Raw genomic sequence first — 57,671 nt, forward strand, 5'->3', positions numbered from 1 at the left:
CTTGCGTGAGGGTACGTCGACCCTGATTGCGCAAGGCATGCAGGCCTGACTCGGTCAGCACCAGCAGCGCACCCAACGAAGCGCGGTTTTCCTGAACCACGCCAAGACGCGCTTCGGCGACCCAATCGTGGGCCATCAGGGCCTGTTCCAGCATCGGTAGCGAAATACGTTTTTCTTCCAGTTTGACGATCCGGTCCAGCCGTCCGAGCAGTTCGAATGGACCATCAGCGGCGATGCGCGCGGCATCGGCGGTGTGTTCGATATGGTCCGGCGGCAAGTACGGTGATGCGATAACCAACGCTCCGTCGCTGTCCAGGCTCAATTCGACATCAGCAAAGGGCTGCCAGAGATCGTGGCCCTGACGCCAGGCGATGCCGCCGGTTTCCGAGCTGCCGAGGATTTCCGTCGGCCATTGCTGCAGGCGTTGCTGAAGACGTTGCGCGGCCTCGGCCGGCAATGCACCGCCGGAGGAAAATACTCGGCGAACCGCGCTTAAAGCGGGCCAGTCGAGGTTGTCGCCCATGCGCTTGAGCAGCGCCGGGCTGGCGACCCAGGCAAACGCCGGGTGTTCGCGGCTGGCGCGCTGCAGGTCTTCAGGGAATGCCAGCTGCTTGCGCACGAACGAGCGCCCGGCGCACAACGGCCACAGCACTCGAAACAACAACCCGTAAATATGCTGAGTGGCGACGCTGCCAATGATGCAAGCCTGGGCCAGATCGGCACCCCAAAGTTGCTCCAGCGCTTCGACCTCATTGGCCAATTGACGCAGGGTTTTGTCGATGCGCTTGGGTTCGCCACTGGAGCCAGACGTGCACAGGCTCAGCGAACAGCGATCCAGATCCAGTGCGGCGGCCATCAACGGCGCATGCCGGTAATCGCTCAGGTGCGCGTCATCGGCCTGATCGGTCAGCCACAGATCGACTTCGGTCGACCAGCGCTGTCGAGTCTGGGCTTGCAGGTCCGCGGGCAGCAGCACGCTGACCCCGGCACGCCAGGCACCCAGCAGGGCAATCGCCAGGTCGGCGGCGTCCTCAAGGTGCACGGCAATGCGCTGCACGCCTTGGGCTTGCAGGCCTGCGGCGAGGCTCAATGCCTGTACGCACAGTTGCGCGTGATTCAGCGTCGGTTCGGCCGTCACGGCACGTTCCGGTTGCGCCTTGAGCAACAGGTGCTCAAGTTTTATCCAATTCATGGGTGGCCTCGTACCCGTTGTCGTATAAGCCATTCAATGGCAAACAGCAGGCCCATCAATCCGTAGGAAATCAGACCGGTGTACAACATCCACCAACTTAGCGGCGCCCAGAGGGTCAGGGCGGCGGCGAGCAAACCGTTACAGAGGAAAAACACACTCCAGACGATCGTCACCTGGCGCGTATAAACAATCGCCTTGGCCGGCAGTTGCGGTTCACGCAGACGCGCCAGACGTTCGATCATCGGTGGGCCGTATTTCAGGCTCAGTCCAAACACCCCGAGCATGAAAGCGCTGATCAGCACCGGGTACCAGCGCAGCAACAGCGGGCTGTCGAACAGCGCCAGCAACAGGCAAAAAGCAATCGCGGTGATCGCCATCCACACGCTGCCAGGACGGCGCGCGCCGAGCAGTGCTCGGGCCAGCCACAGACTGCCCAGCAGCAGACCGAACTGCCATGGGGCGAAATGCTCCATGCCGAAATACACCGCGAAGGGGTACAGCAGACCCGCCAACAGCAGGCCAAGGCCGATCAATCGACTCATGCGGCTGGCTGAACCAGACGGTAGACCGCCTCGACCACGTCGCTGACCGTGCGCACCGTCTTGAATTCTTCGGCGGCGATTTTTTTGCCGGTCTGGCGTTTGATGTGATCGATCAGGTCGACCGCGTCAATGCTGTCAATTTCCAGGTCCTGATACAGGTTGGATTCGAGGCTCACGCGCTCGGGGTCCAGCTCGAAGAGCTCGACCAGAGCATCGCGCAGGGTGTTGAAGATGTCGTCACGAGTTTGCATGGTCCGGTCTCAAGCTGCCTGTTTTGCAGTGACGAACGCCGCAAGGCTCGCCACGTTGCTGAAATGATTGCGAGTGTCTTTGGCGTTGGCGTCGGCGTCGATTTTGATGCCGTACTTTTTCTGGATCGCTAGGCCGAGTTCCAGGGCGTCTACCGAATCCAGGCCCAGGCCTTCGCCGAACAGCGTCTGGTCATCGCCGATGTCGTCGGCGCTGATGTCTTCAAGGCCCAGGGCGTCGATGATCAGCAGTTTTATTTCCTGCGTTAGGCTAACAGTGTGCAGATCGCTCATCTTCGGCGAGCTCCTTAATAAAGTAAGTGTGCAAATAGTCATTGAGCTTGCGCGAGGCCTGTGGAGCAGGGCCCAGCGCGGCGAAGGCTTGTGGGTCTATATCGGCCCCGACACGGAAACTGAAGTGCACGCGACGTTTGGGGATCCGATACCAGGGTTCGGCCTTGGTCAATGTGGTCGGACTGACCTTGATGATCACCGGGGTGAGAATTTTCGCACCGCGCAGCGCGATCGCCGCCGCACCCCGATGGAAGGCCGGCGGCTGACCCGGTTGGGTGCGCGTGCCTTCGGGAAAGATGATCAGGGTCTGGCCGCTTTTAAGCGCATCGGCAGCGGCATCGAGCATGTCCATGCTGCCGTCGTTGCTGATGTATTCGGTGGAGCCTAGCGGGCCGCGGGTAAAAGGGTTCTCCCAGAGGCTCTTCTTGACCACGCAGTTGGCGTGGCGCACCAGGCCGATCAGGAACACCACATCGATCAGCGACGGGTGGTTGGCGATGATCATTTGCCCGGGTCGACCGAGTTTTTCGGCGCCCTGGATGTCGTAAGTCAGCACGCCGGTGCGAGCCATGAATCGCACAAAAAACCAGAACAGGCGAGCGACGGTCTGCCGCGCTCGCCGCCGGTGTGTCGGGGCATCGCCGTGCAGGCAGTTCAGCAGCGGGAAAACCACCAGGCGCAGGCACAGCCCGCCCAACCCGAACAGGGTGAAGCTTGCGGCAGTCGCCAGCAGGCGCCAGTAATAGGCGTCGCGGTTTTTATCGATTACAGGTTGCGTTGCCAGGTCCATACACGATTTTTCCAGGCATGTTGGCAGGTTGTCTGCTGACCGAGCAGGGTACGCAATAGGTTCAGGGCATGGGGCCAGTGGGCTTTGGACAACTCATCCGAGGCGCTGTTCAGGGACAGCTGCCAGTCGTTGCCGGGGGTGATCAGCAGACCGACCGCATAAGGGAACGGCACGTCGTCGATCCAGGTCGAGTAGGCTTCGGGCGGTTGCTCTTCGGTGACGATTAGCAATACCGCAGGTGCGCCTTCGCCAAGCAAAGCCGCGGCCTCTAGCATGCCGTGTTCAAGGCCATCGCCGGCTGCAGCGAGGGCAGTCATTTCGCTGGTTTCACCCCGCATGATCGACCACAGGCCGATGATCGCGTTGTGCACGGACAGGCTGAATTGAGTCGGCGACAGCGGCTGATCTGCAGCCAGATCGCTGAGAATATCGAAGGTGCGCGGGGTTTCGCCGTGGCGAGAAATAAAGACCAACGGTAGGTCCTGGCGACCATCGGCCAAAGGCCAGCCGACACTGAACGCCATCCGCGCCAGACGACTGAGTCGACGGCGCTGCATGGCCGGCAGAAACGAGACGTCGGGGGCGGCATCGCTGCTCGCAAGCACGACCGGTTGTCGGCTCCAGGCCTGCCAATCGTCCACGCTTTCGAGCCCAGGGGCCCACGCGCGCCAATGGGCGATGTTGAAGTTGATCACAGACATACATCCCGCCCCTGCGGGCTTCCTTGACGCGGTGAGTCGCAAAAAACGCGAACTACCATACGTGGCGCTTGGCGCCGAGTGGCGCGCATTATCCCGTTGCGGCGGGCGTGTAGCAAATGATGGTTACATTTTGCTCAATGAAATGTACCGCTTAGTTCGTGCATGGCTGTCGTATGGCCATTATCCACATTGCGCCCGGCCTGTCTGTCGGCTCTGTCAGCATGCGATGCACTTGTTCACGGTTTTTTCCGCGGAAGATCACTCCTGACTGTGTAGTCCCGATGCCGGCGAGGTAGCTAAGCAGCGCCGTGGACTACTACACTCGGTCATTCTTTGATACACGGAGGTTTTGACATGCGGCGCGTGGTGTTCAATCAGAAAGGTGGCGTAGGCAAATCCAGTATTGCCTGCAATCTGGCGGCGGTCAGCGCCAGCGAGGGCTATCGCACCCTATTGGTGGATCTCGATGCTCAGGCCAACTCCACTCAGTACCTGACGGGGCTCACCGGTGATGATATTCCGATGGGCATTGCCGACTTTTTCAAACAAACCCTGTCTTCCGGACCGTTCTCGAAGAAAAACCAGGTTGATATCTACGAAACCCCGTTCGACAACCTCCACGTCATCACCGCGACCGCCGAACTGGCTTGACTTGCAGCCCAAGCTTGAGGCCAAACACAAGATCAACAAGCTGCGCAAATTGCTTGAGGAGCTAGGGGAAGATTACGACCGCATCTACCTGGATACCCCGCCTGCGCTAAATTTCTACGCTGTATCGGCCTTGATTGCCGCTGATCGTGTGCTGATTCCCTTCGATTGCGACAGCTTCTCGCGTCAGGCGCTGTACGGTTTGTTGGCAGAGATCGAAGAATTGAAGGAGGACCACAACGAAGGGCTGGAAGTCGAAGGGATTGTCGTTAACCAGTTCCAGGCTCGCGCCAGCCTGCCCCAGCAAATCCTCGACGAACTGATCGCCGAAGGCCTGCCGGTGTTGCCGGTGTACCTGGGCAGTTCGGTGCGCATGCGTGAATCCCACCAGGCCAACACGCCGCTGATCCACCTCGATCCGCGTCATAAGCTGACGCAGCAATTCGTCGATCTGCATAACCTGCTGGAAAACACCTGACTGCTCGTCAGATCCCTTGGCTACGCAACCAGCTCATCAACTGCGGCAACGGGAAGGCCCCGCTCTGGCGTGCGACTTCCCTGCCGTCCTTGAACAGAATCAGACTCGGGATCGAACGGATCCCTAGCTGCGCCGAGAGTTGCTGGTTCGCCTCGCTGTCCAGCTTGGCCAGTCGACACTTGCCCGCCAATTGCACCGCCGCCTGCTCAAACACTGGCGCAAACGACTTGCACGGCCCACACCAATCCGCCCAAACGTCCACCAGCAACGGCAGATCGCCTTTGATCTGGCTGGCGTAATCGCTTTGCTTTAATTCGAAGGGTCTGTTCAGCAGGACCTCGGCCTTGCAGCGGCCGCATTTTGGGTGGTCGTTGAGGCGCGAGGCGGGGATGCGGTTGAGGCCGTTGCAGTGGGGGCAGGGGATGAGGAGTGGGTCAGTCATGCGGATGGTCCTGTTAAAGAAGCCGATAACTCCTATTTGGAGACGTTTGCTCATATTTTCAATCGTGCAGCGTCTGGCGATAAAACTAGGCTGAGTCGTACTGAGCGAGACCGTTGGTCTGCGCACTGATATCGCAACTTGCGATATTTTTGGTCTGTGATTAACTATCCATAGCAGAATGCGATAAGGATGTTGCATGCATGTCATTTCCGAAAAACGAATACGTGAAGCCAAGACCAAATGGCCAAATACAGCCACCGCATTGGATTATTGGTATCAATTGGCCAAAGGAAGTAAGCCATCGGATTTTGCGGCGATGAGAGCCATCTTTCCTGCTGTCGACAAGGTGGGTGAGCATCACGTTTTCGATATCGGTGGCAATAAATTGCGGCTGATCGCTTTTGTCAGGTATCGATCGCAAAAGCTTTATATCAAGCATGTGCTGGATCACCGCGAATATGATCGCGGAAAATGGAAGGAGGAAAGAGCATGAGTGTTCTGATCAAAAGAGCTGCCGAGCATTGGGAGTTTGTCTCGCCTGTGCTGCGCAAACCAAACAATGAAGACGACTATGACATGTTGGCGCGGGCGTTGGACGAGTTGCTCGAGATGACCGGTGATGACGAGTCCCATCCGCTGATGAGTCTTGTGGATATCATCGGTGACTGGATCGAAGAATGGGATCACAAGCATCACCCAATGCCGAAACCCAGCGGTGTCGACGTCCTCGGCTACTTGATGCGCGAGCACGGTCTGAGCCAAAGCGACTTGCCCGGTGTCGGCGCCCAGTCTGTTGTCTCCGAGATTCTGAGCGGCAAGCGTCAGCTCAACCTGCGGCAGATCCGCTGGTTGGCCGAGCGCTTCGGTGTGTCAGTGGAGACCTTTATCTGACCAGCCTCACGACGAACAACTGATCTCCAGATGCTTGCCCCACTCCGGCGGTCGCTCAGCGTAACTCTCCATCCCCGGCTGCTCCTCGAACGGATTGCTCAGCACTGCGTGCAGCCGACGCACCTCTGAATAGTCGCCACTCTGCGCCGCATCGATGGCTTTCTGCGCCAGGTAGTTACGCAGGATGTACAGCGGATTGACGGCGTGCATCCGTTTGCGGCGTTGTGCCTGATCAACCTCGCCGTCACGAGCAACTCGGGCGATGTACAGCTCACCCCAGGCATCGAAGCCCTTGATGTCGACGAAGTCATCGCGCAAACGGGCGACGGCCAGTTCAGGTGATTCTTCACCCAAGCGGCGGAAGAACAGGCTGTAGTCGACGCCGCTGTTCTGCATCAATTGCAGCAGCTGTTCCAGCAGTGTCTGGTCATCGTTTTCGGCTGTGGTGAAGCCGAGGCGGCGGCGCATCAGGTCCAGGTAATGGGCCTGGTACAGCGGCAAATACAGGCCGAGGGTTTCGCGCAGGGCTTCGACGCTGATGAACGGCGTCAGGGCCTGGGCCAGGGCGCTGAGGTTCCACTGGCCGATCGGCACCTGGTTGCTGTAGGAGTAACGACCCTGGTCATCGGAGTGGTTGCAGATGAAGTTAGCGTCGAAATCATCGAGGAAGGCGAACGGGCCGTAGTCGAAGGTAATGCCCAGGATCGACATGTTGTCGGTGTTCATCACGCCGTGGCAGAACCCATAGGCCTGCCATTTGGCGATCAGCTCAGCGTTGCGCTCAACGATTTCACGGAACATCGCCAGATACGGTTCCGGCTGTTCCAGGCATTCCGGGAAATGCAGGGTCAGCACGTGCTCGCCGAGCTCTTTCTGCTTCTCGGGCCGTTTGGTGTAGTAGAAATATTCGAAATGCCCGAAACGCACATGGCTCGGCGCCATGCGCAGGACCATGGCTGCGCGCTCCTGCTTCTCGCGCCACACCGGCGTGTCGGAGCCGATTACGCACAGCGCGCGGGTGGTCGGTATGTTCAGGGCATTCAGCGCTTCGGAGGCGAGAAACTCGCGGATCGAGGATCGCAGGACCGCTCGCCCATCACCCATGCGCGAAAAAGGCGTCTGGCCGGCACCCTTGAGGTGCAGGTCCCAATGCTCGCCGGCCTCGTTGTAAACCTCGCCCAGCAACAGACCGCGACCATCGCCCAGCTGTGGGTTGTAGGAACCGAACTGATGACCTGAATAGACCATCGCCCTCGGGACCGCGTCGGCCCAGAGCTTATGGCCGCTGAACAGTTCGGCGAACTCCGGGGTTTCGGCCACGGCAGGGTCGAGGTCGAGCAGCGCCATGGCGGCGGGGCTGGCTACCACCAGACGTGGGTTGTCGATGGGTTCGGGCAGCACGTGGGCGGAAAACGTATCGCCCAGGCGGGCGAAACGATTATCGAAGGTCAGTTCGTCGAGGGCTTTCAAGGGCCATCTCCAGCAGAATGTCCGAGCATTCTGCTAGGGATAAGCCACTTAGTCGAGCTTGGCCAGTGGTGGCTCTTGCGGCGATTTGCCATCAACCAGCGGCACGATGGTTTTGACTTCCGGCTCGATGGGCACCATTTTGTATTCCTGGCCGTGAAGGTTCTTGAGGTAAACCTCCATCTGCCGGAACGAGATGTTGATGTGCTGCTTCTTGAACTCGCGGTTGATGAAGCGGTTGACCTCATCGAGCACCGGGTTACGGTCGCCGAGGTCGCGCACATGCATGCGCAGTTCGTGGTCGAGGGTGCTTTCGCCAAAGTTCAGGAAGTAAACGAGCGGCTCGGGTTCCTTGAGCACTCGAGGGTTCTCCCGTGCGGCTTTCAACAGCAGTTCTTTCACCAGGTCCAGGTCCGAGCCGTAATCGACGCCGAGTTTGAGGGTCACTCGGGTGATGGTGTCGGTCAGGGACCAGTTGATCAGTTGCCCGGTGATGAACGTCTTGTTCGGGACAATGATGTCCTTGCGGTCGAAGTCGGTGATGGTCGTGGCGCGGATGCGGATCTTGCTCACCGTGCCCGACAGGTTGCCGATGGTAATAGTGTCGCCGATCCGCACCGGGCGTTCGAACAGGATCATGATCCCGGAGATGAAGTTCGCGAAGATTTCCTGCATCCCGAAACCGAGACCTACTGATAGCGCCGCCACCAGCCATTGCAACTTGTCCCAGCTCACGCCGAGCGTCGACAGGGTCGAGACGAAACCGACACCAGCGATCACGTAAGACAGCAACGTGGTGGTGGCGTACGCACTGCCCTGAGCCAGGTTCAGTTTCGACAACACCAACACCTCCAGCAGCCCCGGCAAGTTGCGCGCGAGGGCGAAGGTGATGCCGATGATGATGACCGCGCCGAGCATGTCGCCAATGCTGATCGGCACCATGCTCATGTTGGCGCCGGTGCCGCTGGTGTATTCGTAGAGGGTGACGTTATCCAGGTACGAAAACACCGAGATCAGATCGGACCAGGCCCAGTACAACGCCGCTATGAAACCGCCAAGTAGTGCCAGACGGATCAGGCGCAGGGACTGCTCGTTGACCTTCTCGATGTCCAGTGTTGGCTCTTCGATCACTGCTTCACCGTCGCCGGCCTCTTTCGCGGCCTGGCGTTTGGCCAGGGCGCGCTGGTAGGCCAGACGGCGGGCCGCCACGCTGAGGCCGCGCACGAAGGTGGCTTCGATCACCAGCCAGAACATCAGCAGGTACAGCGTGTTGATCAACCGGTCACTGAGCTTCAGCGCGGTGTAGTAATAGCCGAAGCACACCGCCACGAATAACGCGACCGGCAGGACCGTGAACATGATCCCCACGGCCTTGCGGAACAGCGAAGCGTTCTGGTGAGTCGGGCTGCTGATCAGCAAGCGGCTTAGCAGCCAGGCCATCAACGCGTAGCAGGTCAGCACCACCGGCATGCCGAGCACATCATCGGCCAGCGCCGCCGGTTGCAGTTCAGCGACCGCCACTACCGCGACGAGGGCCATTACCACCAGCCCCAGCCGGCGGACCCAGCCTTGAAGGAATTCGACCTGGGGTTTTTGCCAGCGGAAATGCAGTTCGGCCACGCCGCCCGGCGCGAGGATCCGGTAAGCGGTGTAGAACACCAGCCAGGCTTGAGCCATTTGCAGCAGCGCCGCGCCCATGTTGGCGTTCTGTCCGCGGGCGTCGATTTGCAAGGCCAGGCCACACAAGGCCAGGCCCAGAGACACCGGCATCGCCAGTAAAATGTTGATCAGAATCGCCTGGGGTGTGTGCCACTGACTGTCGCGCTTGAAGTGGCCGATGTCCTGGTGAACCTTGTTCAGTCGGGCATAGAGGCTCTTGCGCCGCCACAACAGGGCGCCGATCAGTAGCGCCAACGGCAGGAACAGCAGTGGTCGCTGGGTCAGGCCGTCAGTCAATTCGCTCAGGCTCGAGGCCCAGGGCAGGGTGGTGACCTGACGCTCCAGGCGCTCCGGTATGCCGCGCATCCACTCCGGGTCCAGCGGTTTGTTGCTGGGGATCCAGAACATCTGCTCATCGAGGGTCGCCCGCAGGCTTTGGGCAGTGCTGAGTAATTGTTTCTGATTGAGTTGCAACGTGATGGATTCGTTGAGCACCGCGCTCAGTTCGCGGTTCAACCGCTCCAGCAGGTCGACGCGGGTCGTGGCCAGCTCCATCAGGCTCTTGCGCAACGCCGGGGTAACTTGCTCCGGCGGTTGGGTAGACAGCAGATTGTCGACGTAAGTGGCCGGGTTGCTGAGCAGTTCCCGTTGCTGGCTGACTTCGAATTGATAGAGGCGAATGTCGGCGATCTGGTCGGCCAGGTCGCGGTCGAGCTTGAGGAGTGGCAGGGCCTGTTTCTGTTTGTAGAGAATCTTGGAGAGCAACAGGCTGCCCTTGAGCACGTTGATTTGCTCTTCCAGCGCCGAATCGCTCTGGGTCACGTTGTCCAGCTGCTGCTTGGTCTGCAGGTTCTGCTGGGTGACTTCGTTGAGGCGGTCGGTACTTTTTAGCAGGTAGTCAGACAGCTTCAGGTTGGCCGCGCTTTCGGTGGCCAAAAGGCTGCTGCCACCGGCCTTCTGCGCTTCGATGGACTGCTGGGTCACCGTCTCCTGAGACTGAGCCAGGCGCTTCTGGTTGATCAGGGTTTGCAGCTCCTGGCTTTCCTGATCCAGACGATCGGATTTTTCCGATAACAAGTCATGCTGGCTGTTGCCCAGGTCTTGCAGTTGACTGTTGCCGGCCAGTTCTTGGCGGCGCAACGGGATCAAGGCATTCAGCGCCGCGAGCTCAGCGTTGAGCAGGTCGCGTTGCTCGGGGGTCACGGTCTTGCCGTTGTCCTTGCCCGACTTGAGGATGTTGTTGATCTGCTGGATGCGCGTCTGGCTGGTAGAAATTTCGGCCTGGGCGCGCTCGGGGCGGGTCTGGGCGGTAGTGACCAGACTGTTGGCGTCGGCCAAGGACTTCTGCAGATCGCTTTGCTGAGTGGAGCGCTCAGTGAGCATCTGCTCCAGTTGCTGAACAGGCTCTTTGGCATAGCGCTGCGGCACCGGCAGCACTTTGGTGGCTTTGAGCTTGGTCAGTTCTCGCTGGTTCTCGATGTTCTGTTTCGGGGCGCTGGCCAGTTGCCGTTTGAGATCGGCCAGCCTCTGCTCGTAGTCACGCTGGTTATTGAGTTGTGTCAGCGTGTTTTGCAGGATGGATTGCAGGGCTTTCTGATCGGCTTCCGGCAGTTTACGGTCGGCGATCTTGTCCAGGTTCGCCTGCACGGCTGCGCTGGACGGCGGTTCGGCCGCTTGCAATGTACCGACAGAAAGACTCAAGCCCAGTAGGGCCATGATGAAAAAGGTGCGCAGGGTTGACATAGAGACCGATCGAAAACGAGACGAAGAATGGAGTTTAGAGGAACAAGCCCGGACCCGGGCGACTTCCTTCGGGGAATCTGACGCCCACTTTGCCGATCTTGTTCCCTTCCATGACCGCGATGGTCCAAATGGTGTTGTTCCACTCCACCTGGTCACCGACCACGGGTGCACCGCCCACTTTCTGGGCAATGAAATGGCCCAGGGACATGTCCGGGTCGATGCCTTCCACTTTCAATCCGTACAACGCAGCAACCGCGGCCAGCTGGGCGTCTCCTTCAAGTACGAAGTCGCCGAAGAAGCGCAAATCGAGGCCTCGTTGCGGTGCCTGACTGAAGAGTTTTCCGAGGGCCGGGAGGTTGTGTTCATGGCCGATTACACACAGCAAATCATCGACTTCGAGCGCCGTACTACCCGACGGATGGAGCAGTTGCTGGCCACGAAAGAGGGCTGCAATGCGAGTGCCTTCGGGCATTTTCAGTTCCCGAAGGGGCGAGCCGATGCACCATTTCTCGGCGCCGAGGCGATAAACGAACAGCTCCCACTCACTGGTGACGTGCACTTCCAGGGCGGCGCGGGAGATCGGCGCAGGCTCCGGCGGAACGGTCACTTTCAAAAGCTTCGCCACCCATGGCAGGCTCGTACCCTGCACCAGCAGCGACACCAACACGATAAAGAAGGCGAGGTTGAAGTAGAGCTGGGCGTTGGGCAGGCCGGCCATCAGCGGGAACACCGCCAGAATGATCGGGACCGCGCCGCGTAACCCGACCCAGGAAATGAACGCTTTCTCGCGCCCATGGAACGCCTTGAACGGCAGCAGACCGACCATCACCGACAACGGCCGGGCAAACAGAATCATCCACAGCGCCAGACCCAGAGCGGGCAGGGCAATCGGCAACAAGTCATGGGGCGTCACCAGCAAACCCAGCACCAGGAACATGCCGATTTGCGCCAGCCAGGCCATGCCATCGAGCATGTGCAACATGCCGTGGCGGCTGCGCACCGGGCGGTTGCCGATGACCAGGCCGCACAGGTACACCGCCAAAAAGCCGCTGCCGTGCAAGGCGTTGGTCAGGGCAAACACGACCAATCCGCCGGCAATGACCAGAATCGGATAAAGGCCGGTGGCCAAGTGGATACGGTTGACCAGTTGCAGCATGACCCAGCCGCCACCCAGGCCGATGACGGCACCGATGCCGAATTCACGCATAAAGTGCCCGAGCAGGCTCCAGTGCAGGCCGGTCTGGCCGCTGGCGAGCATGTCGATCAGGGTTACGGTGAGGAACACCGCCATCGGGTCGTTGCTGCCGGACTCGATCTCGAGGGTGGCGGTGACCCGTTCGTTCAAGCCTTTGCCGCCGAGCAGCGAGAACACCGCCGCGGCGTCGGTGGAGCCGACGATCGCGCCGACCAGCAGGCCCTGAATCAGGTTCAGGTTGAACAGCCAGGCGGCTGCCATGCCGGTCAGCCCGGTGGTAATCAACACCCCGACCGTCGCTAGCGACAGCGCCGGCCATAACGCCACGCGGAAGCTGGAAACCCGGGTGCGCAAGCCGCCGTCGAGCAGGATGACTGCCAGGGCGAGGTTGCCGACCAGATAAGCCGTTGGGTAGTTATCAAAAACAATTCCGGCACCGTCGACGCCGGCCGACATGCCCACCGCGAGGATGATCACCAGAATCGGGATACCGAGGCGCGATGAAAGTGAGCTCACCAGAATGCTCGCACCTACCAGCAACGCGCCGATCAAGAACAGGCTGTTGATGGTCGTCGCATTCAAAGGCAGTACTCCAGAAAGCTGAAAGGCGGGCACAAACGGACCATGCAGTCTGCGTGCCAGCGATTCTAACCTGTTGAAATGTGATGCTGTCAAAAAGCTTTTGACGGTGATCATGTACACCCGCTTGAGCCGGGTGGGACCACAGAGGTGGTGTAGCCGTTACAGGCTAAACCGCCCAACCATATTGTTCAGGTCCAACGCCAACCGCGACAACTCATTGCTGGCAGCACTCGTCTGATTCGCCCCGGTTGCCGACTGCACCGACAGATCACGAATGTTCACCAGATTGCGGTCCACTTCGCGGGCCACCTGCGCCTGCTCTTCGGCGGCGCTGGCGATCACCAGGTTGCGTTCGTTGATTTCGACGATCGCACTGTTAATGGTGTCCAGCGATATGCCAGCACCACGAGCAATGTTCAACGTCGACTCGGCGCGCTCGGTGCTGTTGCGCATCGAATCCACCGCGTGCTCGGTGCCGCTCTGGATGCTGCCGATCATGCGTTCGATTTCGCTGGTCGACTGCTGAGTACGATGGGCCAGGGCACGAACTTCGTCAGCTACCACGGCAAAACCGCGACCGGCCTCACCGGCACGGGCTGCTTCGATGGCCGCGTTCAATGCCAGCAGGTTGGTCTGGTCAGCCAGGCCGCGAATCACGTCCAGCACTTTGCCGATGTCACGGGACTCGTTGGCCAGGTCGCCAATCAGGGTCGCGGTGCTCTGCACATCAGCGCTCATGCGTTCGATGGCGCTGACGGTTTCCTGCACCAGGTCGCGACCATCACCGGCAGAGGTGGTGGCGTTTTTCGAGGCTTCGGAAGTGCTGACGGCATTGCGCGCGACTTCTTCTACGGCGCTGGTCATTTCATTGACGGCGGTGGCGGCCTGTTCGATTTCGTTGTTCTGCTGGGTCAGGCCACGGGCGCTTTCGTCAGTGACACTGTTGAGCTCTTCAGCGGCAGACGCCAGTTGCGTGGCAGAGCCGGAAATCCGTTGCAGGGTGTCGCGCAGCTTGTCCTGCATCTTCGACATGGCCAGCAGCAAACGGCCGGCTTCGTCCTCACCGTCGACTGTGATCGGGCGAGTCAGGTTGCCTTCGGCAATTTCTTCGGCGGCGCTCAGGGCATTAGCGATCGGCTTGGTGATGCTGTTGGTCAGCAACCAGGCGAAAAGCAGGGTCAGGCCGCTGGCGATGACCAGCAAAGTGATCACCAGATTGAACGACGTCGAATACTGATCGCCGGCGCGCTGGTCAGTTTTCTCGATTTGCTGGGTGTTGATCTCCAGCAGCTTCGCGAGGGCCGCGTTGACCTCTTCGGAGTTGGCGAGCAACTCGGTGTTCAGCATCTTGCGCAGGTCGTCGACCTGATTGTTGCGCGAGAACGTCTTCATCCGCTCTTCAAGCTGATGATACTGCGCCAGCAACTGCACGTACTTATCGTAAGCGCCGCGTTCTTGCGGACCATCGATCAGCGGCTCATAGACTTTCTGCGCCTCGCGGATCTGCTGGTTGCGCAGGTCGAACAGGTCAATAGTCTTCTGTTGAACATCAGGTTCGCGGTTCACCAGCAAACGGTAAGACAGCACCCGCAGGCGCAGTGTCAGCTGAGTGAATTCGTCGAGGCTCTTAATGCTCGGCACACTCATGGAAGCGATGTCTTCACCGGCGCCGCGAATCTTGCTCATTTGGTTCAAGGCAAACACCCCCAAAACCAGCATCAAACCGCCAATCAGGGCGAAACCGAGGAACGCCCGCGGAGCGATATTCATATTACGAAGGGACATGGTATTTACCGAAAAGAGCGCATCCGTGCCGCGCTGAGACTGACGTATGGGTGACTTATCGGTCATACGACTAAAGTCTTGAGCCCCTGCGCGTATTTGTCGCACAACCGCTCGGGCGACGAAGTGCAGGAACCAGATCCGCCTATCACAGTCTTTAAAGTTCGCGAGGAAGGTCGCCCGCCAGCAAAATCAAGGCCTTGCGCCTGGATATCCCTGGCATCCGTGGTGACTTTTCTTTATCGTACGCGCCCCTTGAAAATGCTTGGAAAATCAAAATGTTGGAAGCATCCCTAAGCCAATTGGAACAGCTGGTCAGCGACCTGGTGCAACAGAACCAGACCCTGCTCGGCACCAACCAAACCCTGAGTGCAGAATTGGCCCAGGCCAAGGATGAAAACGAAAGCCTGCAGCTGAGCCTGATGGAACATGAAGAGAAACAAGGCGCCACCGCCGCACGCATCCAGGCCCTGGTTGAGCGCGTCAGCGCCGGCCCAGTCAGCGCATGAGTCACGGCGCCGCAGGGGTAAAAGTCGTCTCGATCCTGGGGGAGGACTATTCGATCAAGGCACCGGCCGGGGAAGAGCAAACCCTGCTGGACGCCGCATTAATGCTGAAGGCTGCCCTGGCCGACACCAAAAAGAAGTACCCGACGCTGATCGGTGATCGCTTGCTGGTGCTGGCGGCGATGAATCTGTGTTCCCAGCAGATCGAAATGCAGAAACAGCACAAGCAGGAACTCGACCGTTACCAAGAGCAAGTCAGCGCCACGGTTGAAGTGATCTCCAAGACGATCAATCAGGCCTGATCGGCTTTGCGCACAACCAAAGAATAAATTGTCGGTTGCGTTGTATACAATCGGCACGGCTGTTGCAGCGTTTCAGCCTCTTATTCTTTGGGGGTGCACCATGCAGTTCTGGCGACGCAGTATTCAATGGCAGTTGATCCTGAGTATGGGCACCGCCCTGCTGGTCAGTATTCTGATCGTGGTTGGCGTTTATACCCTCGTGGTCAACCGTCTTGCCCAGCGCTATCTGGTCGAACAAGCGCTGCCGTCGAGCATCGAAGCGATGCGCAACGACATCGAACGAATCCTCGTTCAACCCCTCACCGCCGCCAAGGACATCGCCAGCAATAGCATGGTGCGCGACTGGCTGGCCGGGGGTGAAAACAGTGCCCAGACCGCCACGTTCGTGCAGTATCTGGAAGGCATCCGCGCCGAGCACAAGGCCTTTACCGCGCTGATCGTCGGCACTGCCTCAAGCAATTACTTCACTGAAAAAGGCCTGGACCGGACCCTCAGCCGTTCCAACCCCAAAGACGCCTGGTTCTACTCGTTTCTCGACAGCAATCAGCCGCGCACCCTCAATATCGACAATGACACCGCGACCGGTGAATTGGCGCTGTTCATCGACCTCAAGGTCGAACAGGCCGGTAAAGTCGTGGGTGTCGCCGGGCTTGGCCTGAGCATGAAAGAGCTGTCGGAGCTGATCCACAATTTCAACTTCGGTGAGCGCGGCAAGGTCTATCTCGTGCGTTCCGACGGTTTGATCCAGGTTCATCCCGAAGCGCAATTCAGCGGCAAACGCACGTTGGCCGAGCAAATTGGTGCAACGGCCGCACAAGCGGTGATGGGTCAAAAAGTTGCCACCAACAGTAGCTTTGTCCGCGATGGCGAAGATTATCTGGCGCTGAGTCTGCCGCTGCGTGATCTGGGCTGGACGTTGGTGGCCGAAGTGCCGCAGTCGCAGATCTACGCTGAAGCACGCCGCGCGATGTGGATGAGCAGTGGCATCGGCCTGGCGGTGGCGCTGGTGTGCCTGTTGCTGGTGGTGTTGCTGGCCCGGGGATTGGTGCGGCCGATCCGTCAGGTAACAGCAGCGCTGGTAGCAATCGGTAGCGGTGGGGGAGATTTGACCCACAGGTTAGATTCCAGTCGCGCCGATGAGCTCGGTGACCTGGCTCGTGGCTTCAATCGGTTCCTGGAAAGTCAGCGCGACATGATTGGCGAAGTGTTGACCACCAGCGAGCGTTTACGCACGGCCGTCGGGCAGGTGGCGCGCGTAGTGGATAACACCGCCGAACGCTCCGGCCGTCAGCAGGAAATGACCGACATGGTCGCCACCGCCGTCCACGAAATGGGCCTGACAGTGCAGGAAATCGCCCAGAACGCGGGTAATGCCGCCGTCGCTTCGCAGAATGCTCGCGATGAAGCAATGCAAGCGCGGGAAATCGTGGGTGGTTCGATCCGGCATATAGAAAGCATGTCCGATGAAATCGGCCTCGCCGCGAGTGCGGTGGGTGAGCTGGCCCATCAAGTGGCGTCCATTGATCAGGTGTTGGCGGTGATTCGCGGGATTTCCGAGCAGACCAATTTGCTGGCGCTCAACGCGGCCATTGAAGCGGCGCGAGCCGGGGACATGGGCCGAGGGTTTGCCGTGGTGGCGGATGAGGTGCGCACGTTGGCGCGGCGGACTCAGTCGTCGACTGATGAGATTCAGCAGATGATCGCCAGCCTCAAGCAGGGCGCGGAGAATGCGGTTTCATCCATGCATTCCGGGCAATCAGCGACGGGCACCGGAGTCGAGTCGAGCCAGCGCACCGGGGCGTCGTTGACGGCGATTACCGGGCAGGTCGAGCGGATCAGCGACATGAACCATCAAGTAGCGACCGCGACGGAAGAGCAGTCAGCGGTGACCGAAGAGATCAACCGCAACGTGCAGGGGATTTCCGATTTGGCCCGGGCAACGGCGGGGGAAGTGAGAGCTTGCCGTGAGGATTGTCAGACGCTGCAGCGGTTGGCGGATGATTTGGCGCGGCAGATGGGTAGCTTCAAACTTACCTGACTGATCGTTCCCACGCTCCGCGTGGGAATGCAGCCCGGGACGCTCCGCGTCCCATTGGAACGCGGAGCGTCCCCTGAGGCATTCCCACGCAGAGCGTGGGAACGATCAGTGTGAGGGATCAGAACCACTCATCTTGCATGCTCAAGCACACATCATCCCGCGCCTCAAGAATCGCCAGCTCATTGTGACAACCCGGCACTTCCCACGTCAGGAAATACCGCGCCGCCTGCAGCTTGCCCTTATAGAAGCTCACATCCGCCACATTCCCTTTGGCCAACCCTTCTTCGGCGCGAATCGCCTGTTCCAGCCAGCGCCAGCCAATCACCGTGTGCCCGAACACCTTCAGGTACAACGCCGAGTTCGCCAGGCTGCTGTTGACCTTGCCTTGCCCCAGATCCGTCAACAAACCAATCGTCACCGTTTGCAGGCGTGCCACCAGTTTCTCCAGCGGTTCACGCAGCGCGGTCAACGACTCATGCGCCTGCGCTCGCTCAGCAGTGTCGGCGATCAGTCGAATCAGTTGCTTGAGCCCAGAACCACCGTTCTGCGCCAGTTTACGTCCCAGCAAGTCCAGCGACTGAATGCCATGAGTGCCCTCATGAATCGGGTTCAAACGGTTGTCGCGGTAGTACTGCTCCACCGGATATTCGCGGGTGTAACCGTGGCCGCCCAGTATCTGGATCGCCAGTTCATTGGCTTTCAGGCAAAACTCCGACGGCCAGGATTTGACGATCGGTGTCAGCAAATCCAGCAACTCATGGGCCTGTTTGCGCTCGGCTTCAGTCTCAAGGGTCGTGGTGTCATCGAACAGCCGCGCCGCGTACAGCCCGAGATCGAACGAGCCTTCGACGTAGGCTTTCTGAGTCAGCAACATGCGTTTGACGTCGGCGTGCTGAATGATCGCCACCGGCGCAGTGTTCGGGTCCTTGCTGTCCGGCACGCGACCCTGCGGACGCTCGCGGGCGTACTCCAGGGAATACAGATAACCGGCGTAACCGAGCATCACCGCACCCATGCCGACGCCGATCCGCGCTTCGTTCATCATCTGGAACATGTAGCTCAGGCCATGGTGCGGCGTGCCCACAAGGTAGCCGACACACTCGCCGTTATCGCCGAAATTCAGTGCAGTGGAGGTGGTGCCGCGCCAGCCCATTTTGTGAAACAAGCCGGCCAGCAGCACGTCGTTGCGCTTGCCGAGACTGCCGTCATCGTTGACCAAAAACTTGGGCACGATGAACAGCGAAATACCCTTCACCCCGGCCGGTGCGTCCGGCAATTTCGCCAGCACCATGTGCACGATGTTTTCCGACAACGGGTGATCGCCGCCGGAGATGAAGATCTTGTTGCCCTTCAAGCGATAGGTGCCGTCAGACGCAGGCTCGGCGCGGGTACGAATATCTGAAAGCGACGAGCCAGCATGTGGCTCGGTCAGGGCCATGGTGCCGAAGAAGCGGCCATCGATCATCGGCTGCAGGAAGCGTTGCTTCTGCTCATCTGTACCAAAGCTTTCGATCAGGTTCGCCGCGCCCATGGTCAGGAACGGATAAGAGGTCGACGCCGCATTGGCCGACTGAAAGTGCGCGAAGCAGGCTTGGGACAACAGCGTAGGAAGTTGCATGCCGCCCGCATCGAAACTGCGCGCCGCGTTGAGGAAACCGGCTTCGAGGAAGGCATCCACCGCCGGTTTCACTTCCGGAATCAGAATCGCCTGACCGTCTTCATAGCGCGGCTCGTTCTCGTCGCCCTTGCGATTGTGCGGGGCGAAGAACTTCTCGGCGATAGTGCGGGCAGTGTCGATGGCGGCGTCGAACGTCTCGCGGTTGTGCTCGGCGAAACGCTCGCGCTGAGTCAAGCCCTCGGCATCGAGGACTTCATACAGCTCGAAAGCCAGATTGCGGGAACTGAGCAACGTCTCGGACATGTCGGCCTACCTTTTTTTGGGATGGACCGAGTCTAGGCGTGGGAAGGGCGGGGTGAACAGGATGATTGATGAGCGTGATGGAGAGGCCAAACGAGGGTAGGGCATGATCGTTCCCACGCTCCGCGTGGGAATGCAGCCCGGGACGCTCCGCGTCCCCAAACGGCGTGACGCAGAGCGTCACAGGAGGCATTCCCACGCAGAGCGTGGGAACGATCACGAGGAGGGTTTAGCCAATAGTCATCAAACTGGCGTTACCACCCGCCGCCGCAGTGTTAACGCTCAACGCCCGCTCGATCACAAGGCGCTCCAGCGCAATGTTGGTTTCGCCTTGCGACAGACCATGAACCCCAACAATCGCACCTGCACGCTTGGCCACCTGCTTGCAGACCGCACGCAGCTGATCGGAATGGCCGTGATGCAGAACCGCATCAAACACCACCTCGTCCTTGCTCCAGTCGGAAACCAGCTTGATTCGTGCCTGAACTTCCTTCGGCAGACGTGCGAACAACGCCTTGGTCAATTCCGCTTCCGGCCATACCGCCGAACCGCCAACAGCCAATACCGCTGCCAGTTGAGTCAGCAGATCGCCTTCGACTTCCGCCAGGCACAGCGCGTGTTCGCGCGGCAGGATGGCGTAGCTGTTGCGCTCGCCGGTCGGGCCCGCCAGTACACGGGTGATCCCGCTTTGCGATTGCGCCGCGAACTGCACGCACAGGGCGCTCAGGCCAGCGAACTTGTTGCTGTCGGCCCAGGCCTTCAGGGCAGTCAGCGGTTTGCTCATGGCATCACGCAGACGAACGTCCGGTGCTGTGATGGCATCACCGCGAGCGAAGGACTGTTCGATCGCACCGGTAGGACGCGTCGACAGCAGGCGATACAGGTACAGCGGACCACCGGCTTTCGGACCGGTACCCGACAAACCTTCGCCGCCGAACGGCTGCACACCAACCACGGCACCCACAATGTTGCGGTTCACGTAGACGTTACCGGCGTTGACGTTGTCGATCACCTTGGCGATGGTCTCGTCGATGCGCGTGTGCACGCCCAGCGTCAGGCCGTAACCGGACGCGTTGATCTGGCCAATCAGCTGATCGATGTCTTTGCGCTTGTAGCGAACCACGTGCAGGACCGGGCCGAAAATCTCACGCTGCAGCTCATCGAAGCTTTCCAGCTCGATCAGGGTCGGCATCACGAAGGTGCCGCGTTTGACTTCTTCGCTATTGGCGATTGCCACCTGGTACACGCTGCGACCTTTGTCGCGCATGGCCTGGATGTGCTTCTCGATGCCCGCCTTGGCTTCGGCGTCGATCACCGGGCCGATGTCCACGGACAGGCGCTCTGGGTTGCCGAGACGGCATTCAGCCATGGCACCTTTGAGCATTTCGATGACACGGTCAGCGGAATCTTCCTGCAAGCACAAGACGCGCAGCGCCGAGCAACGTTGACCAGCGCTGTCGAAGGCCGACGACACGACGTCGATCACCACTTGTTCGGTGAGTGCCGAGGAGTCGACGATCATCGCGTTCTGGCCACCGGTTTCGGCGATCAGCGGAATCGGACGACCCTGAGCATCCAGGCGACCAGCGACGTTGCGTTGCAGCAAGCGAGCGACTTCGGTGGAGCCAGTGAACATCACGCCTTTGACCCGATCGTCACCGACCAGACGAGCACCAACGGTTTCGCCGCGGCCCGGCAGCAGTTGCAGCACGCCTTCCGGAATCCCGGCTTCGAGCAGCAAACGCACGGCTTGAGCGGCGACCAGCGGCGTTTGTTCCGCAGGCTTGGCCAATACCGGGTTACCGGCGGCCAGTGCTGCAGCGACTTGGCCACTGAAGATCGCCAGCGGGAAGTTCCACGGGCTGATGCAGACCACCGGACCCAGTGGGCGGTGGGCGTCGTTGGTGAAATCGTTGCGAGCCTGCACCGCGTAATAACGCAGGAAGTCCACGGCTTCACGCACTTCGGCGATGGCGTTGGCGAAGGTCTTGCCGGCTTCGCGAGCCAGCAGGCCCATCAGCGGCTGGATTTCGCCTTCCATCAAATCGGCGGCACGCTCCAGAATCGCGGCACGTTCGGCGGGCGGAGTGGCCTGCCAGATTGGCGCAGCGTTCAGGGCGCACTGGATCGCGTTGTCGACGTCTTCGACAGTGGCTTCCTGCACATGGCCGACCACGTCACGCAGATCGGACGGGTTCAGGACTGGCGCCGGCGTTTCAGTGCTGGACGCGCAACCGAGCATCGGCGCAGCTTTCCAGTGGTTGTGAGCGGTCGCCAGCAAAGCACAGGACAGCGAAGCCAGGCGATGTTCGTTGGCCATGTCGATGCCGCTAGAGTTGGCGCGCTCGGCACCATAAAGATCACGCGGCAGCGGGATACGCGGGTGCGGCAGGCCGAAGCCGCCTTCCAGCATCGCCATCTGCTCGATGCTGGCCACTGGATCGGCCACCAGCGCCTGAATCGAGATGGACTGATCGGCGATCTGGTTGACGAACGAGGTGTTTGCGCCGTTTTCCAGCAGGCGACGTACCAGATACGCGAGCAGCGTTTCGTGAGTGCCGACCGGTGCATACACGCGGCACGGACGGTTCAACTTGCCTTCGGAAACTTTGCCTACAACCTGTTCATACAACGGTTCACCCATGCCGTGCAGGCACTGGAACTCGTACTGGCCGGGGTAATAGTTCTGACCTGCGATGTGGTAAATGGCCGACAGCGTGTGGGCGTTATGCGTCGCGAATTGCGGGTAGATAACTTCCGGCACCGACAGCAGTTTGCGGGCGCAGGCGATGTAGGAAACGTCGGTGTACACCTTGCGGGTGTAGACCGGATAGCCTTCCAGGCCTTCGACCTGGGCGCGCTTGATTTCGCTGTCCCAGTACGCGCCTTTCACCAGGCGGATCATCAGGCGATGACGGCTGCGGCGAGCCAGGTCGATCACGTAATCGATCACGTACGGGCAACGCTTTTGATAAGCCTGAATCACGAAACCGATGCCGTTCCAGCCGGTCAGTTGCGGCTCGAAGCACAGGCGCTCCAGCAGATCCAGCGACAGCTCAAGGCGGTCGGCTTCTTCGGCGTCGATGTTCAAACCGATGTCGTATTGCTTGGCCAACAGGGTCAGCGACAGCAGGCGCGGGTACAACTCGTCCATCACGCGCTCGTACTGGGCACGGCTGTAACGCGGGTGCAGTGCCGACAACTTGATGGAAATGCCCGGCCCTTCATAAATCCCGCGACCGTGAGACGCTTTGCCGATCGAATGGATGGCTTGTTCGTACGAGGCCAGGTACTTCTGGGCGTCGTGTTCGGTGAGTGCAGCTTCACCCAGCATGTCGTAGGAATAGCGGAAGCCTTTGGCTTCGAACTTGCTGGCGTTGGCCAGGGCTTCGGCGATGGTTTCGCCGGTGACGAACTGTTCGCCCATCAGGCGCATGGCCATGTCGACGCCCTTGCGGATCATCGGCTCGCCGCTCTTGCCGATGATGCGGCTCAGGGACGACGTCAGGCCGGCTTCGTTATGGGTGGCGACCAGTTTGCCGGTCAGCAACAAGCCCCAAGTAGCGGCGTTGACGAACAGCGACGGGCTGTTGCCCAAGTGCGGGTGCCAGTTGCCGGTGCTGATCTTGTCGCGAATCAGTGCGTCACGCGTGCCTTTGTCCGGGATGCGCAGCAGCGCTTCGGCGAGGCACATCAGTGCTACACCTTCCTGGGACGACAGGGAAAATTCCTGCAACAGGCCCTGAACAATCCCGGCACGGCCGCCGGCGCTCTTCTGATTGCGCAGCTTCTCGGCTATCGAGGAGGCGAGCTTGTTAGTGGCTTCGGCCATCGCAGCAGGCAGACGCGCCTGTTCGATCAGCATCGGCACCACTTCCGGCTCAGGGCGACGGTAGGCGGCGGTGATCGAGGCGCGCAGCACCGATTGCGGCAGGATGCTTTCTGCGAACTCGAGGAAGCATTGGTGGGCGTGATCCAGAGGCGCATCGACGACGTCGTCGGAATCCTTGGTCAAACCGTTCAGCTCGGTCAGGGTTGCACCACCCTCGAGTTTTTCCAGGTAATTAAAAATTGCCTGCTTGATCAGCCAGTGCGGCGTGCGATCAATCGAGGTCGCGGCGGCCTTGAGGCGCTCGCGGGTCGGGTCGTCAAGTTTGACCCCAAGGGTGGTGGTAGCCATATTTTTATCCTCATGTTTGCCACGACCGCGTGGCATCAGCTGGCGGCAAGATTAGCTGCGCAACTCTCGAGGTGCAACCGGGTGCAACCCTTTTTTGTCGGAAAAATCAGCAGTTCGTCAGGAATTAAATTCCGGTACGAACGTACCGCTCCTGCTTGGTGCTTTTGCTTCTAGTAAATCGCGCGGACTGCCCTAAAAGGGAGCAAAAACAGAGCTATTTTAGATAAATCCGACTAGGTGCAACTTATTCTCACGAAACTGGTTGCACCTTATTTGCTTTGTTGAATAGCATTCGCGCCCAAGGTGCAACCGGTCAAAAAAGACAGGTGCCCCGGCTGATGGCTTTCCTGGGGAAACATCAGTCATAAATGCGCGGGACCCGAAATCGTCTGTCAAACGTCGTCGTTTGCGTGCGGTTCACCAGCCGCCGCTACATAAAAACAAAGCCAGGGCGTAACTTAATGAGCGTTAGCAATCCAACCCTGATCACCTTCGTGATCTACATCGCAGCAATGGTGCTGATCGGCTTAATGGCCTATCGCTCCACCAATAACCTTTCTGACTACATCCTGGGCGGTCGTAGCTTGGGGAGCGTCGTGACTGCATTGTCCGCCGGCGCCTCCGACATGAGCGGCTGGTTGTTGATGGGCCTGCCGGGCGCTATCTACATGTCCGGTCTGTCCGAAAGTTGGATCGCCATCGGCCTGATCGTCGGTGCTTACCTGAACTGGCTGTTCGTCGCCGGCCGTCTGCGCGTGCAGACCGAGCACAACGGCGATGCACTGACCCTGCCGGATTACTTCTCCAGCCGTTTCGAAGACAAAAGCGGCCTGCTGCGGATCATCTCTGCGGTCGTGATTCTGGTGTTCTTCACCATCTACTGCGCCTCCGGCATCGTGGCCGGCGCCCGTCTGTTTGAAAGCACCTTCGGCATGTCCTACGAGACGGCGCTGTGGGCCGGTGCTGCAGCGACGATTGCCTACACCTTCGTCGGTGGTTTCCTGGCAGTGAGCTGGACTGACACCGTACAAGCCACACTGATGATCTTCGCTCTGTTGCTGACGCCGATCATTGTGCTGCTGGCCACTGGCGGCGTCGACACCACGTTCCTGGCCATCGAAGCACAAGATCCAAGCAACTTCGACATGCTGAAAAACACCACTTTCATCGGCGTGATTTCGCTGATGGGCTGGGGCCTGGGCTACTTCGGCCAGCCGCACATCCTGGCGCGTTTCATGGCCGCGGATTCGGTCAAGTCGATCGCCAACGCTCGCCGTATCTCCATGACCTGGATGATCCTGTGCCTGGGCGGCACCGTCGCTGTAGGCTTCTTCGGTATCGCTTACTTCTCGGCGCACCCTGAACTGGCCGGTCCTGTGACCGAAAACCCAGAGCGCGTGTTCATCGAACTGGCCAAAATCCTGTTCAACCCATGGATCGCCGGTGTACTGCTGTCGGCCATTCTGGCGGCGGTAATGAGTACCCTGAGCTGCCAGCTGCTGGTGTGCTCGAGCGCCCTGACCGAAGACTTCTACAAAACCTTCCTGCGTAAAACTGCTTCCCAGGTTGAGCTGGTTTGGGTTGGTCGTGCCATGGTGCTGCTGGTTGCCCTGATCGCCATCGCGATGGCCGCTAATCCGGAAAACCGCGTACTGGGCCTGGTCAGCTACGCTTGGGCTGGTTTCGGTGCTGCGTTTGGTCCGGTTGTCCTGATCTCCGTGATCTGGAAAGACATGACCCGTAACGGCGCATTGGCCGGCATTTTGGTCGGTGCGATCACCGTGATCGTCTGGAAACACTTCGAATTGCTGGGTCTGTACGAAATCATCCCTGGTTTCATCTTCGCCAGCCTGGCGATCTACATCGTCAGTAAAATGGGCGAGCCTACTAAAGGCATGCTTCAGCGCTTCGCCGCTGCCGAGGCAGATTTCCGCCTGAACAAGTGATCGGGATGAGCTGATGCTCTGACCTTTCGCCGAACATGAAACGGCCCGCTTCCTTTTGGACGCGGGCCGTTTTTTGTCTGTGCGACCAGTCTGACGGGTATGTCTGTAGGTCACTGTCCCGACTTTTGAAGGAAGATTCCCTAAAAAAGTAGGGCAAATCTGATTTTCCTGTCCCTCCATCAATGCCCCTTGTCGCTCATGCAGAATCGCCCGCCTTCATTCTGCAGAGACACATCGGATGTTCGCTCCTGCCAATCAACCGCGTTTCACGTTGACCCTCGACGGCGTCCAAAATGAGCTCAGAGTGCTTGAGTTCACGGGCAAGGAAGCCATCAGCCAGCCCTACCGTTTTGACCTGGAACTGGTCAGTGAACGACCGGACATCGAACTCGAAAGCCTGCTGCATCGTCAGGCATTTCTGAGTTTTGATGCTCAAGGTTCCGGTATTCATGGTCAGATTTTTCGGGTCGGCCAAAGCGATTCCGGACAACGCCTCACGGGTTACCAAATCAGTCTCGTACCGCGACTGGCGTACCTCGGCCAGCGCATCAATCAGCGGATCTTTCAGCACAAAAGCGTGCCGACGATCGTCGCGCAAATCCTCAAGGACCACGGCATCCAGCGCGATGCCTTCGAGTTTCGGCTCGGCAGCGACTATCCAGCGCGCGAGTACTGTGTGCAATACGCCGAGAGCGATCTGGCGTTCCTCCAGCGGCTGTGTGCCGAGATTGGCATTCACTACCACTTTCAGCACAGCCTCGACGGGCACCTGCTGGTATTTGGTGATGACCAGACGGTTTTCCCTCGTCTGTCCGAGCCGACGTTATACCTGCCGGGCAGCGGAATGGCGGCGGATGCGCCAGCCATCAAGCGTTTCAACGTGCGGCTGGAAACCCGGACGACAGCGGTAACCCGTCGCGATTACGACTTCCGCAAACCACGCCTGCAACTTGAAAGCCGCCTCGACAGCGAACAGCGACCGGTGCTGGAGGATTATCACTTTCCTGGCCAGTTCACTGATCGCGAACACGGCAAACATCTGGCTCAACGAGCACTCGAACGCCACAACGCCGACTTCCGTCAAGCCGAAGGTCGCGGCGACGAATCTGCGTTGGTCTGCGGGCACTTCCTACATCTCGCCGAGCACCCGCGTCAGGCATGGAACGACCTGTGGTTGATCACCGAAATTGAGCACCGTGGACGCCAGCCGCAAGTGCTGGAAGAGTCGGTCACCAGCGACAGCCCGGATGATTTCCAGGGCTATCGCAATACCTTTCTGGCCATACCGTGGGACGTTTCGTTTCGTCCGCCACACGGGCCGGAAAAGCCACGCATGCTCGGCTATCAACCTGCCGTGGTCACCGGCCCGACCGACAGCGAAATTCATTGCGACGAGTTCGGTCGGGTCAAGGTTCAGCTCGCCTGGGACCGTGACGGTCAGCTCGATGAACACTCCAGTTGCTGGCTGCGCGTGGCCACCGGCTGGGCGCACGATCGTTACGGCAGCGTGCTGATCCCGCGAGTCGGCATGGAAGTGCTGGTGGGGTTCATCGATGCCGATGCCGACAAACCGTTGGTCATGGGTTGCCTGCCAAACGCCGCAACTCCGGTGCCGCTCGACCTGCCCGCCGACAAGACCCGCAGCATTTTCCGCAGCCAAAGTAGTCCCGGTGGCGGCGGTTACAACGAATTGCGCATCGAGGATCGCAAAGGCGCCGAGGAAATCTACCTGCGCGCCCAGCGAAACTGGACTCAGCACGTGCTGAACGATCAACAGGTGCAGGTCGATAACCAGCGCAGCATCGTCGTCACCGGCACCGCCCGCCATGAGCTGAAGGCCGACGAGCAACGCATCACCCACGGTCAGCGCCAGACCGAAGTGAAGCTCGACGATCACCTGGTGGTGATCGGCGACCGGCACATCCGCGTGACCAGTCAGGCGCTGAATGCCAGTCAGCAATTCCATGTCAGCGCCGGTCAGCAAGTGGTGATCGATGGCGGTGCCAGCGCGACCATTCAGGCGGGCGGGCAGTGGATCAACATTGGTCCCGGCGGAATTTTCAGCAGCGTGCCGATTCAGGTCGGTGGGGCGTTGATGCCGGCCATGGCGGCTGCGCCGTCCTTGCCGGATACGCCGTTGAACCTCGTCGCCGCTCCGGCGGCACTGCTGAGTGCTGCACAGATTCTAAGCCTGAAAAGTGACGCGCCGTTTTGTGAGGAATGTGAGCGTTGTAAGGAGGGTGTCTGTGCAGCCTGATGCCCTGTTACCTCGTGGCTGGCTCAATCGCCAACCGCTGAAACCATCGGAACAATTGTTCGCCATCTTCAGCAATACAAGTGCCGCTGAACCTTTCAAAGCTTGGCAGCGTTCGCTCGCGGCGCCAGCGCCGAGCCCGATTTGGGCCGACACCGCTTACGCCGAGTGGGAACTGGTGATGCCCTATGTCGGAATCGTCGCCGCTGGCAGTGAGTTTCTGGAGTGGGTCGCCACGACCGAATCACGCGATTGGGGTTGGCTGGCGGTTTCTTCCGCCCCTCAAGACGTGCTGGTCGAGCATTTGCGCAGCCTTACCCAAGTCCTTTTGCCCAACGGTAACCCAGTGTTTTTCCGCTTTTGGGATGGGCGTTATTTGCTGTCGATCCTTCAGTCTGCCGACGTTAACGCTACGCAATTAATGCCTGTGATCGACCGCTGTTTGATCAATGGCCAGCCGCTCGACATGGGTGGCAGTGCGTTGAAAACCTCAAAAGTTTTTCCGTGGTGGGACGTTTCTGAATCGCTGCTTAAACACCTCGCTGCGGAGTCCGCAACAACCCGCACTAACAACTTGGTGAAGTGGTTGAGCGAGGACCGCCCTGATCTTTATGAGGCGTTTTCGATAAGCGTATTGCGGCACAAGGTCGCGATCTTTCTTGAGACACCGAACCTGCCTCTAGCACCCAAAACAGCCTTAGCGGAATACCTGATGGCGGAGCTGAACTGATGGATCAGATCGAGCGTATCGAGCAGGAGCTCGACGGTTTCAAAGACACCCTAAGTGTGTATCGCCAACAACTCGGCGGGTTCCTGAGCAGGAATGCGGACATGGTCAGCCGGGCAACGGACATGCCATCGCTGATGGACATGGAGCGGCTGATAAAACTCGGCAATACCACTACTGCGGTGAGTAGTCGCGACGATGATTTCCTTTCCGGTGTTGCGCAATGTCCGGCCAGTGGGATTCTGGAGATTGAGAGCAAGTTCGAGTCGGTCTATGACATTCCGTTGGGCAATATTCAGGTCGATGTGGTTGCCGAGGACGGTGGTCAGTCGACGCCTGTAACGCTCGATAAAAACGGTAAGGGGACGTTCGAGGGTACCCCCGGGAAGTTTTATCGCGTTCATGTCCAAAGCGAAGTGACCTCGAAGCAAGTTGATAAGCTTTTTGAGTCCTACGACGGCCTGACCAAAGAGTTGGAAGGCTGGCTGCGCAAAGAGTGGGACGGGTTTAAACCGCAGTGGTCGCAGCAGTCGGCATCAGCTTCGTTGGCTGCGGTGGGCAATGGAATGCTCGCGGGAAGTTGGGCAGCGGTCGAGGCGGTTTGGGATGGCATCGGTGAACTCGCCGAAATCCTGAAGAATCCCAAGGCTTTTGCCGAAAAGCTCGGGGAAAGCGCCGGGGAACTTGCCAAGCTCGCAAAAAGCGCTCCGGACCTGATGGAAAAAGCCATGTTGCTGGCCAGCGACGAGGCGGCGCTGTGTTTGCTGATGCGCACCGCGACGCTGTGGCTCGAAGCATTGCCACCATCTCAGCTGGCCGGGTCCTCGGCTGAAGCCATTTCCAAGGTTGTGGTTGGCTTGGTCATCGACTTGTTGATTGGCCTGGTGCTGAGCGTGGTCGGGGTTGGTATTGCCTGGCTCACGGTGCGCTTGATGAAGTACAGCGCACAGATTTATGAGGCCGCGATGGGCTTCGTGAAGTCGATGGTCACGATCATCAACAACTTCATGGAGTACGTCGATCGCTACAAAGCAGTAGCCGCACGTGGTGTTGCCGCAGGACTAAAAAAAGGTCGCATGCAACTACGCTGGAATGGCCGCAAGAACACCACACTGAAAAAAGACGAACACCACGACGACGTCCCGGATCAAGCGAAAAACCCCAACGGCGACAGCGCCGATTCCGCCGATAAAACCGCCACTAACAAATGCCCGGTGTCGATGGTCACCGGCGAAGAACTGCTGACCCTGACCGACGGTGCGCTGGACGGCATCCTGCCGTTCGCCTTCACCCGGCTCTATCGCACCAGCGCCGCCGAGATCGACGGAGGCCTCGGCTACGGCTGGAGTCACAGCCTCGCCCATCGACTGGAAATCGACGGCGACCACGTCATCTGGATCGACCACGAAAACCGTCGCACTTCCTTCCCGCTGCCGAACCGCGAACGCCCGGCGATCCACAACAGCCTGTCGCGCGCGGCGATTTATCTCGGCGATCAACCCGAAGAACTGATCCTCGCCCAGGCCGGTGATGACACGCGGTTCTATCACTTTCAAAACGGCCGACTGACAGCCATCAGCGACGCTTACGACAACCGCCTGCGCATCACCCGCGACCGCCAGGACCGGATCAAACGTCTCGACAACGGCGCCGGCCGCGCCTTGCTGTTGCGCTATGACCGCAGCCATTTGGTCGCCGTCGACTATCAGGTTTTTGTCCCGGCCCAGACCCTCGACGAAGCTTGGCACACCGAACTAACACTGGTCAGTTACTGCTACGACGAATGCGCTCAGCTCATCGAAGCGACCAACGCTGCCGGCGAAAGCGAGCGTTACGACTACGACGATCAGCACGTCATCCTGCAGCGGCAGTTGGCCGGTGGGGCGAGTTTCTTCTGGGCGTGGGAAAGGTCCGGCAAGGCGGCCCGATGCATCCGCCACTGGGCCTCGTTTTCGCAGATGGACGCGCGGTATGTCTGGGATGACCAGGGCAGTGTCACCGTTCAGAACATCGACGGCAGCGAAGAGGTTTACGTCCACGACGATCGGGCGCGGCTGGTGCGCAAGGTTGAACTGGATGGTGGCGAACACCTCAAGGCCTACGACGACCAGGGGCGGTTGATCGCCGAGCAGGACCCGCTCGGCGCCGTCACTGAATACCATTACGACGAAGTTGGACGGCTGGTCGCGCTGATTCCACCGGAAGACGAGCCAACGGCCTACGAGTACCGCAACGGTTTCCTGCACGCGCGCTATCGCGGCAAAGCGGTCTGGAAATATCAGCGCAATGCTCAGGGCGATGTCACCGAAGCGACCGATCCCGACGGGCATGTCAGCCACTATCACTACGACGAAAAAGGCCAGCTGCTGTCGATCCGTTACCCGGACAACAGTCGGCATGTCCTCGTCTGGAGCGCCTTGGGGCAACTGCTCGAAGAGACCTTGCCGGGCGGTGGCCAGCGGCGGTTTTCCTACGATGCGATGGGGCGGCAGCTTACCCGGCAGGATGAACACGGCGCCGTCACCCAGTACCAATGGGATGCCGTCGGCCGACTGATTCAGACGACGCTGCCTACCGGTGCCAGTCGCGCGTTCAGCTACAACGCCTACGGCAAGATCACCGCCGAACGCGATGAGCTGGGACGCGTCACGCGTTACGAATACGTTGACGATCTGCACCTGGTCAGCCGCCGGATCAATCCCGACGGCACCCAGCTGAAGTACCGCTACGACAACGCACAGCTGTTGCTGACGGAAATAGAAAACGAATCCGGCGAAAAATATCAGCTGGACTACACGCCCAGTGGATTGATCCGACAGGAAAGCGGATTCGACGGCCAGCGCACGGCGTACACCTACGACCTCAACGGCCATCTGCTGGAGAAAACCGAGTTCGGCGATGACGGCTCGCGGTTGGTAACAGCTTATGAGCGGGACTCGGCAGGGCGGTTGCTGGTCAAAACCCTGCCCGACGGCATCAAGGTTCAATACCGCTACGACAACCTCGGTCGCCTGATCAGCGTCGATGACGGCCATGACCATCCGCTGGAATTCGAGTACGACCAGCAAGACCGGCTGATCACCGAACATCAGGGCTGGGGCACCCTGCGCTATGGCTACGACGCCTGCGGCCAGCTCAATCGCCTGCGCCTGCCGGACGGCAGCAAACTCGATTACCACCACGCCAAGGGCGGCACGCTGACCGCCATCGACCTCAACGGTGCGCGACTCACCACTCACCAATTCGCCTTCGGTCGCGAACAGCAACGCCAGCAAGGCCTGTTGCTCAGCGAATATGCCTACGACGATCAGGGACGCCTGAAGGCCCACGCCGTCAGCCAACAGCAACAAGCGCTGTATCGCCGCGACTATGCCTACAGCCTCAACGGCAATCTCGACAGCATCGCCGACACCCGCCACGGCCAGCGTAGCTACCAATACGACCCACTAAACCGCCTGACCCGCGTCCGCCACACCCGTGACGACCCAGCGGAAACCTTCGCCCACGACCCGGCCGGCAACCTGCTGATGCAGGACCGCCCCGGCGCAGCGAAGGTGCTGGGTAATCGCCTGCTCATGCAAGGCGACCGCCACTACGATTACGACGCCTTCGGCAACCTCATCCGCGAACGCCGCGGCACCGGGAAAAAACTCGTCACCGAATACCGCTACGACTGCCAGCACCGCTTGGTCGGCGTCACGACCCCGGACGGCCGCGGCGCCAGCTACCGCTACGACGCCTTCGGCCGCCGCATCAGCAAAAACGTCGACGGCAACACCACCGAGTTCTTCTGGCAAGGCGACCACCTCGTCGCCGAAAGCAGCCGCGAGCATTACCGCAGCTACCTCTACGAACCGGGCAGTTTCCGCCCACTCGCCATGCTCGACGGCAAAGGCCCGCGCAAGGCTTGCCCGTTTTACTACCAGCTCGATCACTTGGGTACGCCGCAGGAACTCACGGATTACAGCGGCGAAATCGTCTGGTCGGCGAAGTACAACGCCTACGGCAAAGTTACTCGCCTTGCGTTCGGTGGAGGAGAGCAGCTCGAGCAACCGTTGCGGTTTCAAGGGCAGTACTTCGATGCCGAGAGCGGCCTGCACTACAACCGGCATCGGTACTATGATCCGGAGGTTGGACGGTATCTGACGCCGGATCCGATCAAGTTGGCGGGTGGGCTGAACCAGTACCAGTACACGCCGAATCCGACGGGGTGGGTTGATCCGTTGGGGTTGAGCGGGAATTGCCCGCCGCCGAATAAGCCTGGGTGTGGGGCGCCGGATGATACGACTGGCGTTAAGGTTGATAAGGGTGAGCCAGAGCTACCGAAGCTGACGGGTGAGCAGCGGCGGGTGCGGATCGATGAGTTGGCTGAAGCAAATGCTAAGCGGCGGGTTATTGAGTTTGAGAAAAAGTACGGCATGCACACCGTGGCAAAACATAATCCGGAAATACCTGACAAAGCGCTAAAACAAAGATCTATTGATGGCAGTCATCCAACAAAAAAAGGAAAAAAGGAACCGATAAGGCCTAGTTCTCAGTTCAAAAGCTGGTTGCTGCAATTTAATGCCATAAATGATGCTGTATCTAGAATGAATAGAACGAATCCCTTGCCAACAGGGTATACACCAGATGGAGATCCCGTCATTAGGAAGGAAATGCCTGGAGGAGGTAGGGGGTATAAGCCTAACAAGAAGGATAGAGCTAATCCAAGATATATAGAGAGTCTTGATTATTCAGAGGTTAGATTTGATCAGATAAGTCTGAAGCCTTACACGGGCTTTCCAGATTAGGAGAAATGCGATGTTGATGTGGCCGAAATTCAATACTCCGTTTGAACCAACACTTTTTTATTGGTTGGGCGGGATATCTATATTTGATCGCGAAGAAACGTTAGGTGCTGCCTTGTGGGTTTACGATCCGAATGAGCAGCATGATAGAGAGAAGGTTATAAAAAATTTCGTGTTGAGGAGATTCGATCATTTGACTTATCGGCATCGGTTTTTGCTATTCAAAATTTTAGAAAATTCGTTGTCGCAATCAGGTTTTGATTTTTCTACTCAGTTCGAAAGTGATTATGATAAAAACACTTGTGTTGCATGGGACGAAACTCAAATAAATGATGCACGTGGCTTCTTCGAGGATATATGCAGATTGGCAAGCGAAGAGTGGAGGGAGGATCTTCACAGAGCCAGTCTCGAAGATCAGTCCGCGTGGTGAGCCTTTTATGTCGGTAAGGTCGGGGATAAGGAATGTTGCGGTGTCCTTTTGTGGATGAAGAGTTTGATGCGGGACTGATGTGGTTCATTGGTCGATTTAATGTATATGATCGTGAAGAAACACTCGGTGTAGAGCTTGAGGTTTACGACCCTAATAATAAGTTTGATAGAGCGGAGCTGATTAAAAAATACGCATTGGATCTCGGATGTCTTTCTTATAGGCATACGCTTGTGTTGGTGGAATCTCTGGCGGAAAAACTGCGTGATCGAAATTATGATTTCCAAAGTTTATTCGAAATAGATGAGGGCGAAGCATCAAGCTGGCCTCGTGGAGAGTGGTACGAATTGGAGAGCCCTCGGGAATTTCTTCAGCATGTCTACACGTTGACGCAAGAGGTTTGGAAACGCGATCTGCTCAAAGCGAGCATGGAGGATCGAGCCGCTTGGTGAAGAAGCCAAACGTTGATCGCTGGCAGCGAAATTTCTGGGCAAGGTCGTCGGAAGTTTCCTTCAAACCGCGGCGGCTTTCATGAACTGGTGTGAAATATGTTCCAGCGATAGTCTCTGGTGGTCACTGAAAATTCAGTGGCAGGGTGTAGGAACCCTTCAAGACTAGAGAGGACGCCTTGGCGTCGACACCTGAATTGCGGCCATCAACGTGCGTCCGTAAGATCAGTTGCGGCGGCTGTGCGCGGGCACGCTTCGGTGTGGTCGAGTTCTCTGGTCTCGATATTCCTACCCCGCGTATAGCTGCCACCCAAGCCTGTAGGAAGGCCGATGGTAGCGACCATTTATTACCAGAGGTTTCAAAAATGAAAAGTCTTCACCCCGATCCACCCTACATAAAACCAATCCCCCACCCCGAAAACCGCTTCATGGCGCTCACTAGCAATTGCGACGACATGCCAACCCTGTTCGTCGACACCCAAGCGCCGCTGGATGTTTTGTATGACGCTGCCAGCTACCGAATTCGCGCCGTCACCCAAGTGATGGAGAATTTGTCCATGCGCGGCTTGATCGAGTGTCAGTCCTTCATTCTCAGTGACTTTGCCTTGCTCTGCGCCATTCCGTTGCGGGATGGGTGTGATGTGCTGGATGTGCTTGGCCGGCGTTTGCGGGCTCGGCCGTAACATCGGCATAAGGAGTGATCCTTCCTCTTTGATTGTAGGAAGGATCGTCCTTGTTCATTTTCAGAATGTACTTTGGCAGGTACTGATCCTGAGATTTGATGAATGCGTCGGAGGAGAATAAATAGATCTGTCCCATTTTTCTGTGTTTTTTACATGCGCGCCGTGTGTAACTTTCAGAGTGTCTTCATTCTGAAATATTAATCTTAATTTCTGCCTTTAGTGGCGTTGGCTCCAGTGCGATTTCGATATTTTGTCCGTTTATATTTAATGTTAAGGGGAGGTGGGTAAGTGATTGGTTGGGCTCCCCTTAATATTTTTCAGGTTATTTTTTTAAATTCACTTGGCACTTTTCCGAGAGGACCATCGGTAACTGTGAATTTAACCTTGTCTCCAACACTCACGTTGTAATGAACGTTTGAAGTAGTAACTAATTCCTCAGTGCTGTTATCTAAAAGCACGCGAATGCCGTATGTGATCCCCATGGGGTCACTTCTTTCGTTGAATGCTTTTATAGTTCCGGTACTGGTTGTCGTTGTTATGGGCTTTGCCATTTCAATTCCCCTGCTTGAAAAGAATGAATTTCATCTGCGCGTATAGTCCACGCATTGACACCATGAAACCCCAGTCTCAGTAATGTGGCTACTGTCAGAGTTGACAGGTAATCCTGATTATTTGCACCGTCTGTCTAGATTTCTGTCCGCAGCATTCCTCAATACGTCTTGACATGTCGAGAGGGCATTGACCACCTCAGCGACTTTGCCTTGCTCTGCGCGGTTCTGTTGCTCGCGGGTGTGATGTGCTGGATGTGGCAATGCCTTCCTGATTCTCGAAAGCAAGATCAAAGGATCGCAGCCTTCGGCAGCTCCTACAGGGGGAGCATCAATCCCGTGTAGGAGCTGCCGAAGGCTGCGATCTTTTGACGTTGGGACCCACTCAGCTCCCAACCCCTGACTTGCCGCCCCGTACAAGGTAAACTTCCCGCCCTTCGCAGGAGCAGCCATGAATTATCGTCACGCCTTCCATGCCGGCAATCACGCCGATGTGTTCAAACACCTGACTTTGACCCGCCTCATCGCTTTGATGTCGCGCAAGGAGCAGCCGTTTGCCTATCTCGACACTCACGCCGGTATTGGTCTGTATGACCTGCAGGGTGATCAGGCGAGCCGTACCGGTGAGTACCTGGAAGGTATTGCGCGTTTGTGGGATCAGCCGGATCTGCCGGCGTTGACCGCGGATTACATGAAGGTGCTGCACGATATGAACCCGGATGGCCAGTTGCGCTATTACCCGGGTTCGCCGGAGTTGGCGCGGCGTCTGACGCGGCCGCAGGATCGGGTGATGCTCAATGAGAAGCACCCTGAAGACGGTGTGTTGCTCAAAGATAATATGGCGGGCGACCGTCGGGTGAAGGTGCATCTGGGCGAAGGCTGGCATGTACCGCGTGCGATGTTGCCGGTGCAGGAGAAGCGGGCGGTGATGTTGATTGATCCGCCGTTCGAGCAGCTGGATGAGATGCAGCGCTGTGCGGCGTCGTTGAAAGAGGCGATTGGCCGGATGCGGCAAACCGTGGTGGCGATCTGGTACCCGGTGAAGGACCCGCGCATGTTGCGTCGTTTTTATCAGGATCTGGCGGGTAGTGGCGCGCCGAAGTTGTTGCGGGTGGAGTTGCTGGTGCATCCGCTGGATACGCCGAACAGTTTGAACGGGTCCGGGTTGGCGATTGCGAATCCGCCGTGGGGGCTGGAAGAGGAGTTGCGTGAGTTGCTGCCGTGGTTGTCCAAGAAGTTAGGGCAGACACAGGGTGGGTGGCAGATGGATTGGTTGATTGCTGAGAGTTGACCGGTGATCGTTCCCACGCTCTGCGTGGGAATGCAGCCTGTGACGCTCTGCGTCACGCCCTTCAAGAGCGGACGCGGAGCGTCCATTGAGGCTTCCCACGCGGAGCGTGGGAACGATCAGATCAAAAGATTAGATCGGGCAAGTCACGCCAGTACCGCCAATCCCGCAGTACCCTTCAGGGTTTTTCGCCAGGTATTGCTGGTGATAAGCCTCGGCGAAGTAGACCGTCGGCGCTTCTTCGATTTCGGTGGTGATGGTGCCTTTGCCAGCCTTGGTCAACTCGGCCTGGAACACCTGCTCGCTGTGCTTGGCGGCTTCCAGCTGAGTTGGGTTGGTGGCGTAGATCACCGAGCGGTACTGCGTGCCGATGTCATTGCCCTGACGCATGCCCTGAGTTGGGTTGTGCAATTCCCAGAACATCTTCAGCAGCGCTTCGTAGCTGACTTTTGCCGGCTCGTAGACCACCAGTACCACTTCGCTGTGGCCGGTCAGGCCCGAGCAGACTTCTTCATACGTCGGGTTCGGCGTGAAACCACCGGCGTAACCCACCACCGTACTGACCACACCTTCACGCTGCCAGAACTTGCGTTCCGCGCCCCAGAAGCATCCGAGGCCGAAGATTGCGAAATCCACATCGGTGACGAACGGGCCCAGCAGCGGGGCGTCGTGGACGAAGTGTTTTTCCGGCAGGTTCATTGGGGTTTCGCGGCCAGGCAGGGCTTGTTCTTTAGTCGGGAGCACGTTTTTGTTCACCAGAATTTCCGAGCGCAAGACCATGATCAGTCCTCTCAGTCAGGTTGAATGTAAATTGTCAGACACGCAGTTTGCCCGAGTGTTACGCCGCTGTCAGGCGATCGGGCCACGCGGATAGCGTTTGAGCTTTTCGATCAGCTCTACGCCGGGGATCGGTCGATCGAACAGGTAGCCCTGGCCAACGTCGCAGCGGTGACGGCGCAGGAAAGCCAACTGCTCGGCAGTCTCGATGCCTTCAGCCACGACCTTGAGTTTCAGGTTGTGGGCCATGGCGATCACCGCGGAGGTGATTTCCATGTCGTCCTGGTTGTCCGGGATTTCGTGGATGAAGCTTCGATCAATCTTAATGATGTCGATCGGGAATTTTTTCAAGTAACTCAGCGACGAGTAACCGGTGCCGAAGTCATCCATGGCCAGGGTCAGGCCCAGACGCTTGAGTTGATCGAGCTGCAAGTGGGTGTCTTCGGTGGCTTCCAGCAGCAGGCCTTCGGTGAGTTCGAGTTCCAGCAGGTTTGCCGGCAGCGCTTCCTCTTTGAGGATATTGGCGATGGACGACACCAGGTCCGGATCGGAGAACTGCTTGGGCGAGAGGTTGATTGCCACCTGAAGATTGCCCAGGCCAGCGGCCGTCAGGTCTTTGCTCATGCGGCAGGCCTGGCGGGCGATCCATTTACCGATGGGAATGATCAGCCCGGTTTCTTCGGCGACGCTGATGAACTGGTCCGGGCGGATCATGCCTTTTTCCGGATGGTTCCAGCGCAGCAAGGCTTCCATCCCCAGCAGGCGACCGCTGCGCAGGCAGAGCTTGGGCTGATAGAAAACGTCCAGCTCGTTCTGGGTCAGGGCGCGGCGCAGGTTGTTCTCGACGAACAGCTTGTAACTGGCCTCGGCATTCAGCGCTTCGGTGAACACCTGAACTTGGTGTTTACCGTTGGCCTTGGCCTTGTGCAGCGCCAGGCCGGCGTTGCGCATCAGGGTTTGCGGGTCGCGGCCATGCAACGGCGCGCAGGCCAGGCCCACTGAGCCGGTGACGCTGATCAACTGATTGTCGACGAACATCGGTTTGTCGAGGGTCATCAGCAATTCACTGGCCATCTGTTGGCCCGCACGCAGGTCGGTGTTGTCCAGCAGCACGGCGAATTCGTTACTGGCGAACCGCGCCAGGCTGCCACTCGGGCTCAGGCTGTTGCGCAGGCGTCGGGCCAGGCTGATCAGCAGCTTGTCGCCGGTCTGGTGGCCGAGGCTGTCGTTGATCCGCTTGAAGTTGTCGATGTCCACCAGCAGCAGGCTGATGGGGGTATCGCTGTCTCGGGCGAAGCGTTCATCGAGGTTGCGGATAAACGACGGACGGTTGCCGAGGTTGGTCAGGTTATCGGTGTAAGCCAGACGCTCGATGCGCTGCTGAGCGAGCTTGGTCTGGGTGATGTCTTCGTAGATGCCGATGTAATGGGTCAGTTCACGGTTGTCGCCGTAGACCTTGGAAATTGACAACTGGCCCCAGTAGGGTTCGAGGTTTTTGCGGCGACTTTTGAACTCGCCTTGCCAGCTGTTGCTCTTGACCAGCGCCGAGGGCGCGTCGAACAACAGTTCGCTGAGGTTTTCCAGCGCCGGCAGTTCCGACAGCCGCTGGCCGTGGACTTCTTCGGTGGTGTACTGGGTGATTGCCGTGAAGCTCGGGTTGACGTATTCCACCACGCCATCGCAATTGACCAGCAAAAAGGCGTTGGCGCTTTGCTCTACCGCACGCTGGAACAGGTGCAGGGCGCTGGTGGCGGTGCGGCGGTTATGGTTGTTGATGACCTGAGCGAACTGATCCGCCAGTTCGCCGGCGAAAGCAATTTCGTCCGATTGCCAGGCGCGGGTCGCACCGATCTGCTCCAGGCAGAGTACGCCGACCACTTGGCCGTCGACGCGGATGCTGGCGTCGAGCATCGCATTCACATCGCGCGGGCGCAGGCTTTCGGCCATTTCCCGGGTGCGTGGATCGCGCATGGCGTTATGAGCGTCGATGGCGCGGCCGGTGTGCAGGGCGTCAAGGTAATCAGGGAAGTGACTGACATCGATCGGCTCCGGCAGTTGGTATTTCTGGCTGGCGCGGTGATAGGCCGAGATCGGCACGAGCAGCGAACCTTCGAGGTTCCACAGGCTGGCGCAGTCGATTTCGTAAATGTCACAGGCACTGCGCGTGATCAGCTCGGCGGCTTCTTGCAGGGAGTTGTTGCTGCGGTAGCGCTGACGGGTCAGCAGCAGGATCAAATCTTGCTGGGCGCGCACCCGGTCCAGGTGCAGGAGCTGTTCCTGCTGAGCGAGTTGATTGAGCTCCAGGGCGATTTGCAGGCGAGAGTTCTGGGTTTCCAGGTCCAGGTCCAGCGCCGGCAGCAGGTGCTCACCCTCATGCGGGCCGTCGACCACCAGCAGGTAGCCGCGCAGCAGGTGTCGATTGTGTTGCTTGTAGGCTTCGCCCAATTCCAGCAGGTTCAAGGAGCCTGCGGCGGTGTGCAAGGTGTAGCGGATCTGGTAATTCGGACTTTCGGTGAGCTGCTGCTGGACCGCGTCATGCAGCTGATAGCGCGCTTCAGGTTCCATCAGGCTGGCGTAAGGTGAGTCGACCAGAGCACAGAGGTCCACCGCCGGCAGGCCAAACTGTCGTTCGCAACTGGGATCGAGAAACAGCAGTGCCCAGCTTGGTTCATTCAGCCGTTCGAAACGCAGCATGCCGAGCCGCGAAGGCACAGGCAACTGCGTCACTACCTCGGCCACCATACGGCTGGCGGCATCGGGTTGGCTTTTCATTGAGGGAAACTCGCTTCGAATGTGCTGATCGCGCCGGGCTCTCGCCCTCTTTACTGTTGCCTGCGGCAAGGTTGCATCATTGCGACACTGACTGACAAGAGACATGAAGGCCAAGTGCTATAAGAATATGTCGGCCGTGACGAAGATTTCTTCAGTAAGAGGCGGAAACTTATGCATTTGGCCTTCATGGGCTTAGCGCAACATGATACTGGCCGATTCTAAAAGCTTGCTGTCCCGGTCGTGATAGTTGACCTGAACCTTCTCCTGATCAACAACCAGATGGGCAAAGTTGTCCTCGCTGACCACCTTGCTAGTCAGTTCATGCCGATAGTCGCCCGCGACCGTTTGTGCCAGTGGCTGATCGAGAATGAAAGTGGATGCCTTGGCATACGGCAGCAGTTTGCTGTTGCACAGCGGTGACGACACGATGGTGTGCACTTCGAAGTCCGGATCCTCGCTGTGGGTCAGGCGACTGGTCAGGGAGCCGTGGACATCGCCAGAAATGAAGCAGACGTTCTTGATGCGGTGTGTACGAATCGTCTCCAGCAGCCGTAGTCGTTGTTCCGGGAAGGCTTTCCAGGCGTCGTCGCCCTGAGCTTTGCGGTCGGGATAGAACATCACACTGGTGACCACGAATTTGACCCTGGCCGGGCTGTGGATCAGCCATTTGCACAAAGCCTGTTCCTGCTCTCTGTCGAGAATGCGTCGATCATCGGCCGACAGGTTGCGGCGGGTTCGGCTGTCGGTGACAAACCATTCGATATCGCCTTCAGCGAACTGATACCCATACTGTTCCAGTTTTCTGCTTATTTGTCCGTTGGCTAGAAGTTCATGGGCCGGGCTGTGGCTGGCTTGATATAACTCGTATGCCGCCATAGCGTTCTTATATAAGTAGGCATCGGCTTTACTTTTGTTGGCAGGCCAATTGTCTTCAATTTCATGGTCGTCGAGGATCATGTAAGTCGGCACGCCAGACATCAACTTAGTAATGTTAGGTTGTGAAAAAGCTGAGCGGTACTTACTGAGTATTTCCTTGTATTCCCGGTCAGGAGCAATAACGTTCAGGTCATCGACATAGATTTGATCGCCGGTCATCAACATCGCGCTGATAGGTGGTTCAGCCTGCTGCGCCAGTTTCGTGATCGAGGCGAAGATTCGATCCCCCAGATGCGGTGCAGACGGGATGCCAGCGGTCATTCGCAGGTAACGACATGAACCGACGATATAGGCCCGTGGAATCGTGCCTTTGCTGGACTGCGTGCGAAACCGGTAGATTTCCCGCGGCCATTGCAGCGGCAACTCCTGAACCGTTTCCACGGTATGCACCGGGCTCATGGGGCTGAACCATCCCGCCTGGTATTCGTACTCGGTATCGGTGACCAGATCGTTGAGTGCAATGACATCGGACATGTCGCGCACGATCGTCAACTTTGCAAATACACCTTGGGACCAGCGTTCTTCCCCAGGTTGGCGATAACGAACGCCTGCAAATACCGGTGCGTTGTTTTGTTGTTCGCCGCGCAAGAAGATGCGTGTGTGATTAGTTGTGGTATGGCCAATAATTGGGCCGACAGTCGGTTTGAACATGTTCGAATCCATTCGAAGTAATGCTAGCTAAGCAAGTAAGACTGATGATGTTTAATCAATAATCAGTTGGACTAAGCCTAGTGACTGGTGCGCAAAAAATATCGGGTGAAAGTGGACTTTAGTTGTGGGCGACGTCAGCCACGAATGTAGGAAGAAACTTTCTTCCAGGCAAAAAAAGCCCCGCCAAACTGGCGGGGTTGAGGTACGAGCGTGGCGCTCGGAAACGTGGAACGCAACAGGCCCTCTGGTGAAGGAGGGCCGGCCGGTGTTACAGCAGGATGGTGCGGATGTCCGCCAGCAGGTCGCTCAGACGCTTGGTGAAGCGTGCAGCAGCGGCGCCGTTGATCACACGGTGATCGTAGGACAGCGACAGTGGCAGCATCAGTTTCGGCTGGAAGGCTTTGCCGTCCCAGACTGGCTGGATGGTTGCCTTGGAAACACCGAGGATCGCCACTTCCGGCGCGTTGACGATCGGCGTGAAGCCGGTGCCGCCAATGTGGCCGAGGCTGGAAATGGTGAAGCAGGCGCCTTGCATGTCGTCAGCGGTGAGCTTTTTGTCGCGGGCTTTGGCGGCCAGTACGGCGGCTTCGGCTGCCAGTTGCAACAGGCTCTTCTGGTCGACGTTCTTGATGACCGGTACCAGCAGGCCTTCAGGGGTGTCGACCGCGAAGCCGATGTTCACGTACTTCTTGCGGATGATCGCTTTGCCGCTCGGTGCCAGCGAACTGTTGAAGTCCGGCAGTTCCTTGAGCAGGTGCGCGCACGACTTGAGCAACAGCGGCAGGATGGTCAGCTTGACGCCAGCCTTCTCTGCAACGGCTTTCTGAGCGATACGGAACGCTTCCAGATCGGTGATATCAGCCGAATCGAACTGAGTCACGTGTGGAATGTTCAGCCAGCTGCGATGCAGGCTCGACGCGCCGATTTGCATCAGGCGGGTCATCGGCACTTCTTCGGTTTCACCGAAGCGGCTGAAGTCCACGACCGGAATCGGCGGGATGCCCGCGCCGCCGGTTGCGCCGCCAGCGGCCGGTGCTTCCTTGGCCTTCTGCATCATGGCTTTGACGTAAACCTGCACGTCTTCTTTCAGCACACGACCGTGCGGGCCGCTTGAGCTGACCGCGCTCAGCTCGACGCCGAACTCACGAGCCAGTTGGCGCACCGCAGGACCTGCGTGAACTTTGGCGCCCGGTTTGGCGGGTGCAGCAGCCGGTGCGGCCGGTGCCGGGGCAGCGGCTGCAGGAGCAGCTTCAGCCTTGGCAGCTGGCGCAGGAGCGGCGGCCGGTGCCGGGGCTGCAGCAGGCGCGACGCCTTTGACTTTCAACTTCAGGATCAGGTCGCCAGTACCGACTTCGTCATCCAGCTTGATGGAAACGCTTTCCACCACGCCAGCGGCAGGCGATGGAATTTCCATGCTCGCCTTGTCGGATTCCAGGGTAATCAGCGACTGGTCGGCTTCAACGGTGTCGCCGGCCTTGACCAGCACTTCGATGATCTTGGCCTTGCCGGCCGAGCCGATGTCCGGGACGTGGATGTCCTGAACGCTGTCAGCGACCGGTGCTGCCGGTGCCGCAGCGGCTGGCGCTGGAGCAGCGGCGGCCGGAGCAGCCGCCTGAGCGGGTGCGGCCGCAGCCGGTGCCGCGGCACCTGCCACTTTCAGCGCCAGAATCAGGTCGCCGGTACCGACTTCGTCGTTGAGCTTGACGCTGATGCTTTCGACCACGCCAGCGGCGGGCGAAGGGATTTCCATGCTGGCCTTGTCGGATTCCAGGGTGATCAGCGACTGATCAGCCTCGACGGTGTCGCCGACCTTGACCTGGATCTCGATGATCTGGGCCTTGCCCGACGAACCGATGTCCGGCACGTGCACTTGTTGAGTGGTTGCAGCAGCAGGCGCGGCAGCAGGAGCAGCCGGCGCCGGGGCAGCAGCCGGTTTTGCTTCAGCTTTTGGCGCCTGCGCAGCGGCAGCCGCAGGGGGCGGTGCAGAGGCCGGGGCAGCGGCACCTTCGACGTCCAGTTCGAGCAATTCGTCGCCTTCTTTCAGGCGATCGCCCAGCTTCACTTTAATGCTTTTGACGATGCCGGCCTTGGGAGCAGGGATTTCCATGCTCGCCTTGTCCGACTCAAGCGTCAGAATGCTCTGGTCGGCTTCGATACGGTCGCCGACCTTCACAAATAGTTCGATTACTTCACCTTCACCGCTGCCGATGTCAGGTACGCGAATGAGTTCGCTCACAGAGTGTCTCCTCAGCAGTCCAGTGGGTTGCGTTTTTCCGGGTTGATCCCGAACTTGGCGATGGCTTCAGACACCACCTTAGGTTCGATATCACCACGGTCAGCCAAGGCTTCCAGGGCTGCCAACACCACGAAATGACGGTCGACTTCGAAGAAGTGACGCAGCTTCTTGCGGCTGTCACTGCGGCCGAAACCGTCGGTGCCCAGGACTTTGAACTCCTTGGACGGGACCCACTGACGAATTTGCTCAGCGAACAGCTTCATGTAGTCGGTAGAGGCGATGACCGGACCCTGACGGCCGTTCAGGCACTCTTCGACATAACTCAATTTAGGCTTCTGGCCCGGGTGCAGACGGTTGCTGCGCTCTACGGCCAGGCCGTCGCGACGCAGTTCGTTGAAGCTGGTTACGCTCCAGACATCAGCGCCGACGTTGAACTGTTCACGCAGGATCTTCGCCGCTTCGCGCACTTCACGCAGGATGGTGCCGGAGCCCATCAGTTGAACGTGATGCGCCGCTTCGCGGGTGTCTTCCTCGAGCAGGTACATGCCCTTGATGATGCCTTCCTCGACACCGGCCGGCATGGCTGGCTGCTGGTAGGACTCGTTCATCACGGTGATGTAGTAGAAAACGTCCTGCTGCTCTTCAGTCATCTTCTTCATGCCGTCCTGAATGATCACCGCCAGCTCGTAGCCGTAGGTTGGATCAAAGGTGCGGCAGTTCGGAATGGTGCCAGCCAGGATGTGGCTGTGACCGTCTTCGTGTTGCAGGCCTTCGCCGTTCAGCGTGGTCCGGCCGGCGGTGCCGCCGATCAGGAAGCCACGGGTACGGCTGTCGCCAGCGGCCCAGGCGAGGTCGCCGATGCGCTGGAAGCCGAACATCGAGTAGAAGATGTAGAACGGCAGCATTGGCTGGTTGTGGCTTGAGTACGAAGTACCGGCAGCGATGAAGGAGCTCATCGCGCCCGCTTCGTTGATGCCTTCTTCGAGAATCTGGCCCTTCTTGTCTTCGCGGTAGAACATCACCTGGTCTTTATCGACTGGCTCGTAGAGCTGGCCGACGGACGAGTAGATGCCCAACTGACGGAACATGCCTTCCATACCAAAGGTACGGGCTTCGTCCGGGATGATCGGGACGATGCGTTGGCCGATTTCCTTGTCCTTGACCAGTTGCGCGAGAATCCGCACGAACGCCATGGTGGTGGAAATTTCGCGGTCACCCGAGCCATCAAGAATGGCCTTGAGGGTGTCCAGTGACGGGGTCGGAATGTCGAAGCTTTTGGCGCGACGCTGTGGCACGAAACCGCCCAGTGCGGTGCGACGTTCGCTCAGGTAACGGGCTTCGGCGCTGCCTTCTTCGGGTTTGAAGAACGGCAGGTTTTCCAGCTCGGAGTCTTTAACCGGAATGTCGAAACGATCGCGGAACAGCTTCAGGCTTTCAACATCAACTTTCTTGGTGTTGTGCGCCGTGTTCTTCGCTTCGCCGGCACCGGTGCCATAACCTTTGATGGTCTTGGCCAGAATGACGGTGGGTTGTTCTTTGTGGTTGACCGCTTCGTGGTACGCCGCGTAGACCTTGTACGGGTCGTGACCGCCACGGTTGAGTTTCCAGATCTCGTCGTCGGACAAGTCTGCAACCATCGCCTTGAGTTCTGGCGAGTTGAAGAAGTGTTCACGTACGAACGCGCCGTCTTTGGCTTTGTAGTTCTGGTACTCGCCGTCGATGACTTCGTCCATGCGGCGTTGCAGGATACCGTCGACGTCTTTGGCCAGCAGTGGGTCCCAGAAACGGCCCCAGATGACTTTGGTCACGTTCCACTGAGCACCGCGGAACACGCCTTCGAGTTCCTGGATGATCTTGCCGTTGCCGCGAACCGGGCCATCAAGGCGCTGCAGGTTGCAGTTAATAACGAAGATCAGGTTGTCGAGCTTCTCGCGGCCAGCCAACGAGATGGCGCCCAGGGATTCCGGCTCGTCGCACTCGCCGTCGCCCAGGAAACACCAGACTTTTTGCTTGCCTTCAGGGATGAAGCCACGGGCTTCCAGGTACTTCATGAAGCGTGCCTGGTAGATCGCCTGGATCGGGCCCAGACCCATGGATACGGTCGGGAACTGCCAGAAATCGGGCATCAGCCACGGGTGCGGATAGGACGACAAGCCCTGGCCGTCGACTTCCTGGCGGAAGTTGTTCATCTGGTCTTCGGTGATACGGCCTTCCATGAACGCACGGGCGTAAACGCCTGGCGAGGTGTGACCCTGGAAGTAGATCAGGTCGCCGCCGTGTTCGTCGGTCGGGGCCTGGAAGAAATAGTTGAAGCCGATGTCGTACAGCGTGGCGCTGGAGGCGAAGCTGGAGATGTGACCGCCCAGGTCAGAATCTTTCAGGTTCGTACGCATCACCATAGCCATCGCGTTCCAGCGTACCAACGAGCGAATGCGGCGTTCCATGAACAGGTCGCCAGGCATGCGTGCTTCGTGGGTAACGGGGATCGTGTTGCGGTAAGGCGTGGTGATGGCGTAAGGCAATTGCGAACCGCTGCGGGTTGCGAGTTCACCCATACGGGTCATCAGATAGTGAGCGCGGTCTTCGCCTTCTTTGTCGAGAACCGATTCCAGGGCGTCCAGCCATTCCTGGGTTTCGACGGGATCGAGGTCTTGCATGGCTTGCTCCAGGGCGGAAAGGCTTCCAGAATCGGTTGCCTGAGTTTGCGACTGGCCTTGTGGGCAGACGATATAAATTCTTGGATTGCCGAGAGGTTGTTCCGGCGGCGTGTAGTTTTACTACAAATCTTCGGGCATTTCAGCCTTTCGAATGTATATACGAGTAGTAAAACTACAGATGAGCGGCTTGTGGCCTCCAGCTGCGTTGTGAGAATAATCGTTAAGGTTGGTCTTTAGCCAACCAGAAAAGGTGAAAGCTTGATGCTGTCTGCCAAAAATAAAGAAATTTCAGCTATTTCTAACCTTTGTTCGACAGTCGATCACGTAGTGCATTCTGGCGAATCACTACATGCAGCCTTGTACACGCCGATCAAGGATAGACCATGAGCCTCCCTTCGCTTACCGAACTGCCCGGCATCCTCCTGCCGTTGGTCACCCGCGCCGAGCAGTCGTTCCGTACGGCCGTCGCCGAGTTGGACGACGACCATGGTCTGTCTGGCTGGACGCCTGATCGCTGGGCGCAATTCGCCCGTGTCACCGCTGCCAGCGATTTCGTGATCGAGCAGAGCGTGCGTGATCCGTTGATGTTGCTGGAGCTGGTGCAGTCCGGTGAGCTGGATCGAAGTTTTGCTCCCGGCGAGCTGTGCGCACAGATTGCGACGGCGGCGAATGCAGCGCAAACCGACGATGGGCTGGGTCGCGCCCTTCGTCGTCAACGTACTCGCCATCAAGTGCGGATCATTTGGCGCGACCTGACTCGTCAGTGCGATTTGATCCAGACCTGTCGCGACCTCTCGGACATGGCCGATGCCAGCATCGATCAGGCCTATCAGTGGTTGTACTCGCGGCACTGCCAGCAGTTCGGCGTGCCGACCGGTCGGCGCAGCGGCGAGCCGCAGCAAATGGTCATCCTCGGCATGGGCAAGCTCGGCGCAGTGGAGCTCAACCTGTCGTCGGACATCGACCTGATCTTCGCCTATCCCGAGGGCGGCGAAACCGTTGGCGTGAAGCGCTCGCTGGATAACCAGGAATTTTTCATTCGTCTGGGTCAGCGCCTGATCAAGGCGTTGGACCCGATGACCGTCGACGGTTTTGTATTTCGCGTCGACATGCGCCTGCGGCCTTACGGTTCGGCCGGCGCATTGGTGTTGAGCTTCAACGCGCTGGAGCAGTATTACCAGGATCAGGGGCGCGACTGGGAGCGCTACGCGATGATCAAGTCGCGGGTGGTGGCCGGCGATCAAGTGGCCGGCGCGCAATTGCAAGACTTGCTGCGGCCGTTCGTCTACCGGCGTTACCTCGACTTCTCGGCGATCGAAGCGCTGCGCACCATGAAGCAGCTGATTCAGCAGGAAGTCCGGCGCAAGGGCATGGCCGACAACATCAAGCTCGGCTCCGGTGGCATTCGTGAAGTCGAGTTTATCGCCCAGGCGTTTCAGTTGATTCACGGCGGTCGCGACCTGAGCCTGCAGCAACGTCCTCTATTAAAAGTACTGAGCACGCTGGAAGGTCAGGGCTATCTGCCGCCGGCGGTGATCAGCGAGTTGCGCGAAGGTTACGAATTCCTGCGTTACACCGAACATGCGATCCAGGCGGTTGCCGACCGTCAGACCCAGATGCTGCCGGACGGTGCGCAGGATCAGGCGCGCATTGCCTTTATGATGGGTTTCGCCGATTGGACCGCTTTCCACGAACAGCTCATGTATTGGCGCGGCCGTGTGGCGTGGCACTTCGGCCAAGTGATCGCCGATCCTGATGAAGAGCAAGGCACCGAGAGCGAAGTGGTCGTCGGCGGTGAATGGCTGCCGCTGTGGGAAGAGGCTCAGGATGAAGAGGCTGCTTGCCGCCAGTTGGAGGAGGGCGGTTTCGCCGATGCCAGCAAGGCGCTGAAAGCCTTGGCGGGCTTGCGCGGCAGTCCACAGTTGCGGGCCATGCAGCGTCTGGGGCGTGAACGCCTCGATGCCTTTATTCCACGTTTGCTGGCTCAGGCTGTGGAGCACGCCAATCCGGATCTGGTGTTGGAGCGGGTGCTGCCACTGGTGGAAGCCGTGGCCCGCCGTTCTGCGTATCTGGTGTTGCTGACCGAGAACCCCGGCGCGCTGCGACGCTTGTTGACCCTGTGCGCCGCGAGCCCGTGGATCGCCGAACAGATCACCCGCTTCCCGTTGCTGCTCGACGAATTGCTGAATGAAGGTCGGCTGTTCAAGCCGCCGCTGGCACCGGAACTGGCCGCCGAGTTGCGCGAGCGTTTGACGCGGATTCCGGAAGACGACCTCGAACAACAGATGGAAGCCCTGCGGCATTTCAAGCTGGCACACCGTTTGCGGGTCGCCGCTTCGGAAATCGCCGGCAGCCTGCCGTTGATGAAAGTCAGTGATTACCTGACCTGGCTGGCCGAAGCGATTCTCGAACAAGTGCTGGCCCTGGCCTGGCGCCAGACCGTGACCAAATATGGCACGCCGCTGCGTACCGACGGCACTTTGTGCGATCCCGGCTTCATCATTGTCGGTTACGGGAAAGTCGGCGGTCTGGAACTGGGGCATGGTTCGGACCTGGACCTGGTGTTCATCCACGATGGCGATCCGCAGGCAGAAACCGACGGCCCGAAGCCTATCGACGGCGCGCAATTCTTCACCCGGCTGGGGCAGCGGATCATTCACTTGCTGACGGCGCAAACCAACTCCGGTCAGCTGTATGAAGTGGACATGCGCCTGCGGCCGTCCGGTGCGTCGGGGTTGCTGGTGAGTTCGCTCGGTGCGTTTGCCCGGTATCAGGAAAACGAAGCCTGGACCTGGGAACATCAGGCGCTGGTGCGGGCGCGGGTGCTGGTGGGCAGTGCGGACGTCGGCCAGGCATTCGAGAAAGTCCGTGCGGCGGTATTGGGCAAGTCGCGCGACCTTGCGACCTTGCGCCAGGAGGTCAGCGAGATGCGCGCCAAAATGCGCGATAACCTTGGCAGCAAGAGCACCGCGGCCGGCACCGCGGCAAATGCCTTCGAGGCCACGGCGCCGTTCGATCTCAAGCAGGATGCCGGAGGTATCGTCGATATTGAATTTATGGTGCAATACGCGGCCCTGGCGTGGTCCGAAAAGCACCCGTCATTACTACGCTGGACGGACAATATCCGCATTCTGGAAGGGTTGGAGGAGGAAGGGCTGATGCCCGCCGAAGACGCCAGCCTGCTGCGCGAGGCCTATAAAACCTACCGCTCCGCCGCTCACCGGCAGGCCTTGCAGAAGGATGCCGGAGTGATACCGGGCGACCAGTTCGTGGACGAACGGCGGCAAGTAATGCAGATCTGGCGCGAGCTGGGGCTAAGCTGATTCTCGAGACGGGGAGGCATAAAGCCTCCCCGGCTCGTTTTTGGAAACCACATGAAAATTCTGATCGTTGGGCCCAGTTGGGTCGGTGACATGGTGATGGCGCAGACACTGTTTCAGTGTCTCAAGCAGCGCCACCCGCAATGCGAAATCGACGTGCTGGCCCCCGAGTGGAGCCGGCCGATTCTTGAGCGCATGCCCGAAGTCCGCCAGGCCTTGAGCTTTCCGCTCGGTCACGGTGCTTTGGAGCTGGCGACGCGTCGGCGTATCGGCAAATCCCTGGCCGGCCAGTACGACCAGGCGATCCTGCTGCCCAATTCCCTGAAATCGGCCTTGGTGCCGTTCTTCGCCGGCATCCCGAAACGCACCGGCTGGCGTGGCGAATTTCGCTACGGCTTGCTCAATGACGTGCGCACGCTGGATAAAGAACGTTATCCGCTAATGATCGAGCGCTTCATGGCCTTGGCTTACGAGCCCGGTGCCGAACTGCCGACACCTTATCCACGGCCGAGCCTGCAGATCGACCCGGTCACTCGCGAGGCGGCGATGGCCAAGTTTGGCCTGGCCCTCGACCGCCCGGTGTTGGCACTGTGCCCCGGTGCCGAGTTTGGCGAGTCCAAGCGCTGGCCGTCCGAGCACTACGCCAAAGTGGCCGAAGCGAAGATCCGCGAAGGCTGGCAAGTCTGGCTGTTCGGTTCGAAAAACGATCACGCGGTCGGTGAAGACATCCGTTCGCGGCTGATTCCCGGTCTGCGTGAGGAGTCCGTGAACCTCAGCGGCGGCACCTCCCTGGCCGAAGCCATCGATCTGATGTCCTGCGCCGACTCGGTGGTGTCCAACGACTCCGGCCTGATGCACGTCGCCGCCGCGCTGAATCGCCCACTGGTGGCGGTCTACGGCTCGACGTCGCCGGGTTTCACGCCGCCACTGGCCGAGCACGTCGAGATTGTGCGCCTGGGCATCGAATGCAGTCCGTGCTTCGATCGCACGTGCCGCTTCGGTCATTACAACTGCCTGCGCCAGCTCATGCCGCAAGCGGTGAACGAAGCCTTGCAGCGTTTGCAGGGCACTGTGGTCGAGGTCAAATAGTTTGCGGGTACTGCTGATCAAGACTTCTTCGCTGGGCGACGTGATTCACGCGTTGCCAGCGTTGACCGACGCGGCGCGGGCGATCCCCGGCATCACGTTCGACTGGGTGGTGGAAGAAGGCTTCGCCGAAATCCCGACCTGGCACCCGGCCGTGGGCAAGGTGATTCCCGTGGCGATCCGTCGCTGGCGCAAAAACATCTGGCAGACCATCAAGAGTGGCGAGTGGAAGCGCTTCAAGCAAAACGTTCGCGCCAACAAATATGATTTGGTGATCGATGCCCAGGGCCTGCTGAAAAGTGCGTTGCTGACCCGATATGCCAAAGCCCCGGTGGCCGGGCTGGATAAAAACTCGGCCCGTGAGCCGATTGCCGCACGCTTTTATTCCCGGCGTCTGGCCGTGGCCCGTGGGCAGCACGCGGTGGAGCGGGTGCGTCAGCTGTTCGCCGTGGCGTTGGGGTACGACCTGCCCAAAGGCTTGGGCGATTACGGCCTGAATGTCGAACGACTGGTGGAATTGCCGCGCAAGAATGCTTACGTGGTGTTCCTGCACGGCACTACGTGGGACACCAAACACTGGCCTGAAGCCTACTGGCGCGAGTTGGCCGAGCGCGTCGGCTATCTCGGTGTCGGGGTAAAGCTTGCGTGGGGCAACCCCCTCGAGAAAGCCCGGGCCGAACGCATCGCCAAAGACATGAAACACGTCGAAGTGCTGCCCAGGCTGAACCTGGCCGGTGTCGGCAAGGTGCTGGCCGGCGCGCAAGCCTGCGTGGCGGTGGACACCGGTCTCGGTCATCTGGCCGCCGCGCTCGACGTACCGACGCTGTCGCTGTTTGGCCCGACCAACCCGGGCCTGACTGGCGCATACGGCAAATCGCAGATTCACATGGCCAGCGACTTCCCTTGCGCGCCGTGCCTGCAAAAGAAATGCACCTATCAGCCGACGGCCCAAGATGCCCGTCAGTTTGACCTTAAACGCGAGTGGCCCCTGTGCTTCACGCGTCTGAATCCCGAGCGTGTCGCGACCCGACTGAGCACGTTGTTACTGGCTGAGGAGCTGCGCTGATGCAATTGGCATTTGTCCTGTACAAGTACTTTCCCTTTGGCGGCTTGCAGCGCGATTTCATGCGCATTGCCCTTGAGTGCCAGCAGCGCGGCCACCAGATTCGGGTCTACACGCTGATCTGGGAAGGCGACATTCCACCCGGCTTCGAAGTGTTGGTGGCGCCGGTCAAAGCGTTCTTCAATCATCGGCGCAATGAGAAGCTCAGCGAATGGATGGAGGCTGATCTGGCCAAGCGTCCGGTGGATCGTTTGATCGGCTTCAACAAAATGCCGGGTCTGGATGTCTACTACGCCGCCGACGGTTGCTTCGAAGACAAGGCGCAAAACCTGCGTAACTCGCTGTACCGTCGCTGGGGTCGCTACCGGCACTTCGCGGAGTACGAGCGCGCCGTGTTCGCCAAGGATGCCAAGACCGAAGTGCTGATGATTTCCGAAGTCCAGCAGCCGCTGTTCATCAAGCATTACGGCACGCCGCTTGCGCGCTTCCATTTGCTGCCGCCCGGTATTTCTCAAGACCGTCGCGCGCCGGCCAATGCCGCCGAGATCCGTGCTGAGTTTCGTCGTGAATTCAACCTGAAAGACGATGACCTGCTGCTGGTGCAAATTGGCTCAGGGTTCAAGACCAAGGGTGTGGATCGCAGCCTCAAGGCGCTGGCCGCTTTGCCCGCCGATTTGAAGAAACGCACCCGGCTGTTTGTAATTGGCCAGGACGACCCCAAATTATTCCAGATGCAGAGCGCCACATTGGGGCTCGGCGATAACGTGACGTTCCTCAAGGGGCGCAGCGACATCCCGCGTTTTCTGCTCGGCGCCGATCTGTTGATTCACCCGGCGTACAACGAAAACACCGGGACCGTGTTGCTTGAAGCCCTGGTGGCCGGTCTGCCGGCACTGGTGAGCGCGGTCTGTGGTTACGCCCATTACATCGCCGACGCCGACGCCGGTCTGGTGCTGGACGAACCTTTCGATCAGGCGCAACTGGCTCAGTACCTGACCGGCATGTTGAACGACGCTCAAGCACGGGCGGCCTGGAGCCGCAACGGTCTGGCCTTCGCCGAGACGGCCGACCTCTATAGCATGCCGCAGCACGCGGCCGATGTGATTCTGGCGGAGCACGCTTAATGAAGTTGATGCTGGCTGAACCGTTCAAGAGCCTTTGGGCCGGACGCGACCCGTTCGCCGAAGTCGAGGGTCTTCAGGGCGAGGTATACCGCGAACTTGAAGCGCGCCGTACCCTGCGGACCGAAGTCAATGGCAATGGCTTTTTCGTGAAGATCCACCGTGGCATTGGCTGGGGCGAGATCTTCAAGAACCTGCTCACGGCCAAGCTGCCGGTGCTCGGGGCGGGCCAGGAATGGAAGGCCATTGCGCGCCTGCAAGAAGTCGGCGTGCCGACCATGACCGCCGTGGCTTACGGCGAGAAGGGCAGCAACCCGGCAGACCAGCATTCGTTCATCGTCACCGAAGAGCTGGCGCCCACGGTCAGCCTCGAAGACTTCAGCATCGACTGGGTCAAGCAGCCGCCCGAACCCATACTCAAGCGTGCACTGATCGCCGAGGTCGCGCGCATGACCGGCATGATGCACCGCGCCGGAGTCAACCATCGCGACTGCTACATCTGCCACTTTCTGCTGCACACCGACAAACCGGTGACGGCCGGCGACTTCAAGCTCTCGGTGATCGACCTGCACCGCGCCCATACCCGCCCGACGATTACCCAGCGCTGGCGCAACAAAGACCTGGCAGCGCTGTACTTTTCAGCCCTGGACATTGGCTTGACCCGGCGTGACAAACTGCGCTTCCTCAAGGGCTACTTCCAGCAGCCGCTGCGCCAGATCCTGGGCGAAGAAGCCGGGTTACTTGCCTGGCTGGAAGGCAAGGCGAACAAGCTCTACGAGCGTAAACAGCGATACGGGGATGCGCTCTGATGGCGGGTTGGAAACTGGAACCGGCGTACAGCGATCTGGCGGAAGATTTCGGCAGTCTTGAGGCTGTGTTTGCGCTTCAGGGTGAGCGCCTGACCCACGACCTGTTATCCGAGGTCATTCGCGTCCAACGCAATGGCGTCAACTATTACGTCAAACGCTACGTGGGTGCCGGCAAAGGTCTGCGCCGTTATCTGGGCAAGCCCCGGGTGAAAGCCGAGTGGCAGAACCTCAAGCGCTTCGCCAAGTGGGGCATTCCCACTGCCGAAGTGGTGGCCTGGGGACTGGAGCGTCGCGGCGCGGCCTACGATCGTGGGGCGATGATCACCCGTGAGCTGCCGCATACCGAAGACTTGTCGGCCCTGGCCGAGCGGCATGATCCGAAGCTGGCGGACCGCGCCTGGGTCGACAACGTCAGCCGGCAGCTGGCGGGTTATACCCGGACCCTGCACGACCATCGTTTCACCCATAACGATTTGAAGTGGCGCAACCTGCTGATCGACGATGAGCCCCGGCTGTTTTTGATCGACTGCCCCAATGGTGATTTCTGGCGCGGCTTCTGGCTCAAGTACCGGATCACCAAGGACCTGGCGTGTCTGGACAAGGTCGCCAAGTATCACTTGTCGGCCACCCAGCGCCTGCGCTTTTACCTGCAATACCGCCAGCGTGATCGGCTGAATGCCGCCGACAAAAAACGGATCCGGCACGTGGTGAGATTTTTCGAGGGACGCGAATGACTGATTTTATGGCCGCTGAAGACCGTGCGCTGCTTGAGCGACACGGCCTCGGCACCTTTGACGCACTCTGGGCCAAGCAACTCGACGCTGTGGACGAACCCAACGTCGTTCGCGGTGGCTGGAGCAGTGTGTTTCGGCTGGATCTGGAAGGTCATGGCTACTACCTCAAACGCCAGAGCAACTACCAGACGCGCACGTTGCATGCGCCCTTTGGCGAGCCGAGCTTTGCCCGTGAATTTCGCAATATCAGTCGCTATGAAAAGTTCGGTATTCCAGCGTTGAAAGCGGCATTCTTCGGTGAGCGCAAGGTCGACGGCGAGGTTCGGGCGATTCTGCTGACCCGTGCCCTGGACGGTTGGGATGACCTGGATTCGCTGTTGCGGCGCTGGTCGGACCTGAGTTCGGCGCAGCATTCAGCGATTATGAAAGCCTGTGGTCAACTGGCTCGGCGCCTGCACGGCGCGCGTCAGGTTCACGGTTGCTTCTACCCCAAACACATTTTTCTCCAGGCCACCGGCGACGGTTATCAGGCCCAGCTGATCGACCTGGAAAAGACCCGGCCGTTGCTGTTTGGTCAGCGTGACCGGGCGAAAGACCTGGAGCCGTTGCTGCGTAGGGCACCTCAGTGGAACGAAGCGCAATTGCGCGAGCTGCTGGCTGCCTATCTGGATCAATCCCGGGACAGCTCGTTGATCGACAGCTGGCTGGCGCGACTGACCGCGCGGCGCACTCACAAGGAGACGCGCTGATGCGTTTGTCAGAGCTGAAAAATGTTGGCCGCAGCCCGAGCCTGCCACTGAACATTTCACTGGCCGATGCCGCCGGCCCTGCCGAGTTGCAGTTGCTGAGTCTGTTGCGGGTGTTGCCGGGGCAGCGTTATGTCGGTGCCGGTGTCTGGCGTGGGCGACCGGTGCTGGCCAAATTGTTGGTCGGCAGCAAAGCGGCGCGGCATTTTCAGCGTGAGCTGAACGGGGTGCGTCTGCTCGCTGCCCAAGGGCTGACGACGCCGCAACTGTTGGCCGACGGCCTGAAAGATGGCGAGGGCGGTTGGTTATTGTTTGATTTCCTCGAAGGCGCCGAAAGCCTTGGGGATGCCTGGGGGCAGGTCGAACACTTGCCGATGCTGGCGGATGAGCAATCGGCAGTATTGGCCGATGCGCTGGGTGCAATTGGTCAATTGCACCGCAAGGGCCTGTGGCAGGAAGACCTGCATCTGGACAACCTGCTGCGCCAGGGCGGTCGGCTGTATTTGATCGACGGTGCCGGGATCTGTACCGAAACGCCTGGCCAGCCGCTGTCGCGACAAAAAGTCCTGGAGAATCTCAGGGTGTTTTTCGCCCAGTTGCCCAAGACGCTGGAACCGTATACCGAAGAATTGCTGGTGTATTACCTGCTGAGCAATGGCGAGCATGCCTTGCCCCTGGAAGCGTTGCAGAAACAGATCAGCAAGGTCCGCAGCTGGCGCCTCAAAGACTTCCTGATCAAGGTCGGCCGCGAATGCACGCTGTTCAGTGTCCAGCGCGGAGCGTTCGGCTTACGAGCGATTCGCCGCGAGGAAGAAGCGGCGATGCTGCCGGTGCTGGAACAGGCCGATGCGTTGCTCGATCAGGGTCATCTGTACAAGACCGGTGGCGCGGCGAGCGTCGGCAAGGTCGAGGTGGCCGGTCGTACGCTGGTGATCAAGCGTTACAACATCAAGGGTTTTGCCCACTGGCTAAAACGGTTTTGGCGCCCGAGCCGTGCCTGGCATTCCTGGCGCGAAGGCAATCGCCTGGCATTTCTCGGCATTGCCACGCCCAAGCCGTTGGCGTTGCTGGAGACGCGTTTCCTCTGGTTGCGCAGTCGAGCTTATCTGGTGACCGAGTATTTGCCGGGGCCGGACATCATCGAGCGCTTTGCACCTTACGTTGAAAGCGGTGAAGCGCCGGAAGCCGAATTGCTGGCGCTGGATCATTTGTTTGCCGAGCTGATTCTTGAGCGGATCAGTCATGGGGATTTCAAAGGGCATAACCTGTTCTGGCAACAAGATCGCTGGGCGCTGATTGATCTGGATTCGATGTGTCAGCATGCCTCGGTAAACAGCTTCGCCCCGGCCTATACGCGGGATCGGGCGCGGTTCATGCGTAACTGGCCTGAGAGTAGTGCGCTTTATCAGGTCATTGATCAGCGTCTTCCCAAAGATATCTCTAGCGTTGCTTGAATCCCTTCGCGAGCCTGCTCCGGGCGGCGTTCCGACGAAGGGGCCAGAACAGTTACCCAGGATTAAGGGACAGGTTTTTATGAATTGTCCTACATGATCTACAGAGCCCATGAACTGTGCCCTGAATAGCCGCGATGCTAGTTTGCCTGACGTTCACGGAGGGCAGATTTTTGACGATAAAAACGGCTGTTACGATTGGCGCGTTCTCACTGGCTCTTTCAGGCTGTGGGACCGCTGTTACGGTGCTGCAGGATGATGCCGAGGCTACCCGCGGCCTCCGGAAGCAAAAGACTTATTGTCAATCCATTCCCCGTATTTACAGCGGTCTGGCTTACGATTTCTGTGTGCTGAATGCGCCGCCGGACCCCACGGGTTTTCTTGTGCCGTTCGTTCTGCTGGATCTGACGTTGTCGGGTGTTCTGGACACTGTTGCATTGCCCTACACGATTTACCGGCAGACAACCGACGGCAATATCAGTATTTACTGGAGGTCAGGCCGCGGATGAGCAATGCCGCCTGCTTTCGCCCGGATCATCTTTACGGGGGCAATATGCGCTGGGTCATTCCCGCCATGTTTACGCTATAATCCCGCCCTTTAGCTG

General features: G+C 59.0%; 41 protein-coding genes and 3 pseudogenes (1 of these 44 running past the window's edge). 24 read left to right on the forward strand and 20 right to left on the reverse strand.

The window, feature by feature from the left end; all coding sequences use genetic code 11:
- The 6 genes in view from ACYZTR_RS03090 to ACYZTR_RS03115 are tightly spaced (at most 9 nt apart) and all read right to left on the reverse strand, a layout consistent with a single transcriptional unit that may run on beyond the window.
- On the reverse strand, nucleotides 1-1,192 hold the 5' portion of the coding sequence (locus ACYZTR_RS03090) for an AMP-binding protein (protein WP_461976349.1). 491 nt of this gene lie to the left of the window's left edge; only the first 1,192 of its 1,683 coding nucleotides appear in the window; its start codon is at nucleotides 1,190-1,192; its stop codon lies beyond the left edge, outside the window.
- On the reverse strand, nucleotides 1,189-1,734 hold the full coding sequence (locus ACYZTR_RS03095; protein ID WP_461976351.1) for a COG4648 family protein: 546 nt from the start codon (nucleotides 1,732-1,734) through the stop codon (nucleotides 1,189-1,191). Before ACYZTR_RS03095 ends, ACYZTR_RS03090 begins: the two co-directional genes overlap by 4 nt.
- Entirely contained in the window at nucleotides 1,731-1,985 is a 255-nt protein-coding gene (locus tag ACYZTR_RS03100; protein WP_017336166.1) for an acyl carrier protein, read from the reverse strand. The genes ACYZTR_RS03095 and ACYZTR_RS03100 overlap by 4 nt, the downstream gene beginning before the upstream one ends.
- Nucleotides 1,986-1,994: 9 nt before the next feature.
- A complete protein-coding gene (locus tag ACYZTR_RS03105; protein WP_461976353.1) occupies nucleotides 1,995-2,276 on the reverse strand; it encodes a phosphopantetheine-binding protein in 282 nt (93 codons plus the stop codon).
- A complete protein-coding gene (locus tag ACYZTR_RS03110) occupies nucleotides 2,254-3,066 on the reverse strand; it encodes a lysophospholipid acyltransferase family protein (protein ID WP_461976355.1) in 813 nt (270 codons plus the stop codon). Before ACYZTR_RS03110 ends, ACYZTR_RS03105 begins: the two co-directional genes overlap by 23 nt.
- Entirely contained in the window at nucleotides 3,042-3,767 is a 726-nt protein-coding gene (locus ACYZTR_RS03115) for a beta-ketoacyl synthase chain length factor (protein ID WP_461976356.1), read from the reverse strand. Before ACYZTR_RS03115 ends, ACYZTR_RS03110 begins: the two co-directional genes overlap by 25 nt.
- A gap of 354 nt (nucleotides 3,768-4,121) precedes the next feature.
- Here ACYZTR_RS03115 and ACYZTR_RS03120 point away from each other — a divergent pair.
- A pseudogene (locus ACYZTR_RS03120) lies at nucleotides 4,122-4,893 on the forward strand (ParA family protein).
- 7 nt (nucleotides 4,894-4,900) lie between these two features.
- On the opposite strand, the gene trxC reads toward ACYZTR_RS03120, so the two are convergent.
- Nucleotides 4,901-5,335 (reverse strand): thioredoxin TrxC, encoded by a 435-nt coding sequence (gene trxC, locus ACYZTR_RS03125; protein WP_461976358.1) that lies wholly within the window; start codon nucleotides 5,333-5,335, stop codon nucleotides 4,901-4,903.
- 196 nt (nucleotides 5,336-5,531) lie between these two features.
- Between trxC and ACYZTR_RS03130 the strand changes: the two genes are divergently transcribed.
- Complete coding sequence (locus ACYZTR_RS03130; RefSeq protein ID WP_282379825.1) at nucleotides 5,532-5,828, forward strand: type II toxin-antitoxin system HigB family toxin; 297 nt, start codon at nucleotides 5,532-5,534, stop codon at nucleotides 5,826-5,828.
- Nucleotides 5,825-6,226 carry a helix-turn-helix domain-containing protein gene (locus tag ACYZTR_RS03135; RefSeq protein WP_347802502.1) on the forward strand — a complete coding sequence of 134 codons (402 nt, stop codon included), beginning with the start codon at nucleotides 5,825-5,827 and terminating at the stop codon, nucleotides 6,224-6,226. The genes ACYZTR_RS03130 and ACYZTR_RS03135 overlap by 4 nt, the downstream gene beginning before the upstream one ends.
- Nucleotides 6,227-6,232: 6 nt before the next feature.
- Here ACYZTR_RS03135 and selO read toward each other — a convergent pair whose 3' ends face one another.
- The 5 genes and pseudogenes from selO to ACYZTR_RS03160 form a co-directional block, all read right to left on the reverse strand.
- Entirely contained in the window at nucleotides 6,233-7,696 is a 1,464-nt protein-coding gene (selO, locus tag ACYZTR_RS03140) for a protein adenylyltransferase SelO (protein ID WP_461976360.1), read from the reverse strand.
- 48 nt (nucleotides 7,697-7,744) lie between these two features.
- Nucleotides 7,745-11,095 (reverse strand): mechanosensitive channel MscK, encoded by a 3,351-nt coding sequence (gene mscK / locus ACYZTR_RS03145; RefSeq protein WP_461976362.1) that lies wholly within the window; start codon nucleotides 11,093-11,095, stop codon nucleotides 7,745-7,747.
- Between the two features lie 34 nt (nucleotides 11,096-11,129).
- Nucleotides 11,130-12,872: a potassium/proton antiporter gene (locus ACYZTR_RS03150; RefSeq protein ID WP_461976364.1), complete on the reverse strand. Its 1,743-nt coding sequence runs from the start codon at nucleotides 12,870-12,872 to the stop codon at nucleotides 11,130-11,132.
- A 159-nt stretch (nucleotides 12,873-13,031) separates the two neighbouring features.
- Nucleotides 13,032-13,904: a methyl-accepting chemotaxis protein gene (locus ACYZTR_RS03155; protein ID WP_461979566.1), complete on the reverse strand. Its 873-nt coding sequence runs from the start codon at nucleotides 13,902-13,904 to the stop codon at nucleotides 13,032-13,034.
- Nucleotides 13,887-14,723 (reverse strand): annotated as a pseudogene (locus ACYZTR_RS03160) (MCP four helix bundle domain-containing protein); the annotation flags it as partial. The gene ACYZTR_RS03155 and the pseudogene ACYZTR_RS03160, both read right to left, overlap by 18 nt.
- A gap of 209 nt (nucleotides 14,724-14,932) precedes the next feature.
- Between ACYZTR_RS03160 and ACYZTR_RS03165 the strand changes: the two are divergent.
- From ACYZTR_RS03165 to ACYZTR_RS03180, 4 genes and pseudogenes are all read left to right on the forward strand, one after another.
- Entirely contained in the window at nucleotides 14,933-15,163 is a 231-nt protein-coding gene (locus ACYZTR_RS03165) for a hypothetical protein (protein WP_461976366.1), read from the forward strand.
- Nucleotides 15,160-15,462 (forward strand): cell division protein ZapA, encoded by a 303-nt coding sequence (locus tag ACYZTR_RS03170; RefSeq protein WP_149416844.1) that lies wholly within the window; start codon nucleotides 15,160-15,162, stop codon nucleotides 15,460-15,462. Before ACYZTR_RS03165 ends, ACYZTR_RS03170 begins: the two co-directional genes overlap by 4 nt.
- A gap of 145 nt (nucleotides 15,463-15,607) precedes the next feature.
- A pseudogene (locus ACYZTR_RS03175) lies at nucleotides 15,608-16,633 on the forward strand (HAMP domain-containing protein); the annotation flags it as partial.
- 135 nt (nucleotides 16,634-16,768) lie between these two features.
- Nucleotides 16,769-17,500: a methyl-accepting chemotaxis protein gene (locus ACYZTR_RS03180; protein ID WP_461979568.1), complete on the forward strand. Its 732-nt coding sequence runs from the start codon at nucleotides 16,769-16,771 to the stop codon at nucleotides 17,498-17,500.
- 118 nt (nucleotides 17,501-17,618) lie between these two features.
- Here the strand turns inward: ACYZTR_RS03180 and ACYZTR_RS03185 are convergent, their stop codons facing one another.
- On the reverse strand, nucleotides 17,619-19,421 hold the full coding sequence (locus ACYZTR_RS03185; protein ID WP_461976369.1) for an acyl-CoA dehydrogenase: 1,803 nt from the start codon (nucleotides 19,419-19,421) through the stop codon (nucleotides 17,619-17,621).
- Between the two features lie 226 nt (nucleotides 19,422-19,647).
- Entirely contained in the window at nucleotides 19,648-23,598 is a 3,951-nt protein-coding gene (gene putA, locus ACYZTR_RS03190) for a trifunctional transcriptional regulator/proline dehydrogenase/L-glutamate gamma-semialdehyde dehydrogenase (protein WP_461976371.1), read from the reverse strand.
- 461 nt (nucleotides 23,599-24,059) lie between these two features.
- On the opposite strand from putA, the gene putP reads away from it, so the two are divergent.
- The 7 genes from putP to ACYZTR_RS03225 all read left to right on the forward strand — a co-directional run bounded on the left by putP (nucleotide 24,060) and on the right by ACYZTR_RS03225 (nucleotide 34,871).
- The gene (gene putP / locus ACYZTR_RS03195) at nucleotides 24,060-25,544 is read left to right on the forward strand and encodes a sodium/proline symporter PutP (protein ID WP_461976373.1); all 1,485 of its coding nucleotides are present in this window, start codon (nucleotides 24,060-24,062) and stop codon (nucleotides 25,542-25,544) included.
- 238 nt (nucleotides 25,545-25,782) lie between these two features.
- Entirely contained in the window at nucleotides 25,783-27,801 is a 2,019-nt protein-coding gene (locus ACYZTR_RS03200; RefSeq protein WP_461976374.1) for a type VI secretion system Vgr family protein, read from the forward strand.
- Nucleotides 27,791-28,528, forward strand: coding sequence for a DUF4123 domain-containing protein (locus tag ACYZTR_RS03205; RefSeq protein WP_461979570.1), 738 nt, complete (start codon nucleotides 27,791-27,793; stop codon nucleotides 28,526-28,528). Before ACYZTR_RS03200 ends, ACYZTR_RS03205 begins: the two co-directional genes overlap by 11 nt.
- The gene (locus ACYZTR_RS03210; protein WP_461976376.1) at nucleotides 28,528-33,315 is read left to right on the forward strand and encodes an RHS repeat-associated core domain-containing protein; all 4,788 of its coding nucleotides are present in this window, start codon (nucleotides 28,528-28,530) and stop codon (nucleotides 33,313-33,315) included. The genes ACYZTR_RS03205 and ACYZTR_RS03210 overlap by 1 nt, the downstream gene beginning before the upstream one ends.
- Before the next feature lie 10 nt (nucleotides 33,316-33,325).
- Nucleotides 33,326-33,742 (forward strand): hypothetical protein, encoded by a 417-nt coding sequence (locus tag ACYZTR_RS03215; RefSeq protein WP_461976378.1) that lies wholly within the window; start codon nucleotides 33,326-33,328, stop codon nucleotides 33,740-33,742.
- A 50-nt stretch (nucleotides 33,743-33,792) separates the two neighbouring features.
- Nucleotides 33,793-34,191 (forward strand): hypothetical protein, encoded by a 399-nt coding sequence (locus tag ACYZTR_RS03220; RefSeq protein WP_461976380.1) that lies wholly within the window; start codon nucleotides 33,793-33,795, stop codon nucleotides 34,189-34,191.
- A 362-nt stretch (nucleotides 34,192-34,553) separates the two neighbouring features.
- Complete coding sequence (locus ACYZTR_RS03225) at nucleotides 34,554-34,871, forward strand: hypothetical protein (protein WP_461976382.1); 318 nt, start codon at nucleotides 34,554-34,556, stop codon at nucleotides 34,869-34,871.
- Between the two features lie 317 nt (nucleotides 34,872-35,188).
- On the opposite strand, the gene ACYZTR_RS03230 is transcribed toward ACYZTR_RS03225, so the two are convergent.
- Entirely contained in the window at nucleotides 35,189-35,422 is a 234-nt protein-coding gene (locus tag ACYZTR_RS03230; RefSeq protein ID WP_461976384.1) for a hypothetical protein, read from the reverse strand.
- 448 nt (nucleotides 35,423-35,870) lie between these two features.
- Between ACYZTR_RS03230 and ACYZTR_RS03235 the strand changes: the two genes are divergently transcribed.
- Entirely contained in the window at nucleotides 35,871-36,710 is an 840-nt protein-coding gene (locus ACYZTR_RS03235) for a 23S rRNA (adenine(2030)-N(6))-methyltransferase RlmJ (RefSeq protein ID WP_461976386.1), read from the forward strand.
- A gap of 129 nt (nucleotides 36,711-36,839) precedes the next feature.
- Here ACYZTR_RS03235 and msrA read toward each other — a convergent pair whose 3' ends face one another.
- The 5 genes from msrA to aceE form a co-directional block, all read right to left on the reverse strand.
- Nucleotides 36,840-37,487, reverse strand: a complete 648-nt coding sequence (gene msrA, locus ACYZTR_RS03240; protein ID WP_461976388.1) for a peptide-methionine (S)-S-oxide reductase MsrA — start codon at nucleotides 37,485-37,487, stop codon at nucleotides 36,840-36,842.
- Between the two features lie 69 nt (nucleotides 37,488-37,556).
- Nucleotides 37,557-40,256, reverse strand: a complete 2,700-nt coding sequence (locus tag ACYZTR_RS03245) for a putative bifunctional diguanylate cyclase/phosphodiesterase (protein WP_461976390.1) — start codon at nucleotides 40,254-40,256, stop codon at nucleotides 37,557-37,559.
- 192 nt (nucleotides 40,257-40,448) lie between these two features.
- Nucleotides 40,449-41,843 (reverse strand): alkaline phosphatase D family protein, encoded by a 1,395-nt coding sequence (locus tag ACYZTR_RS03250; RefSeq protein ID WP_461976392.1) that lies wholly within the window; start codon nucleotides 41,841-41,843, stop codon nucleotides 40,449-40,451.
- 268 nt (nucleotides 41,844-42,111) lie between these two features.
- Nucleotides 42,112-44,079 (reverse strand): dihydrolipoyllysine-residue acetyltransferase, encoded by a 1,968-nt coding sequence (gene aceF, locus ACYZTR_RS03255; RefSeq protein WP_461976394.1) that lies wholly within the window; start codon nucleotides 44,077-44,079, stop codon nucleotides 42,112-42,114.
- A gap of 11 nt (nucleotides 44,080-44,090) precedes the next feature.
- On the reverse strand, nucleotides 44,091-46,736 hold the full coding sequence (gene aceE / locus ACYZTR_RS03260; protein WP_461976396.1) for a pyruvate dehydrogenase (acetyl-transferring), homodimeric type: 2,646 nt from the start codon (nucleotides 46,734-46,736) through the stop codon (nucleotides 44,091-44,093).
- Between the two features lie 383 nt (nucleotides 46,737-47,119).
- Between aceE and glnE the strand changes: the two genes are divergently transcribed.
- The 9 genes from glnE to ACYZTR_RS03305 all read left to right on the forward strand — a co-directional run bounded on the left by glnE (nucleotide 47,120) and on the right by ACYZTR_RS03305 (nucleotide 57,575).
- Nucleotides 47,120-50,059 carry a bifunctional [glutamate--ammonia ligase]-adenylyl-L-tyrosine phosphorylase/[glutamate--ammonia-ligase] adenylyltransferase gene (gene glnE, locus ACYZTR_RS03265; protein ID WP_461976398.1) on the forward strand — a complete coding sequence of 980 codons (2,940 nt, stop codon included), beginning with the start codon at nucleotides 47,120-47,122 and terminating at the stop codon, nucleotides 50,057-50,059.
- Between the two features lie 51 nt (nucleotides 50,060-50,110).
- Entirely contained in the window at nucleotides 50,111-51,145 is a 1,035-nt protein-coding gene (gene waaF / locus ACYZTR_RS03270) for a lipopolysaccharide heptosyltransferase II (protein WP_461976400.1), read from the forward strand.
- 1 nt (nucleotide 51,146) lies between these two features.
- A complete protein-coding gene (waaC, locus tag ACYZTR_RS03275) occupies nucleotides 51,147-52,208 on the forward strand; it encodes a lipopolysaccharide heptosyltransferase I (protein ID WP_461976402.1) in 1,062 nt (353 codons plus the stop codon).
- The gene (locus tag ACYZTR_RS03280) at nucleotides 52,208-53,329 is read left to right on the forward strand and encodes a glycosyltransferase family 4 protein (protein WP_461976404.1); all 1,122 of its coding nucleotides are present in this window, start codon (nucleotides 52,208-52,210) and stop codon (nucleotides 53,327-53,329) included. Before waaC ends, ACYZTR_RS03280 begins: the two co-directional genes overlap by 1 nt.
- Complete coding sequence (gene rfaP, locus ACYZTR_RS03285) at nucleotides 53,329-54,135, forward strand: lipopolysaccharide core heptose(I) kinase RfaP (protein WP_461976406.1); 807 nt, start codon at nucleotides 53,329-53,331, stop codon at nucleotides 54,133-54,135. Before ACYZTR_RS03280 ends, rfaP begins: the two co-directional genes overlap by 1 nt.
- Complete coding sequence (locus ACYZTR_RS03290) at nucleotides 54,135-54,869, forward strand: lipopolysaccharide kinase InaA family protein (protein ID WP_461976408.1); 735 nt, start codon at nucleotides 54,135-54,137, stop codon at nucleotides 54,867-54,869. The genes rfaP and ACYZTR_RS03290 overlap by 1 nt, the downstream gene beginning before the upstream one ends.
- Nucleotides 54,866-55,618, forward strand: a complete 753-nt coding sequence (locus ACYZTR_RS03295; RefSeq protein WP_461976410.1) for a lipopolysaccharide kinase InaA family protein — start codon at nucleotides 54,866-54,868, stop codon at nucleotides 55,616-55,618. The genes ACYZTR_RS03290 and ACYZTR_RS03295 overlap by 4 nt, the downstream gene beginning before the upstream one ends.
- Nucleotides 55,618-57,069 (forward strand): lipopolysaccharide kinase InaA family protein, encoded by a 1,452-nt coding sequence (locus ACYZTR_RS03300; RefSeq protein ID WP_461976412.1) that lies wholly within the window; start codon nucleotides 55,618-55,620, stop codon nucleotides 57,067-57,069. The genes ACYZTR_RS03295 and ACYZTR_RS03300 overlap by 1 nt, the downstream gene beginning before the upstream one ends.
- 170 nt (nucleotides 57,070-57,239) lie before the next feature.
- Entirely contained in the window at nucleotides 57,240-57,575 is a 336-nt protein-coding gene (locus ACYZTR_RS03305) for a YceK/YidQ family lipoprotein (protein WP_461976414.1), read from the forward strand.
- The last annotated feature ends 96 nt before the right edge of the window (nucleotides 57,576-57,671 follow it).

It is taken from the genome of Pseudomonas sp. Hz4, from assembly GCF_054898165.1.

What these genes read in the sequence shown, in the direction of transcription:
- ACYZTR_RS03170 (WP_149416844.1), top strand. Translation starts at nt 15,160, where the DNA reads ATGAGTCACGGCGCCGCAGGGGTAAAAGTCGTCTCGATCCTGGGGGAG.
- ACYZTR_RS03230 (WP_461976384.1), bottom strand. Translation starts at nt 35,422, where the DNA reads ATGGCAAAGCCCATAACAACGACAACCAGTACCGGAACTATAAAAGCA.
- ACYZTR_RS03185 (WP_461976369.1), bottom strand. Translation starts at nt 19,421, where the DNA reads ATGTCCGAGACGTTGCTCAGTTCCCGCAATCTGGCTTTCGAGCTGTAT.
- rfaP (WP_461976406.1), top strand. Translation starts at nt 53,329, where the DNA reads ATGAAGTTGATGCTGGCTGAACCGTTCAAGAGCCTTTGGGCCGGACGC.
- ACYZTR_RS03130 (WP_282379825.1), top strand. Translation starts at nt 5,532, where the DNA reads ATGCATGTCATTTCCGAAAAACGAATACGTGAAGCCAAGACCAAATGG.
- putA (WP_461976371.1), bottom strand. Translation starts at nt 23,598, where the DNA reads ATGGCTACCACCACCCTTGGGGTCAAACTTGACGACCCGACCCGCGAG.
- aceE (WP_461976396.1), bottom strand. Translation starts at nt 46,736, where the DNA reads ATGCAAGACCTCGATCCCGTCGAAACCCAGGAATGGCTGGACGCCCTG.
- waaF (WP_461976400.1), top strand. Translation starts at nt 50,111, where the DNA reads ATGAAAATTCTGATCGTTGGGCCCAGTTGGGTCGGTGACATGGTGATG.
- ACYZTR_RS03165 (WP_461976366.1), top strand. Translation starts at nt 14,933, where the DNA reads ATGTTGGAAGCATCCCTAAGCCAATTGGAACAGCTGGTCAGCGACCTG.
- putP (WP_461976373.1), top strand. Translation starts at nt 24,060, where the DNA reads ATGAGCGTTAGCAATCCAACCCTGATCACCTTCGTGATCTACATCGCA.
- ACYZTR_RS03180 (WP_461979568.1), top strand. Translation starts at nt 16,769, where the DNA reads ATGGTCGCCACCGCCGTCCACGAAATGGGCCTGACAGTGCAGGAAATC.
- msrA (WP_461976388.1), bottom strand. Translation starts at nt 37,487, where the DNA reads ATGGTCTTGCGCTCGGAAATTCTGGTGAACAAAAACGTGCTCCCGACT.
- ACYZTR_RS03100 (WP_017336166.1), bottom strand. Translation starts at nt 1,985, where the DNA reads ATGCAAACTCGTGACGACATCTTCAACACCCTGCGCGATGCTCTGGTC.
- glnE (WP_461976398.1), top strand. Translation starts at nt 47,120, where the DNA reads ATGAGCCTCCCTTCGCTTACCGAACTGCCCGGCATCCTCCTGCCGTTG.
- ACYZTR_RS03155 (WP_461979566.1), bottom strand. Translation starts at nt 13,904, where the DNA reads ATGTCGAAGATGCAGGACAAGCTGCGCGACACCCTGCAACGGATTTCC.
- ACYZTR_RS03295 (WP_461976410.1), top strand. Translation starts at nt 54,866, where the DNA reads ATGACTGATTTTATGGCCGCTGAAGACCGTGCGCTGCTTGAGCGACAC.
- ACYZTR_RS03245 (WP_461976390.1), bottom strand. Translation starts at nt 40,256, where the DNA reads ATGAAAAGCCAACCCGATGCCGCCAGCCGTATGGTGGCCGAGGTAGTG.
- ACYZTR_RS03200 (WP_461976374.1), top strand. Translation starts at nt 25,783, where the DNA reads ATGTTCGCTCCTGCCAATCAACCGCGTTTCACGTTGACCCTCGACGGC.
- ACYZTR_RS03210 (WP_461976376.1), top strand. Translation starts at nt 28,528, where the DNA reads ATGGATCAGATCGAGCGTATCGAGCAGGAGCTCGACGGTTTCAAAGAC.
- ACYZTR_RS03225 (WP_461976382.1), top strand. Translation starts at nt 34,554, where the DNA reads ATGAAAAGTCTTCACCCCGATCCACCCTACATAAAACCAATCCCCCAC.
- ACYZTR_RS03235 (WP_461976386.1), top strand. Translation starts at nt 35,871, where the DNA reads ATGAATTATCGTCACGCCTTCCATGCCGGCAATCACGCCGATGTGTTC.
- ACYZTR_RS03135 (WP_347802502.1), top strand. Translation starts at nt 5,825, where the DNA reads ATGAGTGTTCTGATCAAAAGAGCTGCCGAGCATTGGGAGTTTGTCTCG.
- ACYZTR_RS03095 (WP_461976351.1), bottom strand. Translation starts at nt 1,734, where the DNA reads ATGAGTCGATTGATCGGCCTTGGCCTGCTGTTGGCGGGTCTGCTGTAC.
- ACYZTR_RS03280 (WP_461976404.1), top strand. Translation starts at nt 52,208, where the DNA reads ATGCAATTGGCATTTGTCCTGTACAAGTACTTTCCCTTTGGCGGCTTG.
- ACYZTR_RS03300 (WP_461976412.1), top strand. Translation starts at nt 55,618, where the DNA reads ATGCGTTTGTCAGAGCTGAAAAATGTTGGCCGCAGCCCGAGCCTGCCA.
- trxC (WP_461976358.1), bottom strand. Translation starts at nt 5,335, where the DNA reads ATGACTGACCCACTCCTCATCCCCTGCCCCCACTGCAACGGCCTCAAC.
- ACYZTR_RS03115 (WP_461976356.1), bottom strand. Translation starts at nt 3,767, where the DNA reads ATGTCTGTGATCAACTTCAACATCGCCCATTGGCGCGCGTGGGCCCCT.
- ACYZTR_RS03215 (WP_461976378.1), top strand. Translation starts at nt 33,326, where the DNA reads ATGTTGATGTGGCCGAAATTCAATACTCCGTTTGAACCAACACTTTTT.
- ACYZTR_RS03250 (WP_461976392.1), bottom strand. Translation starts at nt 41,843, where the DNA reads ATGTTCAAACCGACTGTCGGCCCAATTATTGGCCATACCACAACTAAT.
- ACYZTR_RS03105 (WP_461976353.1), bottom strand. Translation starts at nt 2,276, where the DNA reads ATGAGCGATCTGCACACTGTTAGCCTAACGCAGGAAATAAAACTGCTG.
- ACYZTR_RS03290 (WP_461976408.1), top strand. Translation starts at nt 54,135, where the DNA reads ATGGCGGGTTGGAAACTGGAACCGGCGTACAGCGATCTGGCGGAAGAT.
- ACYZTR_RS03110 (WP_461976355.1), bottom strand. Translation starts at nt 3,066, where the DNA reads ATGGACCTGGCAACGCAACCTGTAATCGATAAAAACCGCGACGCCTAT.
- mscK (WP_461976362.1), bottom strand. Translation starts at nt 11,095, where the DNA reads ATGTCAACCCTGCGCACCTTTTTCATCATGGCCCTACTGGGCTTGAGT.